The 55,487-nt window shown below is 62.6% G+C and carries 55 protein-coding genes and 2 tRNA genes (2 of these 57 running past the window's edge); 23 read left to right on the top strand and 34 right to left on the bottom strand.

Annotated features, from left to right (window positions below):
- Positions 1-998: the 5' portion of a DNA primase gene (gene dnaG, locus ACPPVR_RS36750; RefSeq protein WP_426616257.1), read on the bottom strand. It extends 1,015 nt beyond the left edge of the window; only the first 998 of its 2,013 coding nucleotides appear in the window; the start codon lies at positions 996-998; its stop codon lies off the left edge, out of view.
- 181 nt (positions 999-1,179) lie between these two features.
- Here dnaG and ACPPVR_RS36755 point away from each other — a divergent pair, with 181 nt between their 5' ends.
- A complete protein-coding gene (locus tag ACPPVR_RS36755) occupies positions 1,180-1,743 on the top strand; it encodes a chlorite dismutase family protein (protein ID WP_426611377.1) in 564 nt (187 codons plus the stop codon).
- Here the strand turns inward: ACPPVR_RS36755 and ACPPVR_RS36760 are convergent.
- The 3 genes from ACPPVR_RS36760 to ACPPVR_RS36770 all read right to left on the bottom strand — a co-directional run bounded on the left by ACPPVR_RS36760 (position 1,740) and on the right by ACPPVR_RS36770 (position 3,992).
- The gene (locus tag ACPPVR_RS36760; RefSeq protein ID WP_426611378.1) at positions 1,740-2,138 is read right to left on the bottom strand and encodes a gamma-glutamylcyclotransferase family protein; all 399 of its coding nucleotides are present in this window, start codon (positions 2,136-2,138) and stop codon (positions 1,740-1,742) included. The two genes, ACPPVR_RS36755 and ACPPVR_RS36760, sit on opposite strands and share 4 nt — an antisense overlap.
- 126 nt (positions 2,139-2,264) lie before the next feature.
- On the bottom strand, positions 2,265-3,080 hold the full coding sequence (locus ACPPVR_RS36765) for a transglutaminase-like domain-containing protein (RefSeq protein ID WP_426611379.1): 816 nt from the start codon (positions 3,078-3,080) through the stop codon (positions 2,265-2,267).
- Positions 3,081-3,992, bottom strand: coding sequence for a transglutaminase family protein (locus ACPPVR_RS36770; protein ID WP_426611380.1), 912 nt, complete (start codon positions 3,990-3,992; stop codon positions 3,081-3,083).
- Positions 3,993-4,084: 92 nt separating this feature from the next.
- Between ACPPVR_RS36770 and ACPPVR_RS36775 the strand changes: the two genes are divergently transcribed.
- Positions 4,085-4,891: an N-formylglutamate amidohydrolase gene (locus ACPPVR_RS36775; RefSeq protein ID WP_426611381.1), complete on the top strand. Its 807-nt coding sequence runs from the start codon at positions 4,085-4,087 to the stop codon at positions 4,889-4,891.
- Here the strand turns inward: ACPPVR_RS36775 and ACPPVR_RS36780 are convergent.
- The 8 genes from ACPPVR_RS36780 to ACPPVR_RS36815 form a co-directional block, all read right to left on the bottom strand.
- Positions 4,888-5,871: a DUF3592 domain-containing protein gene (locus tag ACPPVR_RS36780; protein WP_426611382.1), complete on the bottom strand. Its 984-nt coding sequence runs from the start codon at positions 5,869-5,871 to the stop codon at positions 4,888-4,890. The two genes, ACPPVR_RS36775 and ACPPVR_RS36780, sit on opposite strands and share 4 nt — an antisense overlap.
- Before the next feature lie 82 nt (positions 5,872-5,953).
- Complete coding sequence (locus tag ACPPVR_RS36785) at positions 5,954-6,571, bottom strand: LysE family translocator (protein ID WP_426616258.1); 618 nt, start codon at positions 6,569-6,571, stop codon at positions 5,954-5,956.
- Between the two features lie 48 nt (positions 6,572-6,619).
- Entirely contained in the window at positions 6,620-7,162 is a 543-nt protein-coding gene (locus ACPPVR_RS36790) for a hypothetical protein (protein ID WP_426611383.1), read from the bottom strand.
- 2 nt (positions 7,163-7,164) lie between these two features.
- Positions 7,165-8,610 carry an LVIVD repeat-containing protein gene (locus tag ACPPVR_RS36795; protein WP_426611384.1) on the bottom strand — a complete coding sequence of 482 codons (1,446 nt, stop codon included), beginning with the start codon at positions 8,608-8,610 and terminating at the stop codon, positions 7,165-7,167.
- A gap of 234 nt (positions 8,611-8,844) precedes the next feature.
- Positions 8,845-9,618, bottom strand: coding sequence for a DUF2189 domain-containing protein (locus tag ACPPVR_RS36800; protein WP_426611385.1), 774 nt, complete (start codon positions 9,616-9,618; stop codon positions 8,845-8,847).
- A gap of 130 nt (positions 9,619-9,748) precedes the next feature.
- Positions 9,749-11,359 carry an acyl-CoA synthetase gene (locus tag ACPPVR_RS36805; protein ID WP_426611386.1) on the bottom strand — a complete coding sequence of 537 codons (1,611 nt, stop codon included), beginning with the start codon at positions 11,357-11,359 and terminating at the stop codon, positions 9,749-9,751.
- Between the two features lie 119 nt (positions 11,360-11,478).
- On the bottom strand, positions 11,479-12,615 hold the full coding sequence (locus tag ACPPVR_RS36810; protein WP_426611387.1) for an epoxide hydrolase family protein: 1,137 nt from the start codon (positions 12,613-12,615) through the stop codon (positions 11,479-11,481).
- A 154-nt stretch (positions 12,616-12,769) separates the two neighbouring features.
- Positions 12,770-13,225: a GatB/YqeY domain-containing protein gene (locus tag ACPPVR_RS36815; RefSeq protein WP_426611388.1), complete on the bottom strand. Its 456-nt coding sequence runs from the start codon at positions 13,223-13,225 to the stop codon at positions 12,770-12,772.
- Between the two features lie 232 nt (positions 13,226-13,457).
- Between ACPPVR_RS36815 and carA the strand changes: the two genes are divergently transcribed.
- Both carA and ACPPVR_RS36825 read left to right on the top strand, forming a co-directional pair.
- Complete coding sequence (carA, locus tag ACPPVR_RS36820) at positions 13,458-14,648, top strand: glutamine-hydrolyzing carbamoyl-phosphate synthase small subunit (RefSeq protein ID WP_426611389.1); 1,191 nt, start codon at positions 13,458-13,460, stop codon at positions 14,646-14,648.
- Between the two features lie 126 nt (positions 14,649-14,774).
- The gene (locus ACPPVR_RS36825; protein ID WP_426611390.1) at positions 14,775-15,296 is read left to right on the top strand and encodes a hypothetical protein; all 522 of its coding nucleotides are present in this window, start codon (positions 14,775-14,777) and stop codon (positions 15,294-15,296) included.
- A 61-nt stretch (positions 15,297-15,357) separates the two neighbouring features.
- Here the strand turns inward: ACPPVR_RS36825 and ACPPVR_RS36830 are convergent, their stop codons facing one another.
- Positions 15,358-15,882: a Dps family protein gene (locus tag ACPPVR_RS36830; RefSeq protein ID WP_426611391.1), complete on the bottom strand. Its 525-nt coding sequence runs from the start codon at positions 15,880-15,882 to the stop codon at positions 15,358-15,360.
- Positions 15,883-15,995: 113 nt separating this feature from the next.
- On the opposite strand from ACPPVR_RS36830, the gene ACPPVR_RS36835 reads away from it, so the two are divergent.
- Positions 15,996-16,697 carry a class I SAM-dependent methyltransferase gene (locus ACPPVR_RS36835; RefSeq protein WP_426611392.1) on the top strand — a complete coding sequence of 234 codons (702 nt, stop codon included), beginning with the start codon at positions 15,996-15,998 and terminating at the stop codon, positions 16,695-16,697.
- 54 nt (positions 16,698-16,751) lie between these two features.
- A tRNA-His gene (locus tag ACPPVR_RS36840) sits at positions 16,752-16,827 on the top strand.
- Between the two features lie 151 nt (positions 16,828-16,978).
- Here ACPPVR_RS36840 and ACPPVR_RS36845 read toward each other — a convergent pair.
- Positions 16,979-17,350 carry an ArsR/SmtB family transcription factor gene (locus ACPPVR_RS36845; RefSeq protein WP_426611393.1) on the bottom strand — a complete coding sequence of 124 codons (372 nt, stop codon included), beginning with the start codon at positions 17,348-17,350 and terminating at the stop codon, positions 16,979-16,981.
- A gap of 111 nt (positions 17,351-17,461) precedes the next feature.
- On the opposite strand from ACPPVR_RS36845, the gene ACPPVR_RS36850 reads away from it, so the two are divergent.
- The 4 genes from ACPPVR_RS36850 to ACPPVR_RS36865 all read left to right on the top strand — a co-directional run bounded on the left by ACPPVR_RS36850 (position 17,462) and on the right by ACPPVR_RS36865 (position 23,487).
- Positions 17,462-18,631, top strand: coding sequence for an MFS transporter (locus ACPPVR_RS36850; RefSeq protein ID WP_426611394.1), 1,170 nt, complete (start codon positions 17,462-17,464; stop codon positions 18,629-18,631).
- Between the two features lie 143 nt (positions 18,632-18,774).
- Positions 18,775-22,239, top strand: coding sequence for a carbamoyl-phosphate synthase large subunit (carB, locus tag ACPPVR_RS36855; protein WP_426611395.1), 3,465 nt, complete (start codon positions 18,775-18,777; stop codon positions 22,237-22,239).
- 213 nt (positions 22,240-22,452) lie between these two features.
- The gene (gene greA, locus ACPPVR_RS36860; RefSeq protein WP_426611396.1) at positions 22,453-22,926 is read left to right on the top strand and encodes a transcription elongation factor GreA; all 474 of its coding nucleotides are present in this window, start codon (positions 22,453-22,455) and stop codon (positions 22,924-22,926) included.
- Positions 22,927-23,073: 147 nt separating this feature from the next.
- Positions 23,074-23,487 carry a DoxX family protein gene (locus tag ACPPVR_RS36865; protein WP_426611397.1) on the top strand — a complete coding sequence of 138 codons (414 nt, stop codon included), beginning with the start codon at positions 23,074-23,076 and terminating at the stop codon, positions 23,485-23,487.
- Positions 23,488-23,533: 46 nt separating this feature from the next.
- On the opposite strand, the gene ACPPVR_RS36870 is transcribed toward ACPPVR_RS36865, so the two are convergent.
- The gene (locus tag ACPPVR_RS36870) at positions 23,534-24,013 is read right to left on the bottom strand and encodes an Lrp/AsnC family transcriptional regulator (RefSeq protein WP_426611398.1); all 480 of its coding nucleotides are present in this window, start codon (positions 24,011-24,013) and stop codon (positions 23,534-23,536) included.
- A gap of 266 nt (positions 24,014-24,279) precedes the next feature.
- Here ACPPVR_RS36870 and trxB point away from each other — a divergent pair, with 266 nt between their 5' ends.
- The 5 genes from trxB to ACPPVR_RS36895 all read left to right on the top strand — a co-directional run bounded on the left by trxB (position 24,280) and on the right by ACPPVR_RS36895 (position 28,320).
- The gene (gene trxB, locus ACPPVR_RS36875) at positions 24,280-25,245 is read left to right on the top strand and encodes a thioredoxin-disulfide reductase (RefSeq protein WP_426611399.1); all 966 of its coding nucleotides are present in this window, start codon (positions 24,280-24,282) and stop codon (positions 25,243-25,245) included.
- Between the two features lie 5 nt (positions 25,246-25,250).
- A complete protein-coding gene (locus tag ACPPVR_RS36880) occupies positions 25,251-26,174 on the top strand; it encodes a LysR family transcriptional regulator (protein WP_045003643.1) in 924 nt (307 codons plus the stop codon).
- A 447-nt stretch (positions 26,175-26,621) separates the two neighbouring features.
- The gene (locus ACPPVR_RS36885) at positions 26,622-27,593 is read left to right on the top strand and encodes a 4-hydroxy-tetrahydrodipicolinate synthase family protein (RefSeq protein ID WP_426611400.1); all 972 of its coding nucleotides are present in this window, start codon (positions 26,622-26,624) and stop codon (positions 27,591-27,593) included.
- A gap of 301 nt (positions 27,594-27,894) precedes the next feature.
- Positions 27,895-28,044, top strand: coding sequence for a hypothetical protein (locus tag ACPPVR_RS36890; protein ID WP_426611401.1), 150 nt, complete (start codon positions 27,895-27,897; stop codon positions 28,042-28,044).
- A 129-nt stretch (positions 28,045-28,173) separates the two neighbouring features.
- Positions 28,174-28,320, top strand: coding sequence for a hypothetical protein (locus ACPPVR_RS36895; protein WP_426611402.1), 147 nt, complete (start codon positions 28,174-28,176; stop codon positions 28,318-28,320).
- Between the two features lie 74 nt (positions 28,321-28,394).
- Here the strand turns inward: ACPPVR_RS36895 and ACPPVR_RS36900 are convergent, their stop codons facing one another.
- Positions 28,395-29,072 (bottom strand): AAA family ATPase, encoded by a 678-nt coding sequence (locus ACPPVR_RS36900; RefSeq protein WP_426611403.1) that lies wholly within the window; start codon positions 29,070-29,072, stop codon positions 28,395-28,397.
- 447 nt (positions 29,073-29,519) lie between these two features.
- Positions 29,520-29,867: a hypothetical protein gene (locus ACPPVR_RS36905; RefSeq protein ID WP_426611404.1), complete on the bottom strand. Its 348-nt coding sequence runs from the start codon at positions 29,865-29,867 to the stop codon at positions 29,520-29,522.
- 457 nt (positions 29,868-30,324) lie between these two features.
- Here ACPPVR_RS36905 and ACPPVR_RS36910 point away from each other — a divergent pair, with 457 nt between their 5' ends.
- Positions 30,325-31,269, top strand: a complete 945-nt coding sequence (locus ACPPVR_RS36910; RefSeq protein WP_426611405.1) for an AEC family transporter — start codon at positions 30,325-30,327, stop codon at positions 31,267-31,269.
- A gap of 103 nt (positions 31,270-31,372) precedes the next feature.
- Here ACPPVR_RS36910 and ACPPVR_RS36915 read toward each other — a convergent pair whose 3' ends face one another.
- Entirely contained in the window at positions 31,373-32,920 is a 1,548-nt protein-coding gene (locus ACPPVR_RS36915; protein ID WP_426611406.1) for a winged helix-turn-helix domain-containing tetratricopeptide repeat protein, read from the bottom strand.
- A 173-nt stretch (positions 32,921-33,093) separates the two neighbouring features.
- On the opposite strand from ACPPVR_RS36915, the gene ACPPVR_RS36920 reads away from it, so the two are divergent.
- Positions 33,094-33,390, top strand: coding sequence for a DUF1127 domain-containing protein (locus ACPPVR_RS36920; RefSeq protein WP_426611407.1), 297 nt, complete (start codon positions 33,094-33,096; stop codon positions 33,388-33,390).
- A gap of 320 nt (positions 33,391-33,710) precedes the next feature.
- Positions 33,711-33,977 (top strand): hypothetical protein, encoded by a 267-nt coding sequence (locus ACPPVR_RS36925; RefSeq protein ID WP_426611408.1) that lies wholly within the window; start codon positions 33,711-33,713, stop codon positions 33,975-33,977.
- A 45-nt stretch (positions 33,978-34,022) separates the two neighbouring features.
- On the opposite strand, the gene ACPPVR_RS36930 is transcribed toward ACPPVR_RS36925, so the two are convergent.
- A complete protein-coding gene (locus tag ACPPVR_RS36930; protein WP_426611409.1) occupies positions 34,023-34,565 on the bottom strand; it encodes a hypothetical protein in 543 nt (180 codons plus the stop codon).
- Between the two features lie 827 nt (positions 34,566-35,392).
- On the opposite strand from ACPPVR_RS36930, the gene ACPPVR_RS36935 reads away from it, so the two are divergent.
- From ACPPVR_RS36935 to ACPPVR_RS36945, 3 genes are all read left to right on the top strand, one after another.
- Entirely contained in the window at positions 35,393-35,869 is a 477-nt protein-coding gene (locus tag ACPPVR_RS36935; RefSeq protein ID WP_426611410.1) for a hypothetical protein, read from the top strand.
- Between the two features lie 33 nt (positions 35,870-35,902).
- Positions 35,903-36,271, top strand: a complete 369-nt coding sequence (locus tag ACPPVR_RS36940; RefSeq protein WP_426611411.1) for an AEC family transporter — start codon at positions 35,903-35,905, stop codon at positions 36,269-36,271.
- Positions 36,272-36,503: 232 nt separating this feature from the next.
- Complete coding sequence (locus ACPPVR_RS36945; RefSeq protein ID WP_426616259.1) at positions 36,504-37,625, top strand: sensor histidine kinase; 1,122 nt, start codon at positions 36,504-36,506, stop codon at positions 37,623-37,625.
- Between the two features lie 627 nt (positions 37,626-38,252).
- Here the strand turns inward: ACPPVR_RS36945 and ACPPVR_RS36950 are convergent.
- Positions 38,253-38,510 (bottom strand): hypothetical protein, encoded by a 258-nt coding sequence (locus tag ACPPVR_RS36950; RefSeq protein ID WP_426611412.1) that lies wholly within the window; start codon positions 38,508-38,510, stop codon positions 38,253-38,255.
- 22 nt (positions 38,511-38,532) lie between these two features.
- On the opposite strand from ACPPVR_RS36950, the gene ACPPVR_RS36955 reads away from it, so the two are divergent.
- Complete coding sequence (locus tag ACPPVR_RS36955; protein ID WP_426611413.1) at positions 38,533-38,775, top strand: PilZ domain-containing protein; 243 nt, start codon at positions 38,533-38,535, stop codon at positions 38,773-38,775.
- Positions 38,776-38,922: 147 nt separating this feature from the next.
- On the opposite strand, the gene ACPPVR_RS36960 is transcribed toward ACPPVR_RS36955, so the two are convergent.
- The 6 genes from ACPPVR_RS36960 to ACPPVR_RS36985 all read right to left on the bottom strand — a co-directional run bounded on the left by ACPPVR_RS36960 (position 38,923) and on the right by ACPPVR_RS36985 (position 43,733).
- The gene (locus ACPPVR_RS36960; RefSeq protein WP_426611414.1) at positions 38,923-40,473 is read right to left on the bottom strand and encodes a DUF1254 domain-containing protein; all 1,551 of its coding nucleotides are present in this window, start codon (positions 40,471-40,473) and stop codon (positions 38,923-38,925) included.
- 144 nt (positions 40,474-40,617) lie between these two features.
- Positions 40,618-40,983, bottom strand: coding sequence for a hypothetical protein (locus tag ACPPVR_RS36965; RefSeq protein ID WP_426611415.1), 366 nt, complete (start codon positions 40,981-40,983; stop codon positions 40,618-40,620).
- Positions 40,980-41,414: a hypothetical protein gene (locus ACPPVR_RS36970; protein ID WP_426611416.1), complete on the bottom strand. Its 435-nt coding sequence runs from the start codon at positions 41,412-41,414 to the stop codon at positions 40,980-40,982. The genes ACPPVR_RS36965 and ACPPVR_RS36970 overlap by 4 nt, the downstream gene beginning before the upstream one ends.
- Positions 41,415-41,475: 61 nt before the next feature.
- Complete coding sequence (locus ACPPVR_RS36975) at positions 41,476-42,816, bottom strand: metallophosphoesterase family protein (protein ID WP_426611417.1); 1,341 nt, start codon at positions 42,814-42,816, stop codon at positions 41,476-41,478.
- 211 nt (positions 42,817-43,027) lie between these two features.
- Positions 43,028-43,104 (bottom strand) — tRNA-His (locus ACPPVR_RS36980).
- A gap of 197 nt (positions 43,105-43,301) precedes the next feature.
- Complete coding sequence (locus tag ACPPVR_RS36985) at positions 43,302-43,733, bottom strand: phasin (RefSeq protein ID WP_426611418.1); 432 nt, start codon at positions 43,731-43,733, stop codon at positions 43,302-43,304.
- 569 nt (positions 43,734-44,302) lie between these two features.
- Between ACPPVR_RS36985 and ACPPVR_RS36990 the strand changes: the two genes are divergently transcribed.
- Positions 44,303-47,764, top strand: a complete 3,462-nt coding sequence (locus ACPPVR_RS36990) for a PAS domain-containing protein (protein WP_426611419.1) — start codon at positions 44,303-44,305, stop codon at positions 47,762-47,764.
- A gap of 161 nt (positions 47,765-47,925) precedes the next feature.
- On the opposite strand, the gene ACPPVR_RS36995 is transcribed toward ACPPVR_RS36990, so the two are convergent.
- From ACPPVR_RS36995 to ACPPVR_RS37030, 8 genes are all read right to left on the bottom strand, one after another.
- Positions 47,926-49,098, bottom strand: a complete 1,173-nt coding sequence (locus ACPPVR_RS36995; protein ID WP_426611420.1) for a thiolase family protein — start codon at positions 49,096-49,098, stop codon at positions 47,926-47,928.
- 205 nt (positions 49,099-49,303) lie between these two features.
- A complete protein-coding gene (gene serA / locus ACPPVR_RS37000) occupies positions 49,304-50,893 on the bottom strand; it encodes a phosphoglycerate dehydrogenase (protein WP_426611421.1) in 1,590 nt (529 codons plus the stop codon).
- Positions 50,894-51,059: 166 nt separating this feature from the next.
- Positions 51,060-52,232 carry a phosphoserine transaminase gene (locus tag ACPPVR_RS37005; protein ID WP_426611422.1) on the bottom strand — a complete coding sequence of 391 codons (1,173 nt, stop codon included), beginning with the start codon at positions 52,230-52,232 and terminating at the stop codon, positions 51,060-51,062.
- Positions 52,233-52,311: 79 nt separating this feature from the next.
- Positions 52,312-52,503, bottom strand: a complete 192-nt coding sequence (locus ACPPVR_RS37010) for a hypothetical protein (RefSeq protein ID WP_426611423.1) — start codon at positions 52,501-52,503, stop codon at positions 52,312-52,314.
- A gap of 173 nt (positions 52,504-52,676) precedes the next feature.
- Positions 52,677-53,141 carry a GNAT family N-acetyltransferase gene (locus ACPPVR_RS37015; RefSeq protein ID WP_426611424.1) on the bottom strand — a complete coding sequence of 155 codons (465 nt, stop codon included), beginning with the start codon at positions 53,139-53,141 and terminating at the stop codon, positions 52,677-52,679.
- A gap of 16 nt (positions 53,142-53,157) precedes the next feature.
- Complete coding sequence (locus ACPPVR_RS37020; RefSeq protein ID WP_426611425.1) at positions 53,158-53,748, bottom strand: glutathione S-transferase family protein; 591 nt, start codon at positions 53,746-53,748, stop codon at positions 53,158-53,160.
- Positions 53,749-53,823: 75 nt separating this feature from the next.
- Entirely contained in the window at positions 53,824-54,723 is a 900-nt protein-coding gene (locus ACPPVR_RS37025; protein ID WP_426611426.1) for an outer membrane protein, read from the bottom strand.
- Positions 54,724-54,892: 169 nt separating this feature from the next.
- Positions 54,893-55,487, bottom strand: the 3' portion of a protein-coding gene (locus ACPPVR_RS37030) for an outer membrane beta-barrel protein (RefSeq protein WP_426611427.1). It continues 254 nt past the right edge of the window; the window shows 595 of its 849 coding nt (coding positions 255-849); its start codon lies beyond the right edge, outside the window; the stop codon is at positions 54,893-54,895.

Here is a 55,487-nt window from a genome sequence, read left to right on the forward strand (position 1 = left end):
AGGCTTTTTCCGGGTGCGAGGAATGGCAGTGCGAGGTCGGCAGCACGATACGCCGCCTTCTGTCCGGCCTTGTCGCCGTCAAAGCAGAGGATCGGCTCGTCCGCCATCTTCCAGAGCAGCGCGAGCTGGTTTTCGGTCAGCGCAGTGCCGAGCGGCGCGACGCTGCCTGCAAAGCCCGAAGTGACCATGGCGATGACGTCGACATAGCCTTCGACCACGATCACCGGCGCGCCATTGTGGGATGCGGCGCGCGCGGTCTGGTGGTTGTAGAGATTGTCGCCCTTGTGGAAGAGCGGCGTCTCCGGCGAGTTCAGATATTTGGCCGGAACGTCCTTTTCCAGCGCGCGCCCGCCGAAGGCGATGACGCGACCGCGCAGATCGGTGATCGGAAACATCACGCGATCGCGGAAGCGGTCATAGGGCACGGGAATGTCGTCGCCGGCCACCAGCATGCCCGTTTCGACCATGTCCTCGACGGAGACACCGAGCTTGCCGAGATGCTCCTTCAGCGCAAAGCGATCGGGCGACGCATAGCCGAGACGGAACTGCAATTGCGTTGCCGGCGAGAGCGCACGGTCGGCGAGGTAACCGCGCGCCTTGGCGCCCACGCGCGAGGCCAGCGTTTCGGCAAAGAATTTTGCCGCGAGATCCATGACGTCATGCAGCGTGCGGCGGCGCTGCTCGTGCCGCGCCGCATCAGGCGTCACCGCCGGCAACGGCAGGCCCGCCATGCTGGCGAGCCGCTCCACGGCCTCCGCGAACGGCAGGCCGTCGGTCTCCATCACGAAGGTGATGATGTCGCCGTGCTTGCCGGAGGAGAAGTCGTGGTAAAAACCCTTCTGGTCGTTGACGTAGAAGGATGGGGTTTTCTCCTGCTGGAACGGCGACAGCCCCTTCCACTCGCGCCCGGCCTTCTTCAGCTTGACGCGCTTGCCCACGACTTCGGAGACCGAAAGCCGGGCACGCAGCTCGTCGAGAAATTGGGGCGTGAAGCGGATCATGTGTGTGTAGCGCGAACCAAGGTGAGTCGGGGCGAAGGATCAGGGATATAGGTGCGGCCTGCCTAAAAGTCAGGTTTGTCAGGATTATACGCGCTGTTCACAGGCCTTTCCGGCGCTGAGCGCGCGCCCCGAATGAGAGAGGCCTTGAACCCCGCCCGGTTCCACGCTTCCATGGGCCATGTTCAGGACGTTTCGAGGTGGTCAGAGCGGGGGCTGGCGCGTGACCTCGGTTTCGCCCGTGACGGGCGAGCCCCTGCCTTTCATGCCGGCGCTGTCGGTGATCGACGGCGATGCCGTCTCGTTGCCGCTGGTGCCCTCGCGCCTCGCGTGGCGGCTGGTGGGCGCCCCGAGCACGCTGCGCTACACCGAGCGCGCCGAGAAACAGCAGCTCACGGCGGTGCAGGCCGGCCTCGGCCGGCTTGAGGCCACCTACGCGGCGCTGATCCCGATCCGCAAATCGCAAGCCTGGTGGGAGCTCACGCAGGAAGAGCGGCGCGCGATATTTGAGGACAAATCGCACCACATCGCCAGCAGCCTGCGCTTCCTGCCCGCGATCGCGCGGCAGCTCTATCATTGCCGCGACCTCGGCGAGCCCTTCGATTTTCTCACCTGGTTCGAATTCGCGCCCGCGCATGCCTCGTTGTTCGACGAGCTGGTGGCGATGCTCAGGCAAACCGAGGAATGGACTTACGTCGAGCGCGAGGTCGATGTCCGCGTGGTGAAGGAAGTGCTTTCGGCTTAATACGCGAGGAAACGGCCGGACGCGATGCGCGGCAGATCGGTGACGGGCCAATTGTAGATGTAGGTCCAGGCCTTCTCGGTGACGCCGTCGGCAAGCGTCACGTCGATCAGCTTGCGCAAATATTCGGTCGGCTCCGGAAAGCCTTCGCCGCAGGCCTCATACATGTCGAGCTCGCGCAGGAGCTCGTCGGGCGCACGGAGATGAACGAGTTCGCCGTGGACGAGATCGGATGGCGCGTCCGACAGCAGCAATCCCGGATAATGCTTCACCAGCACGAGCTTGCCGCGGCACGTCGCCTCACCCAGGAAATCCGCATGGCCCGCAAGCAGCCGCGCCATCGGATGGTCGAAGCCGCGCATCAGGGTGCCGTAGACGAAGAGACGATCGGAGGTCATGGCGGCTCTATAGCCTCCCAACACCGTCATTGCGAGAAGCTCTTGCGACGAAGCAATCCAGACTTCGCCGCGGGGACCGACTGGATTGCTTCGCTGCGCTCGCAATGACGGAGGGGGAACAGCCGCTCACCCCGCCTTCGCCACCTCGTCACTCACCACCACGAACTTCTTCAACTCCATCCGGCCGAAGCTCGTCGACAGCGCGACGTCTGCGGCGTCGCGGCCTGTGGCCATCAGGATACGACCCGTGCGGGGGACGTTGTGGCGGGCATCGAAGGTGAACCATTTGCCGGACAGCCAGACCTGAAACCAACCGGAGAAATCCATCGGGGACGGATCCGGCGGAATGCCGATGTCGCCCATGTAACCGGTGCAATAGCGCGCGGGGATGCCCATGCAGCGGCAGAAGGTGAGCGCGAGATGCGCGAAGTCGCGGCAGACACCGGTCTTCTGCTCGTAGACGTCATGCGCCGATTTCATGTGATGGGCGTGCTCGTAGCCGAAGGTGACGTGCTCATGCACGAGCTCGGTAATGGCAGCGACGCGCTTCCAGCCCGGCTTTGTCTTGCCAAACAGCGACCAGGCGATGTCGGTGAGCTTGTCGGTCTCGCAATAGCGGCTCGGCATCAGATAGAGCAGCAGCTCGTTCGGCAGTTGCTCGATCGGGAGTTGCTGCGCGGTCGGCATTACCTCGTCGGGCCGGCCGGTGTCGCGCACCAACGCGCTGCCCTTCAGCGTCACACCACCGGCGGGCGCAACGAGGCGGCCGCACACATTGTCAAAGCCGTCGCGATAGAAGCGGATGGGAACGTCGGGCTCCGCGACCACCGTCTCCTTGCCGATGATGTCGGCCCGCCGCGAGGGGTGGATGTTGAGCATGATCACCATCGGTGTCGGCTGCGCTGCCGCGTAGGTGATCTCGAAGCCGACCTTGATCTCCATCTATAAAACCTCTGCCTCCATCTCTTCGTCGCTGTCCTGATCGTCCGAGACCACCCTGATGCTCACGTCCATGGCTTCGAAGGCATCTCCCGGGCCGATATAAACGCCGTATAGCGGGATCGCCTGGCGCGGATCGCGGGCGACCGCGACACGGATGAGATCGCGGGTGCCGACGATGCCATTGGTCGGATCGAACTCGATCCAGCCCGCGCTCGGCAAATAGACCTGCACCCAGGCGTGCGTCGAGCCACCGCCGACGTGATGTTCCTCGATATCCTCCGGCACGAAGATGTAGCCGGAGACGAACCGCGCGGCGAAGCCGAGATGGCGCAGCGCTTCGATCATAAACAGCGCATAGTCCCGACAAGTTCCCGTGCCCGACTGCAAAGTGTCGAGTGGATGCTGCGTGCCGGGCTCATGACGCTTGCGGTATTTGAACTGCTCGCGAATGCCGTGGGTGATGCCGCTCAGGATCTTGAAGGTCGGCGACGGTGAATCCTCATCGAGGAAGCCGCGCGCCCATTCCGCGATCTCGCCGTCGGGATCGGCATATTGCGGCGTGATGTACTGGACGAGGTCGGGGAATTCCTCATCGTCGTAGATGAAGGGATAAAAGAAAGCGGGATCGTCCGGCGTCAGCGCGAACTCCTCCACCGGATTATGCTCGACGGTGACGTGCCAATCGAAGCTCAGCGTGTCGGCACGCTCGTCAAAATTGGCGATCGCGACCGAATTGCCGAACACATCGTGGATCCAGCGCAGCGACATCGGCGTCGGCGAGATGTCGAGTTGAAAGTCGAGCACGCGCAGGTCATGCCCGTCGCGCGGACGCAGCATGATCCTGTGTTCGCCGAACGCCACGGGGCGATCGTAGCGATATTCGGTCTTGTGATGAATCGTCAGTAGCGGCATCGTCGGGCGATCATGGTGATTTTGGACAGGACAATCTATACCGATTCCTGCCCAATTTCCGGGGGCGACTGCTTTTTCCATAGGCAATCAGGATGGCTTTAGACACAGCCGACGCGACCGATCAACTCCTCGGCGAGGGGGACATACCGCCAGTGCATGAGGTGAATGCAGGGGGAGCATCGCCGTTCCTGCTGACCTCGGATCACCACGGCCGGGTGCTGCCGCACTCGCTTGGCGACCTCGGCGTCGCCGAAAGCGAGCTGACGCGGCACATTGCCTGGGACATCGGCATTGCCGGCGTCGCCGACCGGCTCGCGAAGATGCTCGACGCGCATCTGGTCGCCCAGCGCTATTCGCGGCTCGTGATCGACTGCAACCGCCCGCCGGGCGCGATGAGCTCGATCCCCATGATCTCCGAGGCCACGACGATCCCGCGCAACGAGGGCATTTCAGAGCATGAGCGCGAGGCACGGCGGCGCGAGATCTTCGAGCCCTATCATCACCGCATCGCTGCCGTGATCGACAGCCGCGTGCACGACAAGCAACCAACCGTGCTGGTGTCGCTGCACAGTTTCACGCCGGTCTATCCCGGCGTCGCGCGGCCCTGGCACATCGGCGCGCTCTACAACCGCGACACGGTGCTGCCAAAGCTCCTGCTCAAGCACCTGCGCGCCGAGAGCGATCTCGTTGTTGGCGACAACGAGCCCTATGCGGTGAGCGACCTCACCGACTACACCATCCCCGTCCACGGCGAGGCCCGCGGCCTGATCAACACCGGCATCGAGATCCGCCAGGATCTGATCGCGGACCAGTCCGGACAGCAGCAATGGGCGGAGCGGTTGGCGCGGAGCTTTGCGGAGATCGAGGTGGAGTTGCGGGCGGAGCGGCTGGTCGGCTAGCCGCCGCGCGTCGCGACGAACAGCGCCAGCGCGGCGAAGATCGCGGCGATGCCCCACAGCACGTAGGCAATGCGGCCGTCGCCGCGCGCGTCGAGCGTGGCTTCCGCCGGGTTGTCCGGGTTGACGCGAACCTCGACGGTCGCGCCGTCCTGATAGCGCGACATCAGCTTCTCCAGCATCTTGTTGGAGGCCGACGGCGTGCCTGCTGCGACGCGCGCGCACTCGTTGGTGTATCTGATGTTCAGATAGCTATAGGTGTAGGTCACACGCTTGCCAAACATCTCGGTACCGCGGCTTTCGCCGGGTTTGCTGGCCTCGTGATATTCCTCCATCTCCGACAGCTTGATGGTGCCCGCCACCACCGGCCATCGCGTCGCCATCGAGGCCTGCCGCTGCACGGCGACTCCAAACAGCGCGATGACGGCGCCGAACGCACCGAAGCCGACGACGAGGCCTGCGAGATCAGGCCGCGCGATGTGATGCGCGAGATAGGCGTAGCTCTGGTTGAGGCCGAACGCCGAGCCGAAAATGATGGCGATCACAATCGCCGTGCCGATGCCAAGGCAGCCCCACAGCCCCTTGGGCAGGTCGCGCTCCAGCACGGCCTGATCGGGATGGCGCGGATTGTAGTAGACGGTGACGATGCTGCCGGCGGGATATTTTGCGAGCTGCTCGGCCACCTGGAAATTGCCGAGGTCCTCACCAATCGAGATGCGGTTGTTGCTGAGCTTGCGGCCGGCGACCGAATATTCATAAGTCACGTTCGCAAAATTGCGGCTCTCGAGGCGATAGCCCTCCTCGCGCTCGTCATCGGACACCCTGACCTCGCGCACCTCCGCAACTGACGTAACGACCTTGCCGGGTGCTTGCGGCCAGCTCCGCGCCTCGCGGGCCTGCCAGGTCTTCACAATGGCGGCAATCAGGATGAGTCCGAGCGGTGCGAGCAGCATCGCGTAGACGAACCAGGGCAGATCAGGCACGGCAAATCCTTCGTCGGCGGCAATGCCCGATTGGACGCATCGCCGCCGACAAAGGTTCAATCCGAAGAGACGTGAAAGCGGGCTATTTCGCCCTTGTCAGCGCCAGCCAGATGCCGCCGCCGATCATGAAGCCGCCGGAGACACGCGACATCATGCGGGTACGGCGGGCCGAGAAGAAGCTGCGGGCCCGACCGGCAAGCAGCGCGTAGATTCCGTCCGTCAAGCCGGCAAGCACCATGAAGGTGATTCCGAGCACCAAGACCTGCGACAGGTGATCCTTGTTCATGTCCATGAATTGCGGAATGAACGCGCCGAAGAACACCAGCAGTTTCGGGTTCGACAACGCCACGACAAAGCCCTGCAAAAGAAAGCCACCGCGAGGGGGAGGCGGCGGGGCATCGGTGTCGACGCCCTCAACCGGAGAGCGGATCAGCTTGATGCCGAGCCAGACCAGATAGGCTGCGCCCGCAAAGCGCACCCAGTTGAACCAATAGCCCATCGTCGCCATGAGCGAGGTGAGGCCCACCGCGAGTATGCCAATCACGATCAACAGCCCCACCTGCACGCCGAGAATGTTGGTCAGCGCCGCACGCGTGCCGTGGCGCAGACCGTTGGCGATCACGAGCGTGACGATGGGACCCGGCAGCAGCGCGAGCGCAATGCAGGCGGCGACGAAGGCGAGATAGGCTTGCATGGACATCATGGTGAGGACTCGGTGAGAGCAGTTTAAGGCATTAATGCATGACACTCAGTTTCCGTCCAGCGCCGCCGTTACCCATGTCTTCATCTCCTGCGTCTCCAGAAACGCAAGTGCCGCGCGCTGCATCACACTCGCTTCGCCCCGCCCTTGCGCCGCGGCGACGAAGAGATCGCATCGCCGTGACACGGCGATGCCGATCGCGGGATGATGCGTGCCGTCCCAACTCGCGAGATCATAGCGTCTTGCACGACCGTCCAACTCACCGACACGCACCACCTCACCCGGCGCGGTGGCCGCAAAGCGTGGGCTGACCAGATCGAGATCGGTGACACGATCGACCTCGTCGTCATCGGCAACGCCGCGATCGCAATTGCAGAAACCGCGCTTGGCGCGCACGTAGAGCTCGGCGCCGTCACAGGCACCGCCTTCGCAGCGAAACGCACGGCCCGCCGGCCAGCCGTCGCGCGGGAACGGCCAGGCGAGCTCGCGCCAATGCGCTGATGCTGCCGCAGGCGGCGCAAGCTGATACGCCCCGACGCCGGACGCGCCGAGCGCAGCAAGGACGAGCGCGATCGTCGCCGCGTGTCGCATGGCTAGTTCCGCGGCAGGCCGGCGACGGCGCGCGCGGGACCTGTCAGCTCCAGAACATGCAACCCCGTGTTGGCGCGATCGACGATGTAGATATAACCGCGGTCATCGGTCTCGACATTGTTGGTCTGGATCGCGACCTTGCAGCGCTCGCCGCCCTCGACCGGAATGCAGCGCTTGTCGGTGGCCTGCGTAATCGCCGGAATGAAATAGCCGACTTCCTTGGGGTGATAGGGATCGCGGATATCGAGCGCGCGCACACCGGCATTGAAGAAGGCGATGAAGGCCATCTTCTTGTAGTAGACCGGCGCCATGCTCTCGCTCGCCGAATGCGAGCCGAAGCGGCCGCCGCGCTGGCAGAACTGCCCGCTCGCCTCCGGCACCGTGTAGCTCGAGATCATCATCGGCCGCGCCTCGGTGGTGACGTCGGCGAACCACACCATCTGCCGCGCCTCGCCGCATTCGTTCAAAATTGCCTCGTCCACGATCATGACGATGTCGCGGGTCCTGCCGTCCTTGTCCTCGGCGAATTCGGCGACGGGCATGTCGAGCATCGGGAACGTGGTGTGGGCGCCGTTGAAAGCCGACATCGGCAGTCGCGAGATCTCCGGGTAACGCAGATTGTCCGGGGTCGGCTCCTTGCCGCCGTTCAACAGCTTCTCGCGATCGACAATCTGCAAGATGCCGCCCTTGTTGGTGCCATAGCCGAAATAGACGCGGTTGCCGTTAGGGCCGGTCGAGATCGGCCCGTGCAATTCCGTCGGCACCGCGCCGGTCGAACCGGGCTCCTGGCCCGGCAAGCCAAAATCACGGATCTTCTGCGGATGGCCCGGATCGCTGAGATCATAGATCTGCGTCATTCGCCGCGTGCGCCAATCCGGCGCGCCCGAAACGAGATAGGCGATACCAGTGTCGCACTCCCACCAGCTCTTGTGCGTGTCCTTCAAGCCGCCAAGGCGGGTAACGAGCACGGGATTGGCGGGATCGGCGACGTTCCAGATTTCATGCGCCTCGCTGCCGAAGGTGCGCAGCATGTAGACCGCATTCGGATCGCCCTTCGGCAATGACTTGCCGTCGCAGACCCGCACCATCTGCGCGCCGCCGGATTCATATTTGCCTTCCTGTCCGGGCAGGTGCCGCAGATATTTGGGATGCGCGGGATCGGTGACGTCGACGATCGAGGTTCCGTTCGGCTCGGCCTGCCCCGTCATCGGGTTGACGGGCGCGGGCACATCATCGGTGCCGCCGTGATGGCCGATATAGGCGATCCAGCGGTCGCCCTGGTGATGGATGGTCGGCTGATAGGCGCTGCGCGCCTGGAGGTCGCTATAGCCAACCAGCTTCATGTTGGAAGCCTCGGGCGGCGCGCCGATCGTCTGTTTCTGCGCGTGGACGAGCGTGCTGCTGGCGAAAAGGACGAGGCCGGCAGCAGTTAAGACGCAACGGAACATAAAAGTCCTCCCGGAACCAATCTGCGTTGGCTGAGGTGTGAGGCTAACACAGCCAATTATGGACGACCAAAACACAATTCTCTAGGTGTCGTTCCAAGCCGTCGTCCTGGACAAGCGTAGCGAAGCGGAGCGCCGATCCAGGACCCATAACCACAGAGCTGGCTTTTGCGTAGATTGGTCATGGCCAGTTCGCGCCAAACTCCTCCCTGTGGGTCCCGGCTTTCGCCAGGACGACTACGGTGTGGGCACCACCAAGCGCCGATAGAGATGCCACGTGGCGTGCCCGAGCACCGGCAGCGTCACCACGAGCCCCAGAAAATACGGCAGCGCCGACACGATCAGGACCATCACGATCACCGCGGCCCAAGAGATCATCGGCAGCGGGCTGGTCACCACCGCGCGCACGCTGGTCACCATCGCGGTGACGAAATCGACCTCGCGGTCGAGCAGCAGCGGAAACGACACCACGGTCAGCGAAAACAAGATCAGCGACAGCACAGCGCCCACCGCGTTGCCGATCGCAAGGAACAGCAGGCCCTCATTGGTCGTCAGCACCACCGTCATGAATTCCTGGAGGCTCGAGAACGAGGCGTGCAGGCCGAGCAGCAGCGCGATCAAGAGCCGGACCTGGTACATCCAGATCACGAACACGAACAGCGTGACGAAAGCCATCCAGCCGATCTCGCTGCGCGAACGTATCGTCGACCAGATCGCCGCAAACGAAACGGGCTCGCCGCGCTCGCGGCGGCGGCTGACCTCGTAAAGTCCGATCGCCACGAATGGCCCGATCAGCGCGAAGCCGGCGGCGAGCGGATAGACGAGATAGACCATGCCGAAGGCCGTGACGCACAGCACTATGGCGATGCCACCGGCAGCGTACAGCGCGCCGAAGCAAAGCCCGTAGAGCGGCAGCGCCTGGAAATCGCGCATGCCCTCGACCAGCGCCTCGGCGATATCGGTCGCCGCAACGGGACGCACCACCGGATCGACTTTGCCCGAGATCGACATCTGCTTCCTCCCTCACGCGATCTTCGCCGCGTCGTGTTGGCGCCGATGTTAGCGCGCGCCTGGGGAGCTTGCACGTGCGAGTTCGTTCGACGGTAGCGGAGAGCGGTCTAAGGATACCGCGGCGAGCTAGCTACCCCTTCGCCCGCAGCTCGCGCCGCAGCACCTTTCCCGTCGCCGTCATCGGCAGCGTCTCGGCAAACTCGACGAAGCGCGGATATTCGTGGGCGGCAAGCTGCACTTTGACGAATTCCTGGATCTCGCGCGCAAGCCCATCGCCCGGCGCAAAGCCGGGGCGCAACACGATCCAGGCCTTGATCGATTCCGTGCGGATCGGATCGGGGATGCCGACCACCGCGGCCATCGCCACCGACGGATGCTTCATCAGCGTGTGCTCGATCTCCGAGGGGCCGACGCGATAGCCGGCGGTGGTGATGACGTCGTCCTCGCGGCTGACGTACCAGAAATAGCCGTCCTCATCCTGCACGCCGAGATCGCCGGTGAGCAGGAATTCGCCGGCATATTTCTTCGCGGTCGCCTCCGGATTGCGCCAGTATTCGATCATCGTGCACGGGCACGGCTGGCGCACGCCAATGATGCCGCGCTGGCCCGTGGGCAGCTCCTCGCCCTTGTCGTTGACGATGCGGACGTCGAAGCCCGGCGTCGCCTTGCCCATCGAACCCGGGCGGATCGGAAACAAATTCGAGTTGCTGCCTATCACGAGATTGCACTCGGTCTGGCCGAACACCTCGTGAGCGTCGATGCCGAAGGTTTCGCGCACCCAGCCGAGAAGCTCGCCGCCGAGCGATTCACCGCCGGTAAAGATGCTGCGCAGCTTGACGCCGGAATGTTTCACGCCGGCCTGCCGCATCAGCTTCAGCGCGGTCGGCGGCAGGAAGACGTTGCGGACACCGAGATCGGCCATCATCTGCATCGCCGCCTGCGGCTCGAATTTTCGCGCGCGATGGCCGACCAGCGGAATGCCGTGGTACCAGAACGCGAACAGGCCGTTGACGAGGCCGCCGATCCAGGCCCAGTCCGCCGGCGTCCACATGAGATCGCCTGGTCGCGGCAGGAAATTGTGGCACATCTCCACATTCGGTAGATGGCCGAGCACGACGCGATGGGCGTGCAGCGCGCCCTTCGGATTGCCGGTCGTGCCTGACGTGTAGATGATCAGCGCGGGATCGTCAGCCGACGTTTCGACGGTCGTAAAGTCCTCCGGGGCGGTTTCGATCGCCGACCAGAACGGTTTTGCGCCAGCATGAACGGCGCCGGTCGTGACGTAGATGTCCTGCAAATAGGGCAGCCGATCGCGGACCTTTGTGAGCTTCTCCCAGCCAGCCTCATCGGTGATGATCGCCCTGGCTTGTGAATTCGACAGGCGGAATTCCAGCGCGTCCTCGCCGAACAGGGCGAACAGCGGGATCGAGATCATTCCCGAGCGGAACGCGGCGAGATGCGCGATCGGCAATTCCAGCGATTGCGAAAGGAACACGGCGACGCGATCGCCGCGCACAAGCCCGTCGGCCTTCAGCACATTGGCAAAGCGGCGCGACATCTCGGCGACCTCGTCGAAGGAGGTGCGGGTCGTTGCGCCGTTCTCGTCGACATAGACCAGCGCGAGGCGGCCGGTGCCGTCGGCATGGCGATCACAGCAGGCTTCCGCCATGTTGAAGCGCGCCGGAACGTCCCAGCGGAAGTTGCGATAGAGCTCGTCGTAAGTCTTGGCTTCGGTGAGCATGGTCGTTTCCCGGCCGTGTCGTCATGGCCGGGCTTGTCCCGGCCATCCACGTTCTTTTTCGTTGCCATCAGTTTAGGGCCGTGGATGCCCGGGACAAGCCCGGGAATGACGCAGAACTGCTATCGCAGCGTCCGGAAGAATGTCCTGACCTCGCCGACATACAGCTCCGGCTGCTCGAATGCGGCGAAATGGCCGCCCTTCTCCATCTCGCTCCAATGCGTGATGTTGGGGAAGTTTGGCTCCATCCAGCGTCGCACCGGTGTGATGATCTCCTTGGGGAACACGGCGACGCCGGTCGGCACCTTCACCAGCGGCGTCGTCCGGCGCCTGCCAAAACTCTCCCAATAGAGCCGCACGGATGACGTCGCCGTCTCCGTCGCCCAATAGAGCATGACATTGTCGAGCAGTTCGTCCTTGGTGAAGATGTTCTCGGGATGGCCGTTGCAATCGGTCCAGGCCCAGAACTTTTCCAGGATCCAGGCCGCCTGCCCGCTTGGCGAATCCGTCAACGCGTAGCCGAGCGTCTGCGGCCGCGTCGATTGCTGCTTTGAATAGCCGGAGTCGAGATCGACATAGTGCTTGAGGCCCGCGAGTGCGCGCTTCTCTTCCGACGTCGGCTCGCCCTCGACCTTCGGCGCCGCGTTGAAGGCAAGCGTGATGTGGATGCCGGCGCAATGCTCGGGATCCTGCATGCCAAGCGAGGTCGTCACCGCCGAGCCCCAATCGCCGCCTTGCGCGCCGTAACGCGCGTAGCCCAGCCGGTCCATCAGCCTCGCCCAGGTCGCAGCGATGCGGTCGACGCCCCAGCCGGTGGTCTTGGGTTTGGCGGAGAAGCCAAAGCCCGGCAGCGAGGGGCAGATCACGTGAAAGGCGTCCGCGGCATTGCCGCCATGGGCGGCGGGATCGACCAGCGGCGCGATCACTTTCTGGAATTCCACGACCGAGCCGGGCCAGCCGTGGGTGATGATCAGCGGCAGCGCGGACGGTTCTTTCGAACGGACATGGAGGAAATGGATGTCGAGCCCGTCGATCTCGGTGGTGAACTGCGCGAAGCGATTGAGTTTTGCCTCGCGCACGCGCCAGTCGTAGCCATCAGCCCAGTAGCCGCAGATCTCCTGGATCCATTTCAGCGGCGCGCCCTGGCTCCAGTCATCGACCAGCTCCGCCTCCGGCCAGCGCGTGCGGGCGAGGCGCGATTTGAGTTCTGTGAGGATGTCGTCGCTGACAGCGATGCGAAACGGTTTGATGGCGGTCATCGGTTGCCTCCCCGGTTTCTTCTTGCCATTCCGGGGCCGGCCTCTTGGCGCGGGCCCGGAATCCATTTCGCAAGAGAGTCGGCGGCACGATGGATTCTCAGATGCGCAATTGCGCATCGTAGTTCGGCGCTTCGCGCCGCCCCGGAAAGACGGATCAACCCGTCAGCGCGGCCTTCACCAGGCCGCTGGCCTTGCCGAAATCCATCTGCCCGGCGTACTTCGCCTTCAAGGCCGCGATCACCTTGCCCATGTCCTTCATGCCGGCGGCGCCCGTCTCGGCGATAATCTCCGAGATCGCCTTCTTTACGTCGTCGTCCGACATCTGCTTCGGCAGATAGGCCGAGATCACCGCTATCTCCTCGCGCTCTTGCGCAGCGAGCTCGGCGCGGCCGCCCTTGTCGTAGAGCTCGACGGACTCCTGGCGCTGCTTGATCATCTTCTGGAGCACGGCCAGCAGGTCGGCATCCGACAGCGGCGGCTTGCCGTTGCCGCGCGCCTCGATGTCGGCGTTCTTGATGGTCGAGTTGACCATGCGCAGCGTGGAGAGCTTGCGCTCCTCCTTGGCCTTCATGGCTTCCTTGACCGCATTATTGATGTCGTCGCGCAACATGATCGTGCCCCTCTCAATCCATTGCGCCTGATCTAAGCCGTTTGCGGCAAAGAGGCCATACCGGCCCCGTCGCGCTCCGGTTCATTGTTTCCGATCCGGCCGCCGAAACTGCGCAAAAATTACCTGTTCCAGCTTAAGTGCCTGAGGCGACCTGTCAAATATGCAAAAACGCATGTGAATCCACCCTTTCCCGCTTTGACGGCGGCGCCCGCCGGGACTATGAACCGGGCTCATGACACAACATGACAACGATCCCGCCTGGCCGGACCACAAACCGACCGCGCTCCTCGTGCTCGCCGATGGCACGGTGCTCGAAGGCTTTGGTCTCGGCGCCGAAGGCCATGCCGTCGGTGAAGTCTGCTTCAACACCGCGATGACCGGTTATGAGGAGATCCTCACCGATCCCTCCTATGCCGGCCAGCTGATCACCTTCACCTTCCCGCATATCGGCAATGTCGGTACCAACGAGGAAGACATCGAGACGGTGAACATGGCCGCGACGCCCGGCGCGCGCGGCGTGATCCTGCGCACCGCCATCACCGATCCCTCGAACTACCGCGCGACCAAGCATCTCGACGCCTGGCTCAAGGCGCGCGGCATCATCGGCCTCTCCGGCATCGACACAAGGGCGCTGACCGCGCTGATCCGCTCGAAGGGCATGCCCAACGCCGTGATCGCGCACGCCAAGGACGGCGAATTCGACCTGCATGGCCTCAAGGAAGAAGCGCGCGAGTGGCCGGGCCTCGAGGGCATGGACCTCGTGCCGATGGTCACCTCCGGCCAGCGCTTCACCTGGGACGAGACGCCCTGGCTGTGGGAAAAGGGCTTTGGCCGGCAGGACAATCCCGAGTTCAACGTCGTCGCCATCGACTACGGCATCAAGCGCAACATCCTGCGCCTGCTCGCCGGCGTCGGCTGCAAGGTGACGGTGGTGCCCGCGACAACCTCATCCGAAGACATTCTGGCGATGAAGCCCGACGGCGTGTTCCTGTCGAACGGTCCGGGCGATCCGGCCGCGACCGGCAAATATGCCGTGCCGGTGATCCAAGATGTGATCAAGTCGGGCACGCCGACATTCGGGATTTGCCTCGGCCATCAGATGCTCGGCCTCGCCGTCGGCGCCAAGACCAAGAAGATGCATCAGGGCCATCACGGCGCCAATCATCCCGTGAAGGACGAGACCACCGGCAAGGTCGAGATCACCTCGATGAACCACGGCTTTGCCGTGGATGAGAACACGCTGCCGAAGGGCGCGACGCAGACCCACATCTCGCTGTTCGACGGCTCCAATTGCGGCATCCAGCTCGACGGCAGGCCGGTGTTCTCGGTGCAGTATCATCCCGAGGCTTCCCCGGGACCGCGCGATTCGCACTATCTGTTTCAGCGCTTTGCCGATCTGATGCGGCAGAAGAAGAGCGCTTAAGTCGCGCTCGTTCGCGCAAATTACTTTCGTGACAAAAGCCCGGGCCCGCCCCGGGCTTTTTCGTCAAGGGAACGTCGTCTCACGCCCCCCGTTTGATCCCTGCTACGCTCATGCAGGAGTCCCGCCATGTCCGTTGTCCCCGACAATGCCGAGCCGCTTGCTATCGTGTTCGAAGACGACGGGCTCGTGCCAAACAACGTCCTTCCCTTCCTGGTCTACCAGGGAGCGGTGAAGCTCGATCCGAAACATCCTGAAGAGACCATCGAGCACCTGTTCAGCGCCAACGGATGGGGCGGGATGTGGCGCAACGGCGTCTACGACTATCTGCACTATCATGCGACCGTGCATGAGGTGCTTGGTGTCGCACGCGGCAGTGCGCGGGTTCGCTTCGGCGGTGATCGCGGCGAGGTGCTGGAGATCAAGGCAGGCGACGTCGCGATCCTGCCCGCCGGCACCGGGCATCAATGCATCAAGGCGAGCGATGATTTCTGCGTGATCGGCGCCTATCCGCCCGGCGCGAAGATGGAGATCACGCGGCCGACGCCGGAGAATCACGCCAAGGCTCTGAAGACGATCCCGGCCGTGAAGCTGCCACCGGCCGATCCGGTGACGGGCCAGGATGGGGCGCTGATGCGATTGTGGCTATAGCCAAAAGCTCGATGCCGTAGGGTGGGCAAAGCGAAGCGTGCCCACCCTACAGCAATGAGCCCTAAGCCTCGTTGCCGCCTTCCTGGCGGGTGGCTTCGAACAGGAACCAGGTGCGGCGCTCGGTTTCGTCGATGAAGTTTTCGAGAATGCTGGCGCTGGCGACGTCGCCGGCGTCATCACAGACCTCGTGTGCCTTGCGCATTGCGCTCGCCACGTGCTTGTTGTCCTGCATCAGCTCGCGCAGCATCTCGCGCGGCGGGACGTAGTCCTCGTTGTTGTCCTTGATGGTCTGGAGTTTTGCGACCTGGCCGATCGACTTCAGCGTGGCGCCGCCGATCTTGCGAACGCGCTCGGCAAGCTGGTCGGTGGTGGCGAAGATCTGGTCGGATTGCTCGTCGAGCAGCAGGTGGTAGTCGCGGAAATGCCGGCCGCTGACATGCCAGTGGAAATTCTTGGTCTTCAGATAGAGCGCGAACGCATCGGCCAGAAGCACGTTGAGTGCCTCCGAGACCTTTTTGACCGCCGCCGCGGGCAGATCGGTGGGTGTATCGAGGTCGGGCGAGACCTTGTTGGGGGCTTTGCTCACGGGAAACCTTCCTGTTAGGACGCGGACATTGACGGCGCGCCGTCGCACCCCTAACGCAGGCGGGCAGCGCCGGTTCCAGAGCAGGAACCGTTTGGCCGGGGCCCTCGGATAACATGGACGATTGGATCGATTATTACGACTCGACGCACACGATCTATGTCAGCAAGCTGCATCGCGATTTGCACTTCCAGATCATCGCGCGGGACATCATCGGCTACATCACCTCGCCCGAGGCGACCGTGCTGGACTATGCCTGCGGCGAGGCGCTGTCGGCGAGCCAGGTTGCATCGGCCTGCGGCAAGCTGATCCTGGCCGAGCCGGCGCCTGGCGTACGCGGCCGGCTGATCGCGCGGTTTGCCCCCAACACCAAGATCCGCGTCCGCTCGCTCGACGACGTGCGGAAAATGCAGGAGCAGTCGATCGACCTCGTGGTGATGAACTCGGTCGCGCAATATATGACATCGGCCGAACTCGATGGCGCGCTCCTCAACATCCGGCGCATCCTGAGGCCGTCCGGCAGACTGGTGCTCGGCGACATCCTCCAGCCACATGTGGGCATGGGCCGGGACGTGACGGCGCTGCTCAGCTTCGGCCTCCGCCATGGCTTCCTGAAAGACGCCCTGGTCGGGCTGATCAGCACTGCGCTGTCGGATTACCGTCATCTGCGCTCGCGCATCGGGCTGCAGCGCTACAGCGAGGACGAGATCGCCGCCAAGCTGAAGGCGGCCGGCTTCGCGGCCCAACGTGCCGACACCAATATCGGCCACAACCGCTGGCGTATGACCTTCATCGGCCGGACACCGCTGGTCCGTTAAGCTTAACAATTGGCTGAGGTGGCTTGTCGCACTCCGATCGGCAATGATTGCTGCGGCCCGGTGGCGGAAGCGTCTACGCGAGAGCGGTGCATTGCTCTTCATCCTGGTTCAAATCCAGGCCGGGTCTCCACGCTTCGCCCCTGCGGGGCTACGCGTGGCGCAGCCAAGCAAAAATCTCGAAAACAACCCCATGCACAGTAGCCGCTGATTGCCGGCATGATGCCCGCTGGATTTTGCGAAGGCATTGACGCGTCGGGCAAATCCCCGATCGACGCGCGCGCTCAATCCGCCTCGACCACTTCGCACTCTGACAGCAACTGAAGCCGGCCCGCATCCTTGGCGGCGGAGGTGAGCACGGCATCGAGCAGGCCGGGGAAGCGCGCGTCCAGATCCTCGCGGCGGAGCCGCATGAAGCGGTTGGTGCCCGCCACGCGCGTCAGCATCAATCCGCATTCGCGCAGCTTGGCGAAGTGATAGGCGAGGTTGGATTTGCCGCTGAGCCCGTTGAAATCGCCGCAGCGCAGCTCGCTGCTGACACGTTCCTGCTGGGCGAGCTGATAGACGATCGCCAGCCGGATCGGATCGCTCAGGCAATCCAGGACCATCGGCAGCTCGATCTGCTCGCGGGTGGGGTGGAGAGGCGTGCGGCTCATGGTGCAACTATAGCAACGTGGCCCAAATGTTCAATAGTTCTTGAACCAATTGACATTGGAAGCCTGTTGCTCAATAGTTCAACCATCATTGAACATAGGAATGGGCAGGTCATGAGCGTGTTCTGGCTGGCGGTGGCGGCGTTTGCGATCGGGACGGAAGCCTTCGTCATTGCGGGCCTGTTGCCGACGATCGCGGCCGACCTGCAGATTTCGGTGCCGGCTGCCGGGCAGCTGGTCAGCGTCTACGCGCTCACCTATGCCGTGGGTTCGCCGATCCTCGCGGTGACCCTCAACAATATCGACCGTCGCACCGTGCTGACGCTCGCGTTGTCGACCTTCATCGCCGGCAACCTGCTGGCGGTGGTCGCGTCCGGGTTTGCACTGCTGATGGCGTCGCGGATGCTGATGGCACTCGGCGCTGGCCTGTGCATGCCGACAGCGCTCGGTGTCTCCGTTGCCGTCTCCTCCCCTGAACGGCGCGGCCGTGCCGTGGCGCTGGTCACCTCCGGCCTTACGATCGCAACCGTCATCGGTGTTCCCCTCGGCAATTGGATCGGCAGCCTGTTCGGCTGGCGCGCGACCTTCGCCATGGTCGCACTGCTCGGTACGATCGCGCTGGCTGGCCTGCTATTTGGGCTCCCGCGAGGTCTGCCCAAAAGCACAGCCTCGCTCGCCGAACGGCTGGCCGTGGCGCGTCACGGCAATGTCCTGATCGTGCTCCTCATCACGATCTTATGGGCGCTCGGCGGCTTCACCATGTTCACCTATTTTGCCGTCCCGCTGCGCGGTCTCGGCTTCGACGCCTCGCATATCAGCCTCGCGCTGCTGGTTTTCGGTGCGGCCGCCGCGATCGGGAACATGCTCGGCGGCCTTCTGGCCGACCGGCTGGGCACTATCGTCACGGCGGCGCTCGGCCTGACCGGCATGGCCAGCGCGCTCTTCCTGCATTCGCTGGTGCTGAAATTCCTGCCCGACCAGGCGCATTATGCAATCCTGGGCCCGATCTTCCTCCAGGGCATTTCGGGCTGGGCGTTCTATCCGGCCCAGGTCGCCAGCATCATCCGGATCGACCCGAAGGCCTCGATGGTCGCGCTCTCCCTCAACGCCTCCGCCATGTATCTCGGCTTTGCGATCGGGGGCGCCTTGGGCGGCGCGGTGCTTGCGGCGTGGAGCCCGGCCGATCTCGGCTGGGTCGGCGGATTGAGCGTTTCAGCAGCCCTTCTGGTGCATCTCGCCCGCGGCTGGCAGGCCCAGCCAAAAGCCGTCAAAATTGCCGGTTGATTGGCGTTTTTCGGGGTTTCGCCGCCCCGGAAACTGGTCTAAGACCCACCCGCGCGCGAGGGAGACCACCGCGCTCTCGGCTCAGGGGACGCGCGACCAGCGCGCCCTTTTTTTGTGCCCAAATTCCACTTCGGCGAGAGTTGATGCCCAAACGTACAGACATCACCACCATCCTGATCATCGGCGCCGGCCCCATTGTGATCGGCCAGGCCTGCGAGTTCGATTATTCGGGCACGCAAGCGGTGAAGACGCTGAAGGAAGAGGGCTATCGCATCGTCCTCGTCAATTCCAATCCGGCCACCATCATGACCGACCCGGAATTGGCTGATGCGACCTATATCGAGCCGATCACGCCCGAGATCGTCGCCAAGATCATCGAGAAGGAACGTTACGTTATTCCCGGCGGCTTCGCGCTGTTGCCGACCATGGGCGGCCAGACCGCACTGAACTGCGCGCTGTCGCTGCGCCGGCAAGGCACGCTGGAAAAATTCGACGTCGAGATGATCGGCGCCACCGCGGATGCGATCGACAAGGCCGAGGACCGCCAGCTTTTCCGCGAGGCCATGACCAAGATCGGGCTTGAGACGCCGAAGTCGCGGCTCGCCAACGCGTCCGAGTTGAAGAAGTCGTTCCGCGACAAGCACCGCGCCGAACGCGAAAAGCTGTCGGGTGCTGCCCTTGAGGAACACGAGCGGCAGTGGACGCTCGGCGAAAGCGATCGCCGCAAGCGCTACCAGGAATATGCGCTCGGCCAGGCGCTGATGGCGCTGTCCGAGATCGGCCTGCCCGCGATCATCCGTCCCTCCTTCACGATGGGCGGCACCGGCGGCGGCATCGCCTACAACAAGGAAGAGTTCCTCGACATCATCGAGCGCGGCCTCGACGCCTCGCCCACCAACGAAGTGCTGATCGAAGAATCCGTACTCGGCTGGAAAGAGTTCGAGATGGAGGTGGTGCGCGACAAGAAGGACAATTGCATCATCGTCTGCTCGATCGAGAACCTCGATCCGATGGGCGTGCATACCGGCGATTCCATCACGGTGGCGCCGGCGCTGACGCTGACCGACAAGGAATACCAGATCATGCGCGACGCCTCGCTGGCGGTGCTGCGCGAGATCGGCGTCGAGACCGGCGGCTCCAACGTGCAGTTCGGCGTCAATCCGGAAGACGGCCGCATGGTCGTCATCGAAATGAATCCGCGCGTATCGCGTTCGTCCGCGCTGGCCTCGAAGGCCACCGGCTTCCCGATCGCCAAGGTCGCGGCCAAGCTCGCTGTCGGCTACACGCTGGACGAAATCGCCAACGACATCACCGGCGGCGCGACGCCGGCCTCGTTCGAGCCGTCCATCGACTACGTCGTCACCAAGATTCCGCGCTTCGCCTTCGAGAAATTCCCGGGCGCATCGACCACGCTGACGACGTCGATGAAGTCGGTCGGCGAGGTCATGGCGATCGGCCGTACCTTCCAGGAGAGCCTGCAGAAGGCGCTGCGCGGGCTAGAGACCGGCCTGACCGGGCTCGACGAGATCGAGATCGAGGGGCTGGGCCAGCACGACGACAAGAACGCGATCCGTGCCGCGCTCGGCACGCCGACGCCGAACCGCATCCTTCAGGTCGCCCAGGCCATGCGGCTCGGCTGGACGAACGAGGAGATCTTCAACTCCTGCAAGATCGATCCGTGGTTCCTGGGCGAGATGCGCGGCATCGTCGATCTGGAAGAGAAGGTCCGCAAGAACGGCCTGCCGGGCAACGCCTTCGGCATGCGCACGCTGAAGGCCATGGGCTTCTCGGACGCGCGGCTTGCGGTACTTGTGGCAACGACTGAAGCCGAGGTGACCGCGAAGCGCCACGCGCTCGACGTCCGCCCGGTCTACAAGCGCATCGACACCTGCGCGGCCGAATTCGCCTCGCCGACCGCCTACATGTATTCGACCTATGAGGCGCCGTTCGCGGGCGTGCCGGCGGACGAGAGCGCGCCGTCGGACAAGAAGAAGGTCATCATCCTCGGCGGCGGCCCCAACCGTATCGGCCAGGGCATCGAGTTCGACTATTGCTGCTGTCACGCCTGCTTCGCGCTGCATGACGCCGGCTACGAATCCATCATGGTCAACTGCAACCCGGAAACGGTGTCGACCGACTACGACACCGCCGATCGGCTTTATTTCGAGCCGCTCACCGCCGAGGACGTGCTGGAGATCATCGCCAAGGAGCGCACCAACGGCACGCTGCACGGCGTGATCGTGCAGTTCGGCGGCCAGACCCCGCTGAAGCTCGCGCGTGCGCTGGAAGCCGCCGAAGTACCGATCCTCGGCACCTCGCCCGACGCGATCGACCTCGCCGAGGACCGCGATCGCTTCAAGCGCGTGCTCGACAAGCTCCGCCTCAAACAACCGAAGAACGGCATCGCCTATTCCGTCGAGCAGGCCCGCCTGGTCGCGACCGACCTTGGCCTGCCGCTGGTGGTGCGCCCGTCCTACGTGCTCGGCGGCCGCGCGATGCAGATCATCCGGGAGGAGAACCAGCTCAGCGACTATCTGCTCGGCACCCTGCCGGAGCTGGTGCCAGCCGACGTCAAGGCGCGCTACCCGAACGACAAGACCGGGCAGATCAACACCGTGCTTGGCAAGAACCCGCTGCTGTTCGACCGCTATTTGTCCGATGCCACCGAGATCGACGTCGACTGCCTCTGCGACGGCAAGGATACCTTCATCGTCGGCATCATGGAGCACATCGAGGAAGCCGGCATCCATTCCGGCGATTCCGCCTGCTCGCTGCCGCCGCACTCGCTCGATGCCAAGATGATCGGGGAGCTGGAGCGGCAGACCCGAGAGCTCGCGCTCGGCCTCGACGTCGTCGGCCTGATGAACGTGCAGTATGCGATCAAGGACGGCGATATCTACGTGCTCGAAGTCAACCCGCGCGCCTCGCGCACGGTACCGTTCGTCGCCAAGGTGGTCGGCACGCCGGTCGCCAAGATTGCTGCGCGCATCATGGCCGGCGAGAAGCTTGCCGACTTCAAGCTGAAGAAAGCCGACTTCAAGCATGTCGGCGTGAAGGAATCGGTGTTTCCTTTCGCCCGCTTCCCCGGCGTCGACACGGTGCTGGGTCCGGAGATGCGCTCGACCGGCGAGGTCATGGGCATCGACCGCTCCTTCGCGGTAGCGTTTGCCAAGAGCCAGCTCGGCGGCGGCACCCGGGTTCCGCGCAAGGGCACGGTGTTCGTCTCGGTGCGCGAGAGCGACAAGACGCGCATCACCGAGGCTGTTCGCGAGTTGCACTCGCTCGGCTTCAAGGTGCTGGCGACGTCGGGCACGGCGCGCTTCCTGACCGATGAGGGCATCCCGACCGAGAAGGTGAACAAGGTGCTGGAGGGACGGCCGCATATCGTCGACGCCATCACCAATGGCGACGTCCAGCTCGTCTTCAACACTACCGAAGGCCCGCAGGCGCTTGCCGACAGCCGCTCGCTGCGGCGCGCGGCCCTCTTGCATAAAGTGCCGTATTACACCACTCTTTCCGGGGCCGTGGCGGCCGCGCAGGGCATCCGCGCCTATCTGGGCGGGGACCTTGAGGTTCGGACCCTGCAGAGCTACTTTTCGGAAACCTGATCGCCAGCGGCGGCGGCGCTTCCGCTAAGTGATTGGCAGTGAAGCCACAATGACCGGAGGAACTGTCCGGCCATATGGTTGTTCTGTCCCGGCGCTAAGCCCATATCTTTGAACGTCCGGCGGCCCCTGTATCGGGCTCCGGAAAGACCGACGAATCAAGGTTGGGCGCCCCTTCGTGTTCTTGGGGCGCACGATCGAAGGACGAGAGAGAAGATGGAAAAGGTTCCGATGACAGCGGGCGGGTTTGCCTCGCTCGGGGAAGAATTGAAGAAGCGCCAGTCCCAGGACCGTCCGCGCATCATCGAGCACATTGCGGAGGCACGCTCGCACGGCGACCTGTCGGAGAACGCGGAATATCATGCCGCGAAGGAAGAGCAATCCCACAATGAGGGCCGCATCGCCGAGCTCGAGGACAAGCTCGCGCGCGCCGACATCATCGACATTTCCAAGCTCTCCGGCGACACCATCAAGTTCGGCGCCACCGTGACGCTGGTCGACGAGGACACCGAGAAGAAGGCGGTGTGGCAGATCGTCGGCGAGGTCGAGGCCGACGCCAAGAAGGGCCGCATCTCCATCACCTCGCCGCTGGCGCGCGCGCTGATCGGCAAGAAAAAGGGTTCAACCGTCGAGGTCGTGGCGCCCGGCGGCGCCAAGGCGTATGAGATCACCAAGGTGGAGTGGCGGTAACCATTTGCCGTCACCCGCGCTAACGTCTTGAAAAGGCCGCGCCCCGCGCGGCCTTTTTTATGTCTGCTCGTTTCTGCGCTCGATTGTGAAGACTTCGCGCCTCCGCCATGCTGGCGTCGCCGTACGCCAGGCCTCAGGGAGGACACGATGGACATCGATCGTATCGCCGCGCAAAGCCAGCCCTATCTGCTCAGCCTGTTCCGCTTCGTCACCGGACTTCTCTTCTTTCACTACGGCGTGGCAAAGCTGTTCAAGTTTCCACCCGTCGAGATGTTCGCCGACGTCACGCCGCTGTCGCTCTGGGGTGTCGCCGGCATGATCGAGTTCGTGTTCGGCGGCCTCTTGATGCTGGGCTTGCTGACACGATTCGTCGCCTTCATCCTCGCCGGCGAGATGGCCTTTGCCTATTTCATCGAGCATCTGCCGCACAGCTTCTTCCCGGTCGTCAATGACGGCGCGCTGGCGATCGTGCTCTGCTTTGCCTGTCTTTATCTTGCGTCGGCGGGCGGCGGACCGGTCAGCCTGGACGCGCTGCGGCGGCCGACGCTGGTGCGCGGGTAATCTTCACCTAGCCCCGCTTGCGGGAGAGGGAGAGAGGGCGCCCTAGCTACCTTCGCCCCTTCACGTCCAGCGGCACGGCGGCTTCGTATTTCGAGTTATGCAACACCAGCGAGGTCCGCACGTTGCGCACATGGGGAGCTGCGGTCAGGTGCGTGACGAAATCCTGGAACGTCGCCATGTCGGGCGCGACGCATTTCAGGATGAAGTCGACCTCGCCTGACAGCATCCAGCATTCCCGGACCAGCGGCTCGGCGCGGACGAACTCCTCGAAGGCGCGCAAATCCGCCTCGGCCTGGCTGGAGAGGTGCACCGCGGCGAACACCGTGACGTCGAAACCGAGCTTTCGGGCATCCAGGAGGCCACGATAGCCGTTGATATAGCCCTCCTCCTCCAGCGCCCGGACGCGGCGCAGGCATGGCGGCGGGGAGATTCCGACGCGTTTGGCGAGCTCGACATTGGTGATTCGACCGTCGGCCTGGATCTCGGTCAGAATCTTGAGGTCAATCTCGTCTAGGTTCCGCGACACGTGATTGGAACTCCTGGCCTTACGGCGGTATCGGATGGGTCAGTCGCAATCCTCATAGCCCAGTCCGAGCCAAATGAGCAATTTTATTGCGCGTGCAGCGCAATCGACTTTTGTTCCTTGTTGGAAAAATCCGCCGACAGGGAATGCAATTCTTGCATAGCTCATCAGAAGGCTTAGATTAGCTCTGATATTTCAGCGCCTCCGCGAGGCCTCCCGGCACGTTCCGCGCCCGCGCTGCAATCCCCCGGTGAAAGGCGTCCGTGAATATGTCCGCCCCTGTCCATGCAAAGGTCGTCATCATTGGCTCTGGCCCCGCGGGCTACACGGCGGCGATCTACGCCGCGCGCGCGATGCTCGAGCCGATCCTGATCCAGGGCATCCAGCCGGGCGGCCAGCTCACCATCACCGCCGACGTCGAGAACTATCCGGGCTTCGCCGACGTGATCCAGGGCCCTTGGCTGATGGAACAGATGGAGAAGCAGGCGCTGCACGTCGGCACCCAGATCAAGACCGATCTGGTGGTCAAGCTCGACACCTCGCAGCGGCCGTTTCGCCTCACTTGCGACAGCGGCGACGTCTATCTCGCCGAAACCGTCATCCTCGCCACCGGCGCCCAGGCGCGCTGGCTCGGCATCTCCTCGGAAGAGAACTTCAAGGGTTTTGGCGTCTCGGCCTGCGCCACCTGCGACGGCTTCTTCTACCGCGGCAAGGAAGTGATCGTGGTCGGCGGCGGCAACACCGCGGTCGAGGAAGCGCTGTTCCTGACCAATTTCGCATCAACGGTCACCGTGGTTCACCGCCGCGACCATTTCCGCGCCGAGCGCATTCTCCAGGACCGCCTGTTCAAGCATCCCAAGATCAAGGTGGTCTGGGAGAGCGCCATCGACGAGATCTGCGGCGAGGCCAATCCGGGCAAGGTCACCCATGTCCGCCTCAAGAACGTCAAGTCGGGGACACTGACCGAGGTGAAGGCCGACGGCGTCTTCATCGCCATCGGCCATGCGCCCGCGACCGAGCTCGTGAAGGACCAGGTCAAGCTTAAACCGTCGGGCTATGTCGAGGTCGCCCCCAACTCGACCGCGACCTCGGTGCCCGGCCTGTTCGCCGCCGGCGACGTCGCCGATGAAACTTATCGCCAGGCCGTGACGGCCGCCGGCCTCGGCTGCATGGCAGCTCTCGAGGCCGAACGTTTCTTGGCCCTGCGCGCCAGCGAGCGCGCGGCAGCGGAATAACGATCATGCCTCGAACACGCGACGGATTTACGGATATGGACTGGGACAAGCTGAAGGTGTTTCACGCGGCGGCGGAAGCGGGCAGCTTCACGCATGCGGGCGAGCAGCTCGGCCTGTCGCAATCGGCAGTGTCACGCCAGGTCTCGGCACTGGAGCAGGAGCTCTCGGTCTCGCTGTTCCACCGCCATGCCCGCGGCCTGATCCTCACCGAGCAGGGCGACCTCCTGTTCCGCACCGCACATGACGTGTTCATGCAGCTGCAGGCGGCGCGCGCCAAACTTACCGACAGCCGCGAGCGGCCGAGCGGCGATCTCAAGATCACCACGACGCCCGGCGTCGGCATCAACTGGCTGATCCCGCGGCTCGGCGAATTCACCGCGCTCTATCCGGAGATCCGGATCTCTCTGATCGTCACCGACGAGGAGCTGGATCTGTCGATGCGCGAGGCCGACGTTGCGATCCGCACCCGCAAGCCGACGCAGCCGGATCTCATTCAGCGCAAGCTTTTCGCGATGGGCTTCCACGCCTATTGCTCGCCGGACTACATCAAGCGCTTCGGCACGCCGCGCACGCTGGAAGAGCTCGACGCGCACCGCATCATCACGCTCTCCGACGGCACCTTCGCGCCGCATCTTCAGAACCGCAATTGGCTGGTCGAAGCCGGTCGCAACGGCTCGGGTCCGCGCGAGGCTTATTTCAGGGTGAACAACATCCTCGGTCTCGTGCGTGCCTGTCAGCAGGGCCTCGGCATCGCAGCGCTGCCGGACTATCTGATCGAAGAACAGAGCCGCTTGGTGCAACTGTTCGGAGAATCGGATTCGATTCAGCTCGATACGTATTTCGTCTATCCGGAAGAGTTGAAGACGGTCGCGCGCGTGCAGGTGTTCCGCGACTTCGTGGTCAGCAAAGCGCAGCGCTGGCCGTCCTGATTTCCGCATGTCTGACATGCGACCTCGACGGTTGCTGCATGACACTTGGCAAGCTCATACTGCTTGGACGCTGAGCCTTCGCGTTGCGCATTTGTCCCCCTCCTCCAGTGGCGCGGGAGTTCAGTAATCCCTCTTGGAAGGTGATTGTGTCGGCCTCACGTGGCCAATACTTTAAGCCGGGCTCTCTTGAGCCCGGCTTTTTTTCGCGCAATTCGGTATTCACCTTCCGCGTGCATTGACAGTTTTAGGTATCCCCAGCATCATTCGCCAATGATCACGAAGTCGTGCGCAATCGTTTCGAAAAAAGGCCCCCATTCGGGGACCTCGGAATTTTGCGCGCGCTAAACACGCTTCGTCATCGCAGCAAATCCCGAAAACCCCGCCGCCTGGACGGGGTTTTTTCATGTGCCCTCCGTCTCAGGTTTTTTCCCGAGAAGGAGATGGACCATGACCGACCTACGTACACATTTGCACGGACTGTGGCTGCCGCTGGTGACACCATTTCGCGACGGCCGTCTCGATGAGACGTCGCTGCGGCGACTGACGCGGCACTACTCGGCGCAGGCCGTCGACGGCTTCATCCTGGGGGCGACCTCCGGCGAAGGGATGACGCTGCGGGATGCCGAGCTCGAACGCCTCGTCGCCATCGTGCGCGACGAGATGGCGGCCGGCTGCCGCACTGTGCCGATCTGTCTCGGCCTCTCCGGCGCCGACACCTCGCGGCTGAAGGAACGCCTCGACGAGACCGCGGACTGGCCGATCGATGGCTATCTCGTTGCGAGCCCCTACTACATTCGCCCCTCGCAGCGCGGGCTGCTCGCGCATTTCGAAGCGCTCGCCGATCACGCCGCCTGGCCGCTGGCGCTCTACAACATTCCCTATCGCTGCGCGGTCAACATCACCAACCAGACCATGCTCCGGCTGGCCGAGCATCCCAACATCGTGGGCTTGAAGGATTGCGGCGCAAGCCGCGAGCAGTCGAGCGCATTGCTGCGCGATCGGCCGAAGGGCTTTCGCATGCTCACCGGAGAGGACGCCAATTATCTCGAGGCGCTCATCGACGGCGCCGACGGCGGCATCGTGCTGTCGGCGCATATCGAGACTGCAACCTTCGCCGCCATCTACACTGAACTGAAGCGCGGCAACCATGATGCGGCGCAGGCGCGCTGGCAGGAGGTCGCCGAGCTGACGCGGCTGCTGTTCGCCGAGCCGAGTCCCGCGCCAGCGAAGTACTGGCTGTGGCGATGCGGCCTGATCGACAGCCCCGAAGTGCGCCTGCCGATGGTGGAAGTGAGCAGCGAACTCGCAGCCCAACTCGATCGCGAGATCGAGCGGAGGTTAGAAAAATCGGCCAATGGCGAATCGTTGGTGGCTCGACGCCCTGACGGCGATCTGGCGACGCCTTTCATGCAGACCTGAGTATGGACCAGTCGCGGCATATCCGGTGTCCGCCTGGCTGCGCCGCGACATCGGGCTGACCGAGGACTTCGTGACATCGGCGTGGGAGCAGATCGACGAGATCAGGCGCAAGCATAGTGGATGGGTTTAGCTGCCCGTCCTTCGCCTCTCCCCGTAAGAACGGGGAGAGGGTGTGAGAGAGCGGTGCCATGGTTAACCGCGGGCGAACGGCGTTCGCAGGCGCGGCATGGCGCGTCCACGCCTCGTTTACGCAATGGCGCCTATCGTCCCGCTGCAAAGACTTCACACAGGGGGAATGACCATGGGGAATCGCATCCGTCCGACGGCCGCGGAAATCTTCGCATCCGCCGATCTTTTGCAGGGAATTCTGGTGGTGTCGTCGTTCGGCTTCTGGGCCGTGATGCTCGGCCTGATGCCGGTGCTGCTGTTTCGGGTCTGGCTCGCAGGCTGACGAGAGACCGCGGGAATAGTTAATCCGCGGTAGAAGCCACGTTCAAAATGCGACCAGAGTTGCGACCCGGAATTTAAAACGTCTCGCGCATCGTTCACCCCCATAAGCGAAGAAATCGCGGGGGCGATCTTGAATAATCAGAATGATGCGGCGTCGCATTACGACGCCGGACAGCAGAGCTTCACCACCGGAGACATCCTCTGGGCCGTCGGCATCTGGTCGGTGATCCTGACACTGTCGCCGGTCATCGTGTTCTACATGCTGATGGTGGCGTAGTTCTCATCGACATCTCCACAAACGCAAAACGCGCGGACTTCCGCGCGTTTTCGTCCGGGGAATGGTTGATGGAATTATGCAGCCTGCTTGTGCATTGCGCCGGATGCCGACGCCGTGCCGCGAATAGCTTTCACTGAACGCTCGATCGCTGCCCACAGCCTTGCAATTTCCTGAGCGGCACGGCTCTCGGCCTGATATTCCCGCGCGCCTTCGCCGTGGCTCAACGCCATCAGCAAATCCGAACGGTTGGTGATCTGGCCGCCCCACACCGGAGCACGGAATTTGGCCAGCGCCTCGCGGGCGATCGTGACGATCGGGCTTTCGGCCTCGTCGCGGCGGGCCGGAGCACCGTTGAGCACGACCGCGTAAGGCTTGCGCGCCGCGCGGCACATCTGAATGGTTTCCTGCACAGCGTTGACGTCGAACACGCCGGGCCGCGCCGGAATGACCACCATCGTGGCGTTGCGGATCGCGTCGTCGACGACGGCCGACAGGTTCGGCGGCGTGTCGATCAACACCCATTCATATCCGTCACGCTTGGCAGCGGAGACGATGCCACTGACGGAGTTCACCGCCGACTTGATCGGCGGCTCGTTGGTGCCACGCAGCTTGTGCCACAGCGTGAGCGACCCCTGCGGATCGGCGTCGACGAGCAGAATGGGCTTGGACCCCTTGATCTGCGCGGCGAGATGTGCGGCCAGGGTACTCTTGCCCGAGCCGCCTTTACGCGATGCAAAAACAATAACGTTCATACCTCTGGCCTCCAGATTGACCCCAGGCTACGAAAATGAATCACCGCGCTGATTCGTGAAAGAAAAATTTATCAGGAGTTGCGTCGCCGCCACAAAATAACAAGGCGTGTTGGCTTTTGAGTCACACTGCCTCGGGCGACGGCGGACACAAACCGTCATGAAGCGCCTTGCACAGGCTCAGTCGTGCGTTTTCCCGGCAGTTTCAAGGGCAAAGGCCGACCACAACCTCGCCGCGCAAAGCCTCACCCTGTTCGTTTCCATCGGATGCGCCGGTGATTGTCGCAGGCGTCCGCGCGAGCACGCGAACAAAAGGAGTCCGGAGGCTGTCGCGTGGCTGATGCCCTCTGTCATTTTGACGCGAGGGGGCCGCAAAACACGGCGACACCGGAAACGCAAGTGCCAGCCCCGGGCATGACGGAGTTTCGAAACAGGAGCGCGCGGCAGCGCTTAGCTGTCCTCGGACTTTTTCTTCTTGGTCGCCTTCGGCTTGGTGCTCTTCTTCGCCGTATGCGGCTTGATGTTGGCCGGCCGGCCGGCGCGAACCTCGCTTGGCTCCGGTCCCTGGCGGAAGAACGGCCGGCACTGCGGCGAGAGCTGCGCCTTCTTCTGGATCATGCAGGCGGTGATGGCGTCCACGTTCGGCACGAACTCGCCGCACAGCCGCATCGCATCCGGCGAGCAGGCCTGCTGCTGCTCAGGCGTGTAGGCAAAGCTGCTGCCTGGCTGGATCAGCACGGCCAGGGCAAGCCCCGAGACGGCAGCAAGAACGGCCTTCCTCAAGCGAAATTCCGGCATCGATCCCCCCAAATGTCGAGTCAGCGCGGAGTGTGGGTGAACGCCGGTTGGTTGGCAACGAGGACGGAGGCGAAAACCGGGAGCTGTGCGGTCTCGGCAACAGGGCGGACGCCGATAGACTGGGGGACGGTGCTGCGGGTCCGTTCACCTCTCCCGCTTGCAGGGGAGGTCGCGCCGAAGCCGCGGGTGGGGACTCTCTCCGCGTCGGGGTCCTCGCTTGCGGCGATACCCCCACCCCTGCCCTCCCCCGCAAGCGGGAGAGGGAGCGCACCTACCCCGCGGCAAAGGCGCCCCGCGATAAAAACCGCGAAAACAACCCCATGCACAGTAGCCAAGCCCAGGCAGCCTCTGCGGATTTTACGAAGCCCCTTTGACTCGTCGGGCAAAACAGGGGCATGATGCCAGCATCGAAAACGCGTGGGGTGGTCAGCCCATATCCCCGTGAGGGGAGGACCGCATGGCCACCGTGTTGATCGTCGCGCCGGTGTTTGCCCTGATCGCGGCCGGCTATGCGGCGGTGCTGTTTCGCTTCGTCTCCGAGAGCGCGCACAAGGGCATCTCCGAATTCGCCTTCAGCATCGCGATCCCCGCTTTGCTGTTCCGCACCATCGTGGTGTCGGAATTCCCCGATGTCAGCCCCTGGAGGATGTGGGGCGCCTATTACGGCGCGCTCGCCATCATCTGGATCGCAGCGCTGGCGATCTCGGCCCTGCTGCGCGCGCGGCGCGAGGACCGCGAGGACGGCGTCGTGTTCGCGATCGGCTCGGTCTACGGCAACATCGTGATGCTCGGCATTCCCCTCACGCTCTCGGCGCTGGGCAACGAGGCCGCAGGGCCGATGGCGTTGATCCTGTCGGTGAACACGCCGCTGCTCTGGCTCTGCGGCATCCTGCAAATGGAATTGGTCGATCGCAAGCGGACCGGCTCGCCGCTGTCGGTGATCCGGCCCGTGCTCGCGGATCTCGCGCGCAACCCGCTGATGCTGGCGATCGGCTTCGGCGTCGTCTGGCGCTTCACAGGCTTCGGCCTCAATCCCGTCGTCGACAGGACGGTCGAGTTGCTGGCGCAGGCAGGATCGCCCGCGGCGCTGATCGCGCTCGGCATCAATCTGTTTCGTTTCGAGGTGAAGGGCGAGCTGTTGAGTGTCGTCGTCATGAGCGCACTCAAGCTGCTGGCGATGCCGGCGGTGGCGTTCGTGCTGGCAAAACTGTTGAACCTGCCGCCGACCGCGGCCGGCGTCATCGTGCTGTTCGCCGCGATGCCGACCGGCGCCAACGCATATATTTTTGCGGTTCAGTATCAGCGGCTGGTGAGCCCGGTGTCGGGCGCGGTCGCGCTGGGCACGCTGCTGGGGGCGGTGACGTTGCCAGTGGTGGTGATGATCGTGGCGGGGGTGAGATAGGCTGTCTACCCATAAACCCGTTAGCGTGACGCGACCAAGGCTACGTCCGCCTTACGCTGTTAGCGATCAAGCTCACGCGGCGGCGCCAGCGCGTGCTCACGGTTCATTCTGGCAACCCCGCCTTCCGAAGACCCTCGATCAACAGCCTCGAGTTTGATTGTCCGCCCCGGGCGATCAACGCAGATATTGTAAAGGCGGGATCGACCTCAAGCAGCCGCGCCGCCGCATCACGCGCCTCGGCGTCACGTCCGAGATGGGCGAAGGCGGACGCGAGGCAGTGGTAAGCCTGCGAATTGGAGGGGTTCTGACGTTGGGCTTTCTTCGCGGCGACGATGGCCTCGTCAAAGCGACGCAGCCCAACAAAGGCCATCCCCATCCCAGTAATCGTCAGGTATAGCGTCGGGTTTACCGGGCTCATACGAATGGCTCGTTCAAAACTCGAGACTGCTTCCTCCGGCAGCCCCGCAATTATGTAGACCCATCCTCTGCCGTTCCATGCATCAAATGAATTTGGGTTGATCGCGACCGCCCGGTCTGCGATTTCAATCGCACTTTCACAATCTCCGACCATTGCCGAGATAACGGCCGCGATCGCTAGCGTGAATGGATTACTGTCGTCGAAGCTCAAGGCCAAGCGAGAAAGCCGAATTGCTTCCTTGCGCTCGAATTGAGGATCGATCGCATAGCCCTGAACGACGTTTTGGATGTGACTGACACCTGCCAGAGCAGCGGCATAATCGGCCCTCGGGTCAAGCTCCAAGGCGCGGTGAAGCAATCGGAGCGCCTCGGCCAACCCTTCGCGGGTCATCAAACTGAACTGCTGTGTGGCTTGTAGAAAAAAATCGTATGCGGTGAGGTTCTCGGGTCGCCGTCGCACCGCCATCTCAATTTCTGCTTGAACCAGTTTTGGCCGAATGGTCGAGACAACGGCGACCGTGACTTCGTCCTGGAGAGCAAAAACGTCTGTCAGGTCACGCTCGAACCTGTCCGCCCAGATGTTCGCGCCCGTCACCGCATCAGTCAACTGCCCTGTGATGCGCACCTTCCCTGCCGCCTTGCGCACGGCCCCCTCAAGGACATAGCGCACGCCAAGCCTGCGCCCGACCTCCTTGATATCGACGGCCTTGCCCTTGAAAGTGAAGCTCGAATTGCGAGCGATTACGAACAGCGATTTGAACCGCGAGAGCGCGGTGATGATTTCGTCAGCCATCCCGTCCGCAAAATACTCCTGCTCGGGATCGCCGCTCATGTTCTCGAACGGCAGCACGGCGATGGAAGGCTTGTCGGGGGGCGCAGGAGCGCTCTCGGGCGCATCGCGCGGATTCGGGTCCGCAACTTCTCGCGCCTCCCGCACCTGTCCAACGAAACGGAATCCCTTGCGCGGTAACGTCTTGATCAGGCGCTGTTCCTCCCCGGAATCGCCGATTGCGCTTCGGGCGACATTCAGCCGGGTCGTCAGCGCTGCATCCGAAACGCTGCGCCCATCCCAAACCGCATTAATGAGGTCGTCTTTACTGACGACGCGCTCCCTGTTGCGGATCAGGTAATCGAGCAGATTGAACACCTGCGGCGCGACGGAGACGACGTCCGCCCCGCGATGCAGCTCGCGCCGGTCAGTGTCGAATACGTACTCCTCGAAGAGACAGCGCAAGATGCGAATCTCCCTGGATAAGGGCCCCCGATAACCGAGCAGCCCTTTGGCCTCGCTGGTAGTCGCAAGAATAAGCTGCCGGTGAGGAAAATGTAAGCTGCCGGTCAAGCGTGCCCGCCGATCTCGCGGCACCCTGGTGCCGGTGGAAAAACACCGTCCCAGGAGACACCGCAATGAGCACGACGCAGGGCACAACATGGCTGGAACGGACATCCGTATCGACCCGGCATCTACCGAGCTTCATCTGGAAATGTTGGGATGCCTTTCTGCAGCGCCGCGAACGCCAAAAATTGCGCGCCACCTTGTCCGAATTAAGTGACGGGGAGCTGATGGATATCGGCACCACGCGCGGCGAGATCGACTACGTCGCCTCGCACCGAGGCATTGACCCGCGAGGCATCCGATCAGGCGAATGGCTGCGATACCTGCCAACGGCGGACGGCCAAATTGGGCCCACCGACTTCCGATAGGGGTCATTTTCGATGGAGTCAGCGGAGGCCGTCGGCCGCGCTGATGTCCGCTTCTGCCCCGTAAGCCGAACCAGGCCAAGCCAAGAGCGTTGAGTTACGGTGACGGTGCAGTCCAGTGCACTAAATTGATGTCGCTGATGTCGTGGAGTTTGTGCACTGTCACCGTAACTCCAAGATCTATGAAAGGAATCTCAGCAAGTAAGGCGACAAGCTCGGACCAACAATTGAATGGTTGCGTAACGCAGGCAAGTCGTGGGAGGAAATAATTGAGTCATCAAGCAGAACTGGCGGGAAGGACTTGGGATTCTAAGGGATCGTCTATGACGAAGACAAAAATATTGGGCCCAGAGTTCGATCAGCGTCTTCGACGCATTTTGGTTGAGGTTCTGCGCGACATAGGCGCGAAAGTGCTTGATGCAGACTGGTCTGTAGTTGGTTCTCAGGAATTGGAGACAGTAAAGTTCGAACTGCAAGGAAGGACAATTGAAGTGGAGGCTGAAACCTACATTGGGCTGTCGCTTACGGGCGACGAGAGCGACGTTGATGAGATAGCTCATCGGGTGTCGAATCGAACAGGATTGCGGTGACAGTGCTGGACTGCACTGTCACCGCAATTCCAACCTAGAAGGAAATTACTCAAGGTGCTCTTGTTTGTACCGGAGGTCAATCTGGGTGCTTACCAACGCATTGTGCATCGTATAGTCAACTACGTAGGACCCTAGGTTCTCTTCGGCATTACCTGTCAACCACCCAGACCTCCTTTCGTTTCGGCGGGCCTCCTGCAGAGCTGTTTTGGCAAGGCTCACGACAAACGTGAGCGCGGCAGCGTGATCGAAGCTTGGCTCTGTCGCTCTCACGGCTGCAGCTGAAAATCGCGCGTAACGTCGAGCACTCCCGTCGTCGGTCTCGAGCAGAGATGCTCCAAATCCCTCGAACATTCCTACTCGGCTGCACGTGATGGCCGCCTGTATGCCTGACACCTCGAATTTCTCCTTTTTCGGCCCTGTAAAAAGATCGACTAGCGCGATGCCTTCTCGGTTTCCCAAAAGAGCATCCCTAAGCCTCTCTCGGAATTGATCGCACGAGATGGTCGGCGCCAGTTTCTCGTCGGCTTCCTCGGCCCAAGCGATTGCAGGAAGAGCCAAAACAGTAAAAGCCAGCGCAAGTTTTTTCATTCGCATTGATTTCCATTGAGAGCTGGGAGCAGGTCAACGATATCGCTGTCTATTCCAGCAAAGGGGCCGAGCACGTCGTGTTTCGCACGGTGAAGCCATACTTCAGTTTTTGGGACAAGCTCAACGCTGGCCTGACTGGAGGTCGAAACGATTGGCTACCTGATACGCACGGGTGCGAGGCGTCGGATCTGGTTAGGCTACTCATCGCCTGGCAATACCAGACAACGGAAGACACGCAGCGCCCAGTAGAGACCAAGGGCAGCCCCTTCGGCCACGGAGGCCGAACGAGCCAGAGGCTTCCATAGGGCTCCCAGAGTTACGGTGACAGTGCACAAAATTGACCTCGATACGCGTTGCGGGTAGCGCGTGCCTTGCAGGATCGAGGGTTTAGTGCACTTTCACCGTAATCCCGAGGCATCCGATCAGGCGAATGGCTGCGATACCTGCCAACGGCGGACGGTCAAATTGGGCCCACCGACTTCCGATAGGGGTCATTTTCGATGGAGTCAGCGGAGGCCGTCGGCCGCGCTGATGTCCGCTTCTGCCCCGTAAAATCGCGTCTCACTTAAGGGTGCAGTCCAGCACTGTCACCGTAATTCGGGGGCGAGGCGGGCCTTCAACCAGCAGCTTCGCGTGTGACTATCCACCGCGAGCGTCGGTCACTTTCAACCTTCCCTCATGAGCGGCAATACCAAAGCCGGCCCGTGTCCCCTATTCGGATCGATAGCTAGGGCCGCGAAGCCTACCGGTAGCGAGTTTGTGCAAAGCAGATTACACTCCGGTGCCAATCAACGAGTTGGCATGACACGGAAGATTGGGGGAGATCGATGAGTACCAGCGAAAGCCAAATCGATAGACCAGACTCAGACCGTTCAGTTGAACGTCTAAATTATGAATTATCGCGGCAAAATGCAGCTCAAAGCTACAATGCCGAAATGTCAAAATGGATACTTGCTTCACTTATATTCATCAACAGTGGCCCTTTCCTTTTGATTTCAAAGGATGCCCATAACTACAACAAGTACCTCTCGCAATCAGCGGGCTATTTTATCCTCGGGATCACTCTAGCAGTCCTATGTGGCTTCCTTGCATGGCTAAACACGGGGATGCGGGAGTGGCTTGGCAGCTCCAAAGCGAAGCGACTTCTCGAGCCACACTCGCTTGAACATAAAAACGGCCTTGCCGAATTGGTCGCAGAGAAGATGGTGATTGTCAGCTATTGCGGCTCTGTTTTGGTGGGCTTCGGGTCTCTCATCACCTTCCTGATCGGAGCCTTCATGCTCTCAAAATCGCCCCTTCCCTAGATTTCTCTCTAGTACGACAAGCGCTCTGATCGCGTGTTCGTGCCTCTGGATCTGTCACGCAATACGATCATCCTGGCAATCGGCTTCGGCCTCGCCTGGCGCTTGGCTCGGCTCGGTCTCAATCCCACCGTCGACAGGATCATCGAGATGCTCGCACAAGCGGGATCGCCGGCCGCGCTGATCGCGCTCGGTATCAATCTGTTCCGCTTCGAGGCGAAGGGCGAGAAGCTCGATATCCTCGTGATGTGCGCGCTGAAACCACTGGCGATCTCGGCGGCCGCGTTCGGGCTCGCAAAACTGCTCGGCCTGCACCGGTCGCGGCCGGCGTCGTCGTGCTGTTCGCGGCGATGCCGACCGGCGCCAACGCGTATAACTTTGCGGTTCAGTATCAGCGGCTGGTGAACCCGGGGCGCGGTGTGCCTACCCAGAAATGCACGAATAGTCCCCTTGTCTGGTTGGTTCCAACCTCAAGGTGACATTTCGGACTGGCGTTCCAGTTCGCGATAGACGACATTATGACGATCTCGGCACAGATGCGGACAGTCACCGCCCGCCAATCATCTGCGCACCCACAAGGGTGACCTGCGCGCACCCGACATAACCAGCGAAGATAGAGTTATCGTTGAAAGCGGACTTGCACAGTGCCGAAGAGTTTCGCCTTGGTGCCCTTCGGGCCTATGGCATTCTCGACACGCCTCGAGAGGCTGACTTCGACGAGGTCGTCGAGGTCGCATCCGCGATCTGCGGCACTCCGATCTCGGTGATCAATCTGATCGACCAGGGCCGCCAATGGTTCAAGGCCGAGGTCGGATTGGGCGTTCGCGAAACCCCGTTGGACAGCTCGATTTGCGCGCATGCCATTCTGCAGCCCGGCCTGTTCATCGTCCCTGACACGACGCAGGACCGTCGCTTCGCGGATAATCCGCTGGTGACCGGCGACCCGCATCTGCGTTTTTACGCCGGCGCACTTTTGCAAACACCCGAAGGCTATCCGCTCGGCACCGTTTGCGTCCTCGACTACAAGCCGCGCAATCTGGACGAGACCCAGAAGGCCTTTCTGCGCCTGATGGCCAACCAGGTCATGAAGCTGCTGGAGTTGCGCCGGGTTGTTGCCGCCGAGCACAGTGCGCGGCTTCTGGCCGAAGAGATGGTGCGCCAAAAAGAAACGCTGATGCGCGAAGGCGATCATCGTCTCATGAATTCACTCCAGCTCGTGCAATCGATACTGTCACTGCAAAGCCGCAGCGCGGCAACCGAAGATGTCAAAGCCCAGCTCGACATGGCCGGAAACCGGGTGCTCGCGATTGCCACGATTCACAAGCAGCTGCATCTGACCGGCAGCATGGAAGACGTCGACGTCAGCGACTTTCTCCGCAGATTATGCGAGAGCCTCAAACAGACCGCACCAGCCCAGATCGACGCGATCAATCTCACGGCCGAGCCGATCGTGGTCCCGACCGACCTCGCGAGCGGGCTGGGTCTTTTGGTGGCAGAGCTGGTCACCAACAGCTTCAAATACGCGTATCTGGCTGGCGAGCACGGCAATGTCGCGGTTGACTTCAAGGCGCTCGGGAGCGGATGGCGGTTGCAAATCTCCGACGAGGGGCGCGGGCTTCCGGACGACTTTGACATCGATCGAAGCAAGGGCTTCGGGATGCAGGTCGTGAAGGCGTTCGTCCGACGGCTGAACGCCAAGATCACCGTGACGTCGCGTCCGGGGCGCACTGTATTTGAAGTTATTTGCGAGCAGGGTTGATGCGCGCGAGACCGTGGTCGTGAGGCGCGCTCTCAATCTGCTGGCGATGCCGGCAGTCGCGCCCGTGCTGGCACAGGCGCGCACTGCGTGTTGCGATTCGGATCAGTCGGCGGCGCTCGATCAACGCAATCCCAGGAACGAGAGAATTGCGCGAACCACGACGACGAGACCGACAAGATAGATAATTCCGTTCATTGCTCAGCTCCGTCAGCATTGTTCATCCCTGCTGCGCTGAGAACCCCTAGGGCGAGGAAAAGGTCCGCCGTGCGGATTGTCGATTTTTTTCCGGATGAGGGAACTAACGGACTCCCTGCTGCTTCTGACCGAGGCTGTCTTGAGGGAGAGAGATCGATGGGTGCCTGGCTTCAAATCGCGAGTGCGATGACGACGATTGCATTTTCGATTGCCTGTTACTCGCCTCGCAGACGTACGTGGCCGCGCGCCTATCCGCTGCTGAATTCGCAACCTCGCACGTCCTGAAGCTGCGAAGCTCGGGGTATCGAGTGCCGCGCGGTCAATAAGCCAGAGCGGCATATGCCACTCGCCATGTCCCTGATCGTGGAGGGTCAGGCGCGGCCGCCGGATCGCGAGACTGTCACCGTAATCGCGGATATCGTTAAGGGTGCGTTAACTTGCACCAGTGATTATACGGAAGTTCATTTCTGATATCTGCAATTTTTCATGCACCTCGTCGTTACGCGAAAATATTCGTTTATCGCCGTGCAAACGCTTACCGAATGTCAGGCGTGCGATAGCCTTTTCAGGGTCGCCGAGAACGAGTTCGTCCTGCACATGAATTCCGACGACGAGTCCGAAGAAGAGCGGCTGGTTTGGTTGGATACCAGAGCGGCTCTGCTTTGGATCAATGAATCGACTGATGAACATGGACTGAATTGGGAGTGATCTCGTGGTCGAAACCCGGATTGCGCCCCGCTATCGCGTTTCGAAGCCGGCGCTAATTGAGTATGGTCGCAACAAGACATCCTGCATTATTCGTAATCTCTCGGTTACGGGTGCCGCTTTGCAGCTTTCCGACGGGAGCGCGACCATTCCTGCCGCGTTCACGTTGATCGTACCCGAAGATAACCTGAAGCTGCCATGCCGTGTGGTCTGGCGAAGCGCTTTCAAGATAGGCGTAGCTTTCGACTAGCGTCATGAGGGCCAACGGATGACCCAAGGGCGGCGAGCGTTGGTGCTGGTGATAATCCCAGAAGCGGTCGTTTGAAATATGAGACGGCCCCACTCTCGCTTTCGAGCGGGGCCGAAGTCAGTTTCCGAAGTGAGCCAATTGTGGTGGCTATGAACTTACCTTGACCACTTGCGGAACTTTCCAGCTCCCGTCGATGATCGAAGGCGGCCTTTCCTTCGGCCAATACATGCGCAGCATCAGGACGAATTCGCCTTTCGGCGCCGGGAGCCAGTTGGCTTCCTTGTCCGCGCCCGGGGACTCGTTCTGGAAGTAGAGGGTCAGCGAGCCGTCGGGATTGAATTTCGGGTTGTCGCGCATGCTGACGGTGAACTTGTTGAGCGGATTGGGGACGAACCACCAGCCCTGATCAATCATGTACATGGTGAACGACCAGAAGCCATCGACGGGCGGTGTCGCATCCTTTGCGAACGTCAGCGTGTACTTGTTTGCACCGCTCAGCGTCTGTCCCGTCGAATCCTTCTCGGTGTTCGGATAGACGGCGTCACGCTCCTGGTTGGCGGGCCAACCGAAAGCCGCGACCACCGCGCGTCTCATGTAATCGGAGGGGCCGTAGGTACCGAGACCTTTGGTAATCGACCAGCCGTTGACCACCGCACCGAGGTTATCCTTGTTGGCTTCGATCTTTTTCAGAGCGGCCTGAGGGACGTCCTTCAGCGCTCCCTGTACGGCTGGATCGAGCTTGCTCATCTCGAACGGTTTGCCGGGCACGATGCCGATCTTCGCCATGCTTGCGAGCATCGGCACATCTGTCGCGGCCGCTGGGGCTGCAGCAGCCATGAGCTTGGCCATGAGATTGAAGTAGCCTTCCGTTCCCATGTCGAGAATGACCGTCTGCGGCTTGTCGGTCATGCTAAACCCGGGATTGGGATTCACAGGCGGCGTTACCGCGGCATAGGGCTTGCCCCAAGCGGAAAGCGGTGTGATCTTGTATTGCGCCTGCAGCGCGTTGACGGCTTTGTAGTCGGCCTCGCTGCCGTCGGCGTAGGTGCGGCCGAGAATGACCATGTAGCGTGTCGCCATAGGGAAGTGCTGCATGTCTGCCGGCACGTCACCCTTCCAGCCCGGGGCGGTGAACAGGTAGTTGGCAGCCTTTCCGCCGGTCGTGCGCTTGCCCGGTGATGATTCTGAATCCGACATCCAGAGGTCCGTGATCTCGAAGAGATAGAAGCGATCGCCCATGTCGGGGTGACTGAACACCTGCGGCTCGGCAAGGTCGAGCCAAGCAACCGAATAGAGCGTATCGGCATTGGGCGCCGACACACCGCGATAGTCAGCCGGCGGGTAGCGGGGAACGTTGACGAACTGACCGGTCGGACTTGTGAATCCGCCTACCTTTGGAACGTTGCTCATCTGCACCCGCGTCACTTCAGTTGTGATCAGCGAGTAGCCATAAACGTAAGCATCCTCCGCAATCTGTCGCGCTTCGGTTGGCGAGACAGATTGCGCGCCTGCTGGCGGGATCGTTGTGCAGTAAGTCAATGCGGCAGAGCCGGCGGCGAGAAAAAGACGTCGATTAATCGCGTGCATGCGGTCCACCTTTTGCTTCATCCCAGTGAACAAGCTCACAGGTAATCGTTTCAGGTGCGAAATGCCTAAATGAAAAACAGCAACGTAAAGGTTGCCATTGATCCAGATCAAAGCCCGTCCGAAATGGGTCAAACTCGGACTTGGCAGTTGGTCTTCTGGACTGCACCCTCAAGTGAGACACGATAATTACAGTGACAGTGGGGTTGTATTCGAGTGAAGCGGCGACAACGCGACTACGCGATTTTGAGAACCGAGCTAAAGTCGAAACCAAGGCAGAGTGAGATAGACGCAAGCGATCATCGAGAGGACGGGAATTACCCACACCCATCCCGACCAAACGTACCGCGCCAAACGTTCGGCGAACGACGCAGCAACGAGGGCGACGATCAGTGCCCCGAGCGCGGCCGTCGCGGCCCACCCGTACCAGTACATCGCTGGAGCTAGAAATCCCATCGCAGGGTCAGCAACGTCTCGCGAATGATGCGTGCCCGCGAGCACGATGCCGAGCGACGGGAAAACGGTGAAAAGAGCAAGATCCTTTGCGAGTGCGACCACGTAGAGGACCGCGAACGTGGTCCCGAATGCGAATGCAAAGCGGCGGAATGGGGTTGATGATGTCATGAGCCGAAACCCATGATGTTGTTAGCGACGTGACCCGACAGAAAGCCCCACCAGATGATGAAGGCAAGCATCGAGGTCAGCGCCGTGCGCGTCTGAGCAGGTTCGTTGGCAAGCGGCCGTCGCCAGCAAACCCAGTAGGCGGGCAGCAACGCCAACCCGATTGCCGCGAAATGTTCCTTGAGGTCGAAGAAGCCGAGGACATGCCAGTGACCCGCACGCTCCAGTTCAGGCCTGACCTCCACACGGAAATAAAGATAAACGACCCCACCCAGCAGCGTGGAAACGGCATACAGGACTACCACGGCATTGGCGAACGAGGCCGACGGTATGGAACGAAAGCGGCCGAAGAACGAGCCGGGTCGTGCGGCCGCCGATCCCCATGCCGCTAAAGTCTGGTGTGTTATCGCGCCAAGCAGTGCGACCGCGACCAAGCCGTGAATGATCAGAATAGCTGTCGCCAGAACCTCACTCCCGTAAACACCGGCATCCTGCTCACTTGAAGAGTTCCTCGGTCCCGAATGGCTCTGCCGACCACGGCCGGAAGCGATTGAGGGTGAATTTCGTCTTCTGGCCTGGTTCAACGTCCACCAGCACGTAGTTGTACTCCTCTTGCGGAGGCTGGCCCTTCCAGTAGAGGTCCTGCGGATAGTCAGCGGGCACCTTGATGCTGGTTCGTCCTGGCAGGATCGGGTCTTGTTCTGCGCCACCACCGCCCAACATCAGATACTTTACCCCATCCACGTCGTAGATTTCCGTGGTGTGGACGTGCCCGTTCAATACGACCACCTCCATGTCCTTGGCATACGACGCAATCACCTTGTGCGGGTTATCGGGAGCCGGGATCGGGCCTAACCCTGACCTCGCAAACACAGGATAATGGAAGACGATAAACGCCTTCAGAATGCCATTGGCCTTCGCCTCGTCCATCCACTTTTGAAGCTGGGTCATCTGCTCGGCATATTTTGGCCGATCGGCGTCCCACAGCGACGGCGAACGGTAATCGTACTTGCCACTCCAGAGATAGATGAAGCGGGTGCCCTTGAAGTCGAATTTGTAGATGAGGTTTTCCGGCGTGACGCCGAATTTTTTCAGATACGGCACAGCCGAAAGAACGCCGTCAATCTTTGGGTCGGCCCACACCTCATGATTGCCCACACTCATGAAAAAACGGCCATCCAGACCGGCTGCGCGCATCTCGTCATCCGGCGCGGGTAGCTTCTTCAACATCGTATCGTTCACGCGCTTCCAGTATGGGCTGTCACTGACAGTCAAGCCCTGATTGCCCCACCAGACGGCGTCACCGCTGTTGACCACGAATTTGGCGCGACCGGATTGAACGTCCTTCACGATTTCACGGGTGACCCATTCGCCGCCCTGAAGCCGAAACATCGTTCGATGCACTCCAGGAAGCAGTTTCAAGTCTTCAACGGATGCCTCAGTGACCCAACCTTTATCTACCGTCAGGGTCATCACTTCCGTCTTGGATGCAAACGGCATGACGACCTTGATCAGGTCCTTCGTGACCGGATCGAAGATCATCTTCACATCCTTCGCCACGACGGCCTCGGCGACCTTTTCCGGCATGACCAACCCGAACATCTCGACGAAGAACTTGCTGAGGTCCGGTTGTCCCTCTTTCAACGGTAGGTACATCATCGGTCGGGTATCGCCGACCGCAGCGAACGAAAAGCCGCCCCCGGTAGGAACGGGTGCTTGCGCGGTTGTTGTTTGCGCCTGCGCATTGGCAACGAGCGGCACGGAGAATGCTGGCAGCGCCGCAAGCGCGCTGAGAACAAGGCGACGACTTGGATCGTTAGGCCGGGAGTACGGCATGATGATCCCCGCTGATTGAGGATGCGAATGCGCCACCGCACCGTTCGCGGCTCGTTGCCGTTATCGACGTTGTCTCTGTCACGCCCTTGATGCAAATCAACGTTGTTGTGCCCGCGGCCCACACTTGGTTGGGTCGGGACGACCCGCCGGGTGGCGCAAATACGTCAGGTCTATCAGTAAGATGTAGAGATGCGGGGCAGTTCAACTGTGCTGGTACAGTTGGGTGGGCTCGAACCACCGACCTCCTGTTCCACAGACAGGCGCTCTAACCAACTGAGCTACAACTGCATCCTTGCGAGCCGCCTCTGGGGGCGCCCTTGATAGGGCCGATACCGAGGGGGGCTGGACGGGGCGGAAACTAGGTGCAACGGCCGTTTTTGGCAAGGCCGCAAAACCCGATAATTGCCGCTCTAAGCAACGTTATTTGCAGAACCAAACCCGGGCCTCACGGCCCGGGTTTCTTAATCAATTCAAGCCCAATCCGCTCAGGCGGCGGGGTAGAGCTTGGCAGCGGAGGCCTTGATCGGCTCGGCGGCCGCGCTGGCGGCCCGCTGGGTGATCTCGGCGAGCTCCTTGGCCTGGGCCTGGAAGGTCTCGAGCTGCTGCTTGGAATGGGCGGTCCACAGCGAAAACGCATCCGTCGGCGACTTCACGCTGAACAGCTCCTGGGTGAAGTCCAGATGGGCCTGGGTGTTGGCCTTCATGAACTCCATCAGCTTGGCGGTGTACTCGCTCGCGCCCTTGTGGGCGGAGGTGAACACAGCCTCGATGGTGCCGTTATGGCTTTCGGCCGCGTCCTTGAACTTGGCATAGCCCTCGCGGGCCTGCGAAACGCCCTTTTCGGCGAGCGCACGCACCTGCTCCGGAACCTCGAACGGAATAACGGAGGCAGAGAATGGATCAGTCGCACCTGTCATGGTTGTCCCTCACGGTATTTGGAAAATGGAGTGAGCCTTCTGGCGCGCCCGCCGGGCCCCAATCTGGGCCTCAATTCAGCGGGTACGAAGACTGGATACGCGAAACAAACGATGGCTCGTCCAACGCCCGGTAGTATTGCTGCGTAACATGTCAATATTGTGCAACGCAATGTGATCGCGGGGTGCGGCGCGAAATTTAATCCCGGAGAGGGTGAGGTTCCGCAGCGGGGGAACCGGGGGTTGAGGTAGTCAGGTGCGGCGCGATAACGCCTCTTCCGTCATTCCGGGGCCCCCGCGGAGCGAGGGAGCCCGGAATCCATCGAGCGACAGAGTCAGTGGATGAATGGATTCCGGACCCGCGACTTCGTCGCGCTCCGGAATGACGTGGATGTCCCCGCGGTGCGGCTTGCGGGGCCGGCCGGATTAAGGTTATCGCGGCTTTAGGCCTTGTCCCGTAGGCTGGGGCCGTGGACCTGCCCGCGCCCGCGCGCGATACTAACCCTTTCTTAAGGCTGCCATTCCCGGCAGCCGCCGCACCAGACGCATGACAGTTCAAGCAAGCCGGTTGGATGAGTAGTTCGGATTTCCAGTTGCGAGGCGTGGGCGATCCGCGGCTGGCCGTGCATGCGACCTCTCCGCTGCCCGCGTGGCTCTGGTCGCTCGACGGCACGCGCGTGCTGTGGGCCAATGCGGTCGGCGCAAGATTTTTCGGCGCGGCCAATGCCGCCGCCCTCGCGCAAAAGATTTTCGGACCGGCCGACAGCCATCGCCGCCAGATCACCCAGCTTGCCCGCCGGCTGCCCGCGGGCGGCGCGGTCAGGCTGGAGCGGCTGCGCGGCTTCGGCGCGGCGTTCGGCACGCTCATGACGTGCGCCTGCGCGCGGCTCGAATTTGCCGACGGCGGAAACGCCGTGCTCGTCACCGCGATGGACGCCACGGGGCGCACCATGCCGCTGGTCGAGCGCCTGCATCGCCTGGTCGACGGCGCAGAGGTGCCGATGGCGGCGTTCGCGCCCGACGGCATGTTCATCGGCGCGAGCGAGGCCGCCCGTCCCCTGCTCGGCTTTCGCGATCTTGGCGAGGCCGGCCTCGAGCAGGCGCGCAGCGATGCGCTTGCCCACGGCCGCGTCGTGATGCCGATCGGCATCGGCAACATGGTGCTGCAACGGGTCGGGGTCGGCAGCGACATCGGTCTTGTCGCGCTGATCGAACCCATCATCGCGCAGGCGGGGCCTGACGCGGTCGTGGCCGAGAGCACGCCGGACGCCGCGCCCGAAGCACCGGTTCAGCCCGTGCAACAGGCCGTCGAGACACTGAGCGAGCAGCCGCCATCGACCGAAGCTCCGAGCGGAATCGCGCTGTTCGACGCCTTCGCCGAGCCGGTCGAAACGCCGGTGCCAGCGGAGATCGTCACGCACGCGCCCGAGCCGGCCGCAGAAGAGACGGCGGCGGAGGCAGCACCGGTTCAAGAACCGGTTCAAGACAACGTTCAAAACAACGTCCCAAACAACGTCCAAGACAATTTCGAAGCGGCGAGCGATGCTCCGGCCAAAACTCCGGTTGAAAACCCGCTCGCAGCCATCGTGCCGCCGCAAGCCGCGCCGATCAGGGCCGGCATGGTCGAGCCGCCGCATGGACACGCGGAGCCGCGGTCTGAACACGCGGATCAACCGCGCCAGCATCCGCTGCGCTTCCTGTGGCAGGTGGATGCACAGGGCCGCTTTGTGCTCGCAACCGGCGAGTTCATCCATTTGATCGGCGCGCACACGGCTGCCGGCTTCGGCCGGCCCTGGCGCGAGATCGCCGACGAATTTGCGCTCGATCCGGACGGGCGCGTGGCGCAGGCGCTCGCCAGCCACGACACCTGGGCCGGCATCACCGTGAACTGGCCAGCCGATGGCGGCGAGCATTTTCCGGTCGAGCTTGCGGGCCTTCCCGTCTATGACCGCGAGCGCAATTTCGCGGGCTTCAAGGGCTTTGGCGTCTGCCGCGATCTCGACGGCCTCAACCGGCTCGATGCGCTCCGCCGCTACGAGCTGCTGGCCGCGCCGCCGACGCGGCAGAGCCTCTCGGCCGATGTGGTCGAACCGGAGCCGGAGCCGGAGGCACCGCCTCCGCTGATCGAGCCGCCTCCGCCGACAATCGAGCCTGAACCTGAACTGCCAAAACCCTTCACCGAAGCGAATTCACAGCAAACCGATCTGGAAACATCCGTGGAAACGCCTCCCAATGTCGTCCCGTTCCGTCCGCCCGGCGATGCCAGAGCGCCGACGCTGACGCCGGTCGAGAACAGCGCGTTCAACGAGCTGGCGCGGCAATTGTCCGAGCGGCTCGAACGCGAGCGCGAGACGATCGGTTCCGTGACGTCTGATCCGCCGGACGCGGAGACCACGCACGAGCCGCTGCTCGAGCCTGAAGCGCCGTCGGCTGCGGCCGAATGGCTGACCGAGCCCGTGCCGCCGGCACGCGGCGACAGTGCACGCGACCGCACGCTGCTCGACCTTTTGCCGACGGGCATCTTGATCTATCGCCTCGACCGCCTGCTCTACGCCAACCCCGCCTTCCTCGCGCGCATGGGTTATGCCAGCGTGAGCGCGCTCGAAGATGCCGGCGGGCTCGACGCGCTCTATGTCGAGCTCGGCGTATCCGCGGCCAGCAGCACGTCGCAGGCCGGCACGCCGGTGACGATCAGCGCGACATCAGCCAATGGCGAGCAGCCGCTTGCGACGACTGAAGCGCATCTGCACACCATCGACTGGGACGGCCACGGCGCGCATGCGCTGATCTGCGCGCTGCCGCAAGTGACTGCTGTCATCGCTGCGCCGCCGATCGCCGCGCCGCCTGTTGTCGCAGAGCCCGTCGCCGAGACTGTTGTTGCCGAATCCTTCCCCTACGCGCCCGAGCTCGAGCCCGAGGTGGGCGATGCGGACGCGGAGGATCTCGCCGCGATCCTCGACACCACGGCCGAGGGCATCGTGATGTTCGATGCCGAAGGCAACATCCACGCCTGCAACCGCAGCGCCGAGGCGCTGTTCGGCTATGACGGCGAGACGCTGATGCAGCAGAATTTGGCGACGCTGTTTGTGCCCGAGAGCCAGCATGTCGTCGCCAACTATCTCGAAAGCGTCAAGAGCCAGGACATCGCGAGCCTGCTCGACCATGGCCGCGAGGTGCTGGGCCGCGAGAAGAACGGCGGCGCGCTGCCGCTCGCCATGATCATGGGTCGCACCAGGCCCGGCGGCCCGAACTTCTTCGCCGTGTTCCGCGACCTGTCGCAGAGCAAGCAGGGCGAGAGCGAGCTGACGAAAGCCCGCCGTCTCGTCGACGGCGCGGCGAATGCCAAGGCCGACATGCTGGCGCGGATCAGCCACGAGATTCGCACGCCGCTCAATGCCATCATCGGCTTTGCCGAGGTGATGATCTCGGAGCGCTTCGGCACGCTCGGCAACGAGCGCTATGGCGAGTACATGAAGGACATCCGCGCCTCCGGCGAGCGCGTGATCACCATCATCGACGATCTCCTGGAGCTGTCACGGATCGAGACCGGCAAGCTCGACCTCACCTTCGCCAATCTCAACCTCAACGACCTCGTCGAAGCCTGCGTCGTGGTGATGCAGCCGCAGGCCAACCGCGAGCGCATCATCATCCGCACCTCGCTTGGGCATGCGCTGCCGCAGGTCACGGCGGATACGCGCGCGCTGCGGCAGGTCAGCATGAACCTGATCTCCAACTCGATCCGGCTCGCGAGTGCCGGCGGCCAGGTCATTGTCTCGACCGCGCTCAACGACCGCGGCGAGGTGTGCCTGCGTATCCGCGACACCGGCCATGGCCTCAGCGAACAGGAAGTCGCGGCCGCCATGGAGCCGTTCCGCACCCCGCCGCCGGGCGACGCGTCAGACAATTCGGCGCTCAGCCTGTCGCTGACCAAGGCGCTGGTCGAAGCCAACCGCGCCCAGTTCAACATCAAGAGCGCGGCCAATTCCGGCACGCTGATCGAAGTGGTGTTCGCGGCGGTGGTGGCAAGGGCGTAAGGGCGCGCTCCGTCACTGCGAGCGAAGCGAAGCAATCCAGACTGCCTCCGCGGCGAGACTCTGGATTGCTTCGCTCCGCTCGCAATGACGATGTGGATACAGCTCAAACGAAAAGGGCACGGCTTGCGCCGTGCCCTTTCGCATTCAGTGACGCGATCGCCTCAGCTGTAGATCTCGAACAGGCCGGCGCCGCCCTGGCCGCCGCCGATGCACATGGTCACGACGCCCCACTTGGCCTTGCGGCGCTTGCCTTCCTGCAGCAGATGGCCGGTGAGACGCGCGCCGGTCATGCCGAAGGGATGGCCGATCGCGATCGAGCCACCATTGACGTTGTACTTGTCGGGATCGATGCCGAGCTTGTCGCGCGAATAGAGGCACTGGCTGGCGAAGGCCTCGTTGAGCTCCCAGAGATCGATGTCGTCGATCTTCAGGCCGTGACGCTTGAGCAGCTTCGGCACGGCAAAGATGGGACCGATGCCCATCTCGTCCGGCTCGCAGCCTGCGGCAGCCCAGGCAACGAAGCGGCCCATCGGATTGAGGCCGCGCTTCTCGGCATCCTTGGCTTCCATCAGCACCACGGCGGCGGCGCCGTCCGACAATTGGCTGGCATTGCCGGCGGTGACATACTTGCCCGGGCCCTTCACCGGCTCGAGCTTGGCGAGGCCTTCGAGCGTCGTCTCGGGGCGGTTGCACTCGTCACGGTCGACGACGTAGTCGACGATCGACTCGGCCTTGGTCGCCTTGTCGACCACCTTCATCCTGCTCTTCATCGGGACGATCTCGTCCTTGAACTTGCCCGCCTGCTGGGCTGCGGCCATGCGGCGCTGCGACTCCAGCGAATATTCGTCCTGGTATTCGCGGCTGAGCTTGTAGCGCTCGGCGACGATGTCGGCGGTGTCGATCATCGCCATGAAGATGGCAGGCGCGGTCTTGAGCAGGTCCGGATCGACCCATTCCTTCGGCGAGCCGCCGCCCGGAATCGAGATGCTCTCGACGCCGCCCGCGACGATGCAGTCAGATCCGTCGGAACGAATGGAGTTCGCGGCCATCGCGATGGTCTGGAGGCCCGAGGAGCAGAACCGGTTCACCGACACGCCGCCCGTGCTCTTCGGCAAGCCTGCGAGCAGCGCCGCCTGGCGGCCGATGTTCGGCGCGCCATGGGCGCAATTGCCGAGATAGCAGTCCTCGACATAATCCTTCTCGACGCCGGCGCGGTCGACCGCGTGGTGGATGGCGTGGGCCGCGAGCGACATCGGCGGCGTGATGTTGAACCCGCCGCGGCCGGACTTCGCCAGACCCGTGCGCGCATAGGAAACGATGACGGCTTCACGCATTGTTTTCTCCCTTTTTCAAACGATTGGTACGGAGCGTCTTGCCGCCATTGGTACACAAAGTTTGGCGGCCGCGGGAGACTTAAAGCGCGGCGCTGCATCAACAAAAACGCCGCCCTCGCGAGACGCGGGGGCGGCGTTGTTCCGCAGGTCGGAATATATGATACTCGTCATTCCGTGGTGCGCGCACCGCGGAATGGCTCGGGTCTCAGAACTTCAGCGCCTTGACCTGCTTGACCTGCGGCAGCGCCTGCACCTTGGCGAGCAGATCGGCCGGCACAGCGCCGTCGACCTCGATCAGTGCGATGGCATCGCTGCCGGGCGCAACGCGTCCGAGATGGAAGGTCGCGATGTTGATCTTGGCATCGCCGAGCAGGCTCGCGAACTTGCCGATGAAGCCCGGCTTGTCCTCGTTGGTGACGTAGATCATCGACTTGCCAAATTCGGCGTCGACGCGGATGCCCTTGATGTCGACGAGGCGCGGCTTGCCGTCGGCATAGACCGTGCCCGAGACCGAGCGCTCCTGCCGCTCGGTGGTGACGGTCACGGTGATCAGGCTCTCATAGTCGCTCTGGGCGGCGCGCACGATCTCGTCGACCACCATGCCGCGCTCCTTGGCGACGACCGGCGCGGAGACGACATTGACCTCCCCTAGCATCGGCCGCAGCAAGCCGGACAATACCGCTGACGTGATCGCCTTGATCTTCATCTCGGCGACGTGACCCTCATAGGTGATCTGCACCTTGAGGATGCCGCTTTCGGTGAGCTGGCCGGCGAACGAGCCGAGCTTCTCGGCGAGCGCGATGAACGGCTTCAGCTTCGGCGCTTCTTCCGCTGTGATCGAGGGGAAGTTGACGGCGTTCGAGATCGCGCCGGTGAGCAGATAATCCGACATCTGCTCGGCGACCTGGAGCGCGACGTTCTCCTGCGCTTCGGTGGTGGACGCCCCGAGATGCGGCGTGCAGATCACGTTAGGATGGCCGAACAGCACGTTCGCATTGGCGGGCTCCTCGACGAAGACGTCGAAGGCGGCACCGGCGATGTGCTTGGAATTGAGCGCATCGACCACGGCCTGCTCGTCGACCAGTCCGCCGCGGGCGCAATTGATGAGGCGAACGCCCTTCTTCGTCTTGGCGATCGCGGCGGCGTCGATGATGTTCCTGGTCTTCTCGGTCAGCGGGGTGTGCAGCGTGATGAAGTCGGCGCGCTTGAGCAGGTCATCGAGGTCGACCTTCTCGACGCCGATGTCCCTGGCGCGCTCCGGCGACAGGAACGGATCGAACGCGACCACCTTCATGCGCAGGCCGAGCGCGCGGTCGGCGACGATCGAGCCGATATTGCCGCAGCCGACGACGCCGAGCACCTTGCCGGTGATCTCGACGCCCATGAAACGGTTCTTCTCCCACTTGCCGGCCTGGGTCGAGGCGTCGGCCTGCGGGATCTCGCGCGCCAGCGCCAGCATCAGGGTGATGGCGTGCTCGGCGGTCGTGATCGAATTGCCGAACGGCGTGTTCATCACGATGATGCCCTTCGCCGTCGCCGCGGGGATCTCGACGTTGTCGACGCCGATGCCGGCACGGCCGATCACCTTGAGGTTGGTGGCCTTCTCCAGGATCTTGGCGGTCGCTTTCGTCGCGGAGCGGATCGCAAGCCCGTCGTAATTGCCGATGATCTCGGCGAGCTTGTCCTTGTCCTTGCCGAGATTGGGCTGGAAGTCGACCTCGATGCCGCGATCCTTGAAGATCTGCACGGCGGCCGGAGACAGCGCGTCGGAAATGAGAACTTTGGGTTTGGTCATCGGGATGTTTCCTTCGCCCTCCCTAACGGGAGGATTGGCGCTCCAGCGCCTGGATGGGATGAAACTGTCGATGTGAACTTCGATGGTGCGCCGCGTGGAGAGATCACCCCACCCCGACGCACCTCGCGGTGTGTCGACCCTCCCCCTCCAGGGGAGGGTCAGAAAATCACGCCGCCTTGGGCAGAGCAGCCTTGGTCTCGGCAAAGGCCCAGTCGATCCACTGGGTCAAAAGCTCGACGTCTTTGGCTTCGACAGTCGCACCGCACCAGATGCGCAGGCCGGCCGGCGCATCGCGGTAATAGGCGAAGTCGTAGCCAGCGCCTTCCTTCTCGACCAGCGCGACCAGCTTCTTGCTGAACTCGGCTTGCGCGTCCTCGGAGAGCGAGGTGAGCGCGGGGTCGGTGAACTTGAGGCACACCGAAGTGTTGGAGCGGATCGAAGCATCCTTCGCCAGGAAGTCGATCCACGGCGTCTTCGCCTTCCAGTCGGCAAGCACCTTGGTGTTGGCGTCGGCGCGCCCGATCAGCGCCTTCAGGCCGCCGATCGACTTGGCCCAGTTCAGCGCGTCGAGATAATCCTCGACGCAGAGCATCGACGGCGTGTTGATGGTCTCGCCGACGAAGATGCCTTCGTTGATCTTGCCGCCCTTGGTCATGCGGAAGATCTTCGGCAGCGGCCAGGCCGGCTTGTAGGTCTCGAGCCGCTCCACCGCGCGGGGCGACAGGATCAGCATGCCGTGCGCGGCTTCGCCGCCGAGCGCCTTCTGCCAGGAGAAGGTGACGACATCGAGCTTGGCCCAGTCGAGGGCTTGCGCGAACGCCGCCGAGGTGGCGTCGCAAATGGTCAGGCCTTCGCGGCTCGCGCTGATCCAATCAGCGTTCGGCACGCGCACGCCGGAGGTGGTGCCGTTCCAGGTGAAGACGACGTCGCTCTTGGGGTCGACCTTGGAGAGATCGGGGATTTCACCATAGGCCGCGTTGAGCTTGGTGACGTCCTTGAGCTTCAATTCCTTGACGATGTCGCTGACCCAGCCCTCGCCGAAGGATTCCCAGGCGAGCGTGGTGACGGGCTTTGCTCCGAGCAGCGACCACAGTGCCATCTCGACCGCGCCGGTATCGGACGCCGGCACGATGCCGATGCGATAATCGGCGGGCACTTCAAGCACTTCGCGCGTCAAATCGATCGCGAGCTTGAGCTTGGTCTTGCCGACCTTCGCGCGATGCGAACGGCCGAGCGCTGCGTCCTTGAGATTTTGGGCGTTCCAGCCGGGCCGCTTGGCACAGGGGCCGGAGGAGAAGTGCGGCACGTTCGGCCGCGAAGCGGGCTTCGCTACAGTCATAGTCTACCCTTCCAGATAGTGAGCCTCCCGTTGGGGGGAGGTGTCCCGCCGCGGCAGATACGGGAAACGGGAAGAGTCGTCAAGGAAGTTCCGGCACCTCACGCGCGAGTGATGGCGCCTCCGGCGCGATGTCCGGGGATTCGACCACGGCAAGCGCGTTCAGCAAGTCCGTGGCATCGCTGATCAATTGCGCGGCGCGGCGGCGGCTGCCGACCTTCAAAATGCATTTGTCATTGGCCTGCACAACGTAGTCGTTGCCGACCTTGATCATTGAATAGCTTGTCATGAAAATCCCCGAACCGACCGAGCCCGGTGTCTGAAGGTCCCGTAGCACCCTTCGTTCCCGGATCAACGTGAACGACCACTGGGTAGTTTATCAGCTCTTAATGCCAACGAATGCGCATCCCGATTTTGCTGACGACGCAACGGCTCCGAGCGCTTGCTTCAAAAGCGGACAGTCATGCCGGCGTGGCTCAATGAAAATCCGAGACGCTTGTAGAAGCGCTGCGCGTCGACGCGGCTCTGATGCGTCAGCAATTCGACCAGATTGCAGCCGCGCGCTTTTGCCTCGGTCATCGCCCATTGCACCAATTGTTCGCCGATGCCGCGGCTGCGGCAATCAGCGGCAACGCGGACATCCTCGAGCAGACCGCGGATGCCGCCTTGCGAACTGATGCCCGGCAGCACCGCGAGTTGCAGGCAGCCGACCACCCTGCCTTCGCTCTCGGCGACCACGAGCGTAAGGTTCTGATCGCGCTCGACGCGCTCGAACGCCGCGTAGTAGACCGCAGGCAGCGGATCCTCGACCCGCTCGCGAGCGCGCCCCAGATGATCGTCGGCGAGCATCGCGACGATCGCGGCGACATCCTCGCGACGCGCCGGGCGGATGGTGACGGACTTGTCGTACATGCAAGAAACTCCAGATTCAACGCGCGGGCGGAAGGTCGAGATCAGCCTCAGCCTCAGTGATCCAGCGGCGGAGGGCGGCGTAGCGGCCAAGATCGAAGCCGCCTTCATGCGCGAGGCGGGTATAGGCGAGCAGCGAGACGTCGGCGAGCGACACCGCCTCACCCGCGAAGAAGCGGCTGGCGGCGAGATGCGCCTCCATGCGGTCGAGCGCCGCATAGCCGCGCTTGACCTTCTCGGGATCGAGTTCGGATACCTCCTTGCCGAGATAGACCAGCTGGAAGCGGCACACCGCGATATAGGGCTCGTGGCTGTATTGTTCCCAGAACAGCCATTCGTCCATCTTGGCAGCAGCAAAGGCGTCGCGCGGAATCAGTGCGCTGTCACGGGCGAGATACCGGATGATGGCGTTGGACTGCGCCAGCGTGCGGCCGTCGTCGAATGCGACGGTCGGCACCTGGCCGGCGCCGTTCATCTTCAGGAAATGCGGCGTGTGCGTCTCGCCCTTGCGCGTATCGGTCTCGATCCAGCGATAGGGCAGCGCGAGCCTGTCGCAGACCCACTTCACCTTCAGACAATTGCCGGAATTGCTATCGCCGTAGATCTGCATCGCTGCCGCCCCGCTTTCGCGCGACAGAGCATCAGGACGAAAGCAAGCTGTCAACCGCGGCGCGGTGAAGCGGCGTCAGAACTTGTAGCCGAGCCCGAGGCGCGCATTGTTCAGCGTCACCGAGGTGTTCATGACGGGAGAGAATCTCACATACTCATATTCGACGCGCGCGAACAGCCCGTCCCAAATGCAGTATTCGAGGCCGAGGCCGGCGGTCCAACCCACTGCGAACGCGTTGGTCCTGCGCTGGATCTGCGTCTGCGACTGCGCCGGAACGGCTTGCGGCGCTCCGAGTGTGGTCGTCGTCACCACGACGCCGAGGCCGTTAACTACCGAATTCGTCACATCCTGGCGCACATCCACATTGCTCGTCACCGAGCGCGAGACGTCCATTCGGCCCACGGCAGCGCCGGCGAAGGCATAGGGCATGAAATCGCCGCCGTCCCAACCGACGCGACCGCGGAGCGTGATCATGTCCTTGACCTTCGCCGCGGCGGTGCCGGTCAACGTCACGTCGTAATTGTCGGTGATGTTCGCGGCGTGCGTGTCGCCGGGCGGGTTGACGATCGTGAGCGAGTTGCTACCCGACGTCGACGTCGAGAGGTTGCCGAAGTAGCTGTAGGTGCCTTCGAGACCGAGAATGGCATCGTACCATTGCCAGTTGCGGCCGACGAAGCCGCCGATATTCGTGCCTTGCGTGTTGGTCTTGTTCAGGAGCGACCACGACGCGGTCGGCTGCTGCAGCACGCTGTCGCGGAAGATGAAATTGGTCAGGCCGACCACACTCTGGCTGAAGTCGCTCGCGTCGGTCGTGTAGCCGGCGTGGGCACCGAAATAAGCGCCATCCCAATTGTGGCTCGTCTTCGACAGGCCGTCGGTGAAGCCGCCGCGCAGGATGGGCAGGTCGGGCATATCGGCCGCTTGCGCGGCAGACACCGTCCCCAACATCGCCGCTGCCAACATCAGCCTACGCATTGCAACGCTCCATCGAACTCGAACTTTCGCTCGTGATCATGGCTCGTTAACCTTAACCAATGGTTGCGTTGGACGCTTTCGTCGCTGTAAAGCCATGAAAAATGCGCAAAGCAAAACGGCGCGGGATGATCCCGCGCCGTTAAGACACATTAAGCGATGAGGCTGACGATCAGCCCTTGGTGATGAGCGGCGCCGGCGCGTAGACCGGCGGGCTGTTGAGCTCCCAGCGCACGCCGAGCTTGACGTCGTTCGAGGTGATGCTCTTGACCTTGATGGTCGTGGGACCGGAGATGCTGCCATCGAACGCGCGGAAATTGCCGGGCGCAGCGTCGCCGAGATCCATGTAGCTGTAGGCCAGTTCGACGGTGAACCCGGGATTAACCTTGTAGGCGAGACCGGCATGGGCGGCCCATGCCAGGTTCCACTTGCCATTGTCGGCAAAATACGTCGAGCTGCTGGTCAACTGCGGAGTGTTTGCCGCAATGTATTGGAAGCCATCGTCACGGAAACCGCTGATTTTGTTGTATGAGCCGCCGACACCGGCACCGATGAATGGCGTGATGCACCACCACGTTCCAAGGTCAACATACGCGTTCGCCATGACGACGAACTCCGATTTGCTGCCGCTATAACTGTCGGATCCGGCGAAGCCAGGCGCAATGACGTTGTTGGCGCCATGGAGATTGGCCCTTCCGCGATACTGGCCGATGACGTCGGCGCGGAACCAGTTGTTGAAGCGGTAGCCGGCGCCGAGATCGAAGAGC

The organism is Bradyrhizobium sp. McL0616, assembly GCF_049993385.1.
Classification (GTDB): Bacteria; Pseudomonadota; Alphaproteobacteria; order Rhizobiales; family Xanthobacteraceae; genus Bradyrhizobium.

Excerpts from the sequence above, each read along its gene's own strand:
- ACPPVR_RS36755 (WP_426611377.1), top strand. The coding sequence starts at position 1,180 with ATGTTCAGGACGTTTCGAGGTGGTCAGAGCGGGGGCTGGCGCGTGACC.
- ACPPVR_RS36760 (WP_426611378.1), bottom strand. The coding sequence starts at position 2,138 with ATGACCTCCGATCGTCTCTTCGTCTACGGCACCCTGATGCGCGGCTTC.
- ACPPVR_RS36765 (WP_426611379.1), bottom strand. The coding sequence starts at position 3,080 with ATGGAGATCAAGGTCGGCTTCGAGATCACCTACGCGGCAGCGCAGCCG.
- ACPPVR_RS36770 (WP_426611380.1), bottom strand. The coding sequence starts at position 3,992 with ATGCCGCTACTGACGATTCATCACAAGACCGAATATCGCTACGATCGC.
- ACPPVR_RS36775 (WP_426611381.1), top strand. The coding sequence starts at position 4,085 with ATGGCTTTAGACACAGCCGACGCGACCGATCAACTCCTCGGCGAGGGG.
- ACPPVR_RS36785 (WP_426616258.1), bottom strand. The coding sequence starts at position 6,571 with ATGTCCATGCAAGCCTATCTCGCCTTCGTCGCCGCCTGCATTGCGCTC.
- ACPPVR_RS36790 (WP_426611383.1), bottom strand. The coding sequence starts at position 7,162 with ATGCGACACGCGGCGACGATCGCGCTCGTCCTTGCTGCGCTCGGCGCG.
- ACPPVR_RS36795 (WP_426611384.1), bottom strand. The coding sequence starts at position 8,610 with ATGTTCCGTTGCGTCTTAACTGCTGCCGGCCTCGTCCTTTTCGCCAGC.
- ACPPVR_RS36800 (WP_426611385.1), bottom strand. The coding sequence starts at position 9,618 with ATGTCGATCTCGGGCAAAGTCGATCCGGTGGTGCGTCCCGTTGCGGCG.
- ACPPVR_RS36805 (WP_426611386.1), bottom strand. The coding sequence starts at position 11,359 with ATGCTCACCGAAGCCAAGACTTACGACGAGCTCTATCGCAACTTCCGC.
- ACPPVR_RS36810 (WP_426611387.1), bottom strand. The coding sequence starts at position 12,615 with ATGACCGCCATCAAACCGTTTCGCATCGCTGTCAGCGACGACATCCTC.
- ACPPVR_RS36815 (WP_426611388.1), bottom strand. The coding sequence starts at position 13,225 with ATGTTGCGCGACGACATCAATAATGCGGTCAAGGAAGCCATGAAGGCC.
- carA (WP_426611389.1), top strand. The coding sequence starts at position 13,458 with ATGACACAACATGACAACGATCCCGCCTGGCCGGACCACAAACCGACC.
- ACPPVR_RS36825 (WP_426611390.1), top strand. The coding sequence starts at position 14,775 with ATGTCCGTTGTCCCCGACAATGCCGAGCCGCTTGCTATCGTGTTCGAA.
- ACPPVR_RS36835 (WP_426611392.1), top strand. The coding sequence starts at position 15,996 with ATGGACGATTGGATCGATTATTACGACTCGACGCACACGATCTATGTC.
- ACPPVR_RS36845 (WP_426611393.1), bottom strand. The coding sequence starts at position 17,350 with ATGAGCCGCACGCCTCTCCACCCCACCCGCGAGCAGATCGAGCTGCCG.
- ACPPVR_RS36850 (WP_426611394.1), top strand. The coding sequence starts at position 17,462 with ATGAGCGTGTTCTGGCTGGCGGTGGCGGCGTTTGCGATCGGGACGGAA.
- carB (WP_426611395.1), top strand. The coding sequence starts at position 18,775 with ATGCCCAAACGTACAGACATCACCACCATCCTGATCATCGGCGCCGGC.
- greA (WP_426611396.1), top strand. The coding sequence starts at position 22,453 with ATGGAAAAGGTTCCGATGACAGCGGGCGGGTTTGCCTCGCTCGGGGAA.
- ACPPVR_RS36865 (WP_426611397.1), top strand. The coding sequence starts at position 23,074 with ATGGACATCGATCGTATCGCCGCGCAAAGCCAGCCCTATCTGCTCAGC.
- trxB (WP_426611399.1), top strand. The coding sequence starts at position 24,280 with ATGTCCGCCCCTGTCCATGCAAAGGTCGTCATCATTGGCTCTGGCCCC.
- ACPPVR_RS36880 (WP_045003643.1), top strand. The coding sequence starts at position 25,251 with ATGCCTCGAACACGCGACGGATTTACGGATATGGACTGGGACAAGCTG.
- ACPPVR_RS36885 (WP_426611400.1), top strand. The coding sequence starts at position 26,622 with ATGACCGACCTACGTACACATTTGCACGGACTGTGGCTGCCGCTGGTG.
- ACPPVR_RS36890 (WP_426611401.1), top strand. The coding sequence starts at position 27,895 with ATGGGGAATCGCATCCGTCCGACGGCCGCGGAAATCTTCGCATCCGCC.
- ACPPVR_RS36900 (WP_426611403.1), bottom strand. The coding sequence starts at position 29,072 with ATGAACGTTATTGTTTTTGCATCGCGTAAAGGCGGCTCGGGCAAGAGT.
- ACPPVR_RS36905 (WP_426611404.1), bottom strand. The coding sequence starts at position 29,867 with ATGCCGGAATTTCGCTTGAGGAAGGCCGTTCTTGCTGCCGTCTCGGGG.
- ACPPVR_RS36910 (WP_426611405.1), top strand. The coding sequence starts at position 30,325 with ATGGCCACCGTGTTGATCGTCGCGCCGGTGTTTGCCCTGATCGCGGCC.
- ACPPVR_RS36920 (WP_426611407.1), top strand. The coding sequence starts at position 33,094 with ATGAGCACGACGCAGGGCACAACATGGCTGGAACGGACATCCGTATCG.
- ACPPVR_RS36925 (WP_426611408.1), top strand. The coding sequence starts at position 33,711 with ATGACGAAGACAAAAATATTGGGCCCAGAGTTCGATCAGCGTCTTCGA.
- ACPPVR_RS36930 (WP_426611409.1), bottom strand. The coding sequence starts at position 34,565 with ATGAAAAAACTTGCGCTGGCTTTTACTGTTTTGGCTCTTCCTGCAATC.
- ACPPVR_RS36935 (WP_426611410.1), top strand. The coding sequence starts at position 35,393 with ATGAGTACCAGCGAAAGCCAAATCGATAGACCAGACTCAGACCGTTCA.
- ACPPVR_RS36950 (WP_426611412.1), bottom strand. The coding sequence starts at position 38,510 with ATGTTCATCAGTCGATTCATTGATCCAAAGCAGAGCCGCTCTGGTATC.
- ACPPVR_RS36965 (WP_426611415.1), bottom strand. The coding sequence starts at position 40,983 with ATGACATCATCAACCCCATTCCGCCGCTTTGCATTCGCATTCGGGACC.
- ACPPVR_RS36975 (WP_426611417.1), bottom strand. The coding sequence starts at position 42,816 with ATGCCGTACTCCCGGCCTAACGATCCAAGTCGTCGCCTTGTTCTCAGC.
- ACPPVR_RS36985 (WP_426611418.1), bottom strand. The coding sequence starts at position 43,733 with ATGACAGGTGCGACTGATCCATTCTCTGCCTCCGTTATTCCGTTCGAG.
- ACPPVR_RS36990 (WP_426611419.1), top strand. The coding sequence starts at position 44,303 with ATGAGTAGTTCGGATTTCCAGTTGCGAGGCGTGGGCGATCCGCGGCTG.
- ACPPVR_RS36995 (WP_426611420.1), bottom strand. The coding sequence starts at position 49,098 with ATGCGTGAAGCCGTCATCGTTTCCTATGCGCGCACGGGTCTGGCGAAG.
- serA (WP_426611421.1), bottom strand. The coding sequence starts at position 50,893 with ATGACCAAACCCAAAGTTCTCATTTCCGACGCGCTGTCTCCGGCCGCC.
- ACPPVR_RS37005 (WP_426611422.1), bottom strand. The coding sequence starts at position 52,232 with ATGACTGTAGCGAAGCCCGCTTCGCGGCCGAACGTGCCGCACTTCTCC.
- ACPPVR_RS37010 (WP_426611423.1), bottom strand. The coding sequence starts at position 52,503 with ATGATCAAGGTCGGCAACGACTACGTTGTGCAGGCCAATGACAAATGC.
- ACPPVR_RS37015 (WP_426611424.1), bottom strand. The coding sequence starts at position 53,141 with ATGTACGACAAGTCCGTCACCATCCGCCCGGCGCGTCGCGAGGATGTC.
- ACPPVR_RS37020 (WP_426611425.1), bottom strand. The coding sequence starts at position 53,748 with ATGCAGATCTACGGCGATAGCAATTCCGGCAATTGTCTGAAGGTGAAG.
- ACPPVR_RS37025 (WP_426611426.1), bottom strand. The coding sequence starts at position 54,723 with ATGCGTAGGCTGATGTTGGCAGCGGCGATGTTGGGGACGGTGTCTGCC.